Here is a 56,830-nt window from a genome sequence, read left to right on the forward strand (position 1 = left end):
CGGTCCCGCGCACTCTCCCGGAACGGGCGAGCAAGGCGCTCGGCGCCTACGTCAGTCCCGCCTGGGGGATGACCGAGTGCAGCATCGTCACCTCGTGCACCCCGGTGCAACCGGATGCGATCCAGCGCACCGATGGATCGGTGTTCGACGGCTCGGAAGTACGGATCATCGACGAAACGGGCGCCGACCTCCCGGCCGGGGCGGTCGGTGAGATGGTCATCCGCGGTCCGGGGTTCCTCTACGGGTACTACGACCGTCGCGATGCCACCGAGGACGCGTTCCTGCCCGGGCTGTGGTTCCGTACCGGGGACCAGGCCAGCGTCGACGAGGCCGGCTGGGTCTCGCTGAAGGGCCGCACCAAGGACATCATCATCCGCGGTGGTGAGAACATCCCGGTGACAGATGTCGAGTCGGTGATCTTCGAGCACCCCGACGTGGTCAACGTCGCGCTCGTCGGCATCCCCGACGAACGCCTCGGCGAACGGATCTGCGCCGCAGTGGTTGTCAAGGACGGCCGTCCTGAACTCGACGTCGCCGCCCTGTCCGAGTTCTTGCTGTCGGCAGGACTGTCGAAGCACTACCTGCCCGAACTCGTCGTGGTGGTCCCGGAACTGCCGACCACCCCGAGCGGCAAGATTCAGAAGTTCAAGATCAAGGACATGGTCGGCTGACGTCTCCGTAGACGATCGGAGGCGACCTCAGCGGGAGGAGAATCGATGCCGGAGTTCAACATTCGACAGAACGTCACATTTGCGAGCAATGGCAGAGAAGCGTTCGGTTATCTGCGGAAGCCAGCGGGGGATCTAGGGCCGGGTGTCATCGTGATCCAGGAGTGGTGGGGTCTCACCGACCACATCGCCGACATCACCGATCGGTTCGCCGCAGAGGGGTTCGTCGCGCTCGCGCCCGACCTGTACGGCGGGCGGGTGGCGCACGATGCCGAGGAGGCCGGCCGGTTGATGTCCGGGCTGCCGGTGGAGCAGGCGGCCGCCGACCTGCTCGGCAGCGTCGACGCGTTGCTCGCCGACCCCGATGTCACGTCGAGCACCGTAGGCGTCGTCGGCTTCTGCATGGGTGGGGGATTCGTCCTGCAGCTCGCCGCACTCGGCGGTGACAAGGTCGGTGCCGCCGTACCGTTCTACGGCGTCGGCCCGGCGGTCCCGGACAACTACCGCACGCTGTCCGCGGCGGTGCAGGGCCATTACGGCGAACTCGACACGAGCTATCCGGTGGAGCGCGCTCGCGAGCAGGAGCGGCAGATCCGCGACGAGGGGACCGGGCCGGTGGAGTTCTTCTACTACCCGGCCGGGCACGCTTTTCACAACGATCAGCGACCGACTGCCTATCACCGCGACTCGGCCGAAGCGGCCTGGTCACGGACTCTCGATCACCTCCGCAAGCACCTCGGCTGAGCGAATCAGTCGTAGTTCTGGCAGTCTTCTGTGCGCCGGTATTGTCGGACAGTTCACTTATCGAACTCAAGTAGACGAGGGGTTGCGATGTCTAGCATTTCCTGTGATAGTCATCACCAGGTATTCGAAAGTCGAACCCAGTCACAGCGGCATTGAGCCGAAGACGCAGCGACTGCTGCGCATACCGCAAGAGATCCGTAGGGCTCACGGATGCTTGCTCCCCCGATAGAGAGCCCCAGGAGACGAAATGCAAACTCGAGGAGCGATTCTCCGGAAGACGCCCGGCACATACGAGGTCGTCGATCTCGAGGTCGACGACCCTCGCAACGGCGAGGTCCAGATCCAGCTCGTCGCTTCGGGGCTGTGCCATTCGGATGATCACATCGCGACCGGCGACATTCCTTCCGACGTCCTCCCGTGGGCCGGTGGTCACGAAGGTGCCGGCGTGATCACCAAGGTCGGGCCGGGGACTCGCGGTTTCAAGGAAGGGGATCACGTCGTCCTCTCCTTCCTTCCCGGCTGTGGGCGCTGTCGCTGGTGTGCCACCGGACACCAGAATCTGTGCGATACGGGAGCCAGCCTGCTGACCGGGGCGCGATTCGACGACCCGGGGAGCTTCCGGCTCTCCCTGGACGGGCAGCCGGTCGGTCAGATGCTCGGCATCTCCACCTTCTGCGAGACGACGACGGTCGCGATCGAGTCGGTGGTCAAGATTCCGGATGACGTTCCACTCGACGTGGTCTGTCTGCTCGGCTGCGGAGTGGGCACCGGGTGGGGTTCGGCCGTCAACTCCGCGAAGGTGGCGCCCGGTGACACCGTCATCGTCATGGGTGTCGGGGGTGTCGGGATCAATGCAGTCCAGGGTGCGCGGCATGCGGGGGCGGCCAACATCATCGCTGTGGACCCGGTGGCCTTCAAGCGCGAAACCGCCTTGAAGCTCGGCGCGACCCACGCTTTCGATTCGATGGACGAGGCGACCGAGATCGGCCGGCAGCTGACCAACGGACAGGGGGCGGCAGCTGCCATCGTCACTGTCGGAGTCGTGTCGGGCGACATCGTCGCCCAGGCGTTCCGCGCCACCCGCAAGCTCGGAACCACCGTGGTGACGTCGATCGGGCCCGCCGACGCCGTCGGCGTTCCGATCTCGCTCACCGAACTGACCAACTACCAGAAGAAGTTGGTCGGGTCGTTGGCCGGGGAGATGGTCCCGAGTTGGAGCATCCTCGAGCAGTTGGAGATGTATCAGTCCGGAGCGCTCCGGCTGGATGAACTGATCACGACCCGCTACCGGCTCGATGACATCGCGCAGGGATACGAGGACATGCACGCGGGCAAGAACATTCGGGGTCTGATCGAGTTCTGAGACCCGAGAGGGAGTAAAGGAACTGGGCCCGGTCTGCGAAGACCGGGCCCAGTTCTCGTGTTGCGCCGGAGGCCGGACGCCAGGGTCCCATGTGCGGGCCTCACCGGCCGCCCGCCTATCGTTGCGTGGCGACCTTCATGTGCTCGCGTAGGTAGGTCAGGTGTTCGGTGATCGCTTCTTCGGCGGCCGCGCAGTCGCTTCCGGCGATGGCCTTCACGATTCGCTGGTGCTGGAGCACAGTCTCCCGACCCAGGTCGGGGGACATCTCGAGATAGCTTACGGGCTCGGATTCGCGATGCAGAGCGAAGATCAGTGACGCCAGAACACGATTACCGGACATCCGGGCGATTGCGGTGTGGAATCGCACGTCCAATTCGGGAACGCGGGGATCATCGACGGTGCACGCCTTCTGTGCGTCGATGATCGACCTCAGTTCGGCGACATCTGCTTCGGTACGGTTCGTTGCGGCGAGGGCGGCCGACGGGACTTCGAGATACTGACGGACCATCGCAACCTCGATCGCGCTGATACTGCCGAGCCGCACAAGTGTGTGCATCGAGTCCTGGATGACCTCGCCGAGCGCGTGGTGGTCGACCGTCTGGACGAAGCTTCCGCCGCCGGCTCCCGGAACCTTCCGGATGAGCCCCTGGGTCTCCAACGCGGACAAGGCTTCTCGCACGGTTGGTCGACTCACGCTGAACTGGCGAGCCAATTCGGTCTCCGCCGGTAGTCGTTCGCCGACGCGCAGTTGGCCGCTGAGGACAGCCTCCCGGAGTGCGTCCTCGACCTGCTGGCGTGGTCTCAGGACGGTCCGTCCGAGGAATGGAGCACTCCCGGGATCCTGTTCACCGATCTCGATACTCACAGCGCCTCCGACTAGATGATTACCTGGACAGCATCTTCTGGCCAGACTGCTAAATGTACGACGTTAGATCGTGAGTGTACCCGCTTGTCCACCGGTGCGCACCCGTTTTCCGCTCCGGTGCCCGGGTTCATGGCGTGATCGAGGCGGCGGCGGATTGACATTGCTGTGTGCCTCGGCTTCCATTGCACTATGTCAAATGTCAGTCTTTCGCGCGCCTGTTGTCACCCGCTGACGCGAGGCGCGGTCCGCCTGATCTGCACGGCAGGGAGGGGTTCGTCGTGACCACCGATCGTGTTCTGCCACGTCCGGACGCGGATTCGCGCCCGTACTGGGCGGCGGCCGCAGAGGGGCAACTGGTGCTCCAATTCTGCGTCGATTGTGATCGGCCGCGTTTCTACCCGCGCCATCTGTGCCCGCATTGTCACTCCGACGAACATCGGTGGGAGCAGGCGTCGGGACGTGGGACCGTCTACTCGTATTCGGTCGTCCACCGGGCGCCGAGCGCGGCGTTCGCGGGATCCGCCCCGTACATCGTCGCGCTGATCGACCTCGATGAGGGCGTGCGCATGATGTCGAACATCCTGGCGGACCCGTCAGGGGTCGCCATCGGGGCCCGGGTGGCCGTGTCCTTTCGGCACGAGTCGGCCGAGGTGGGGATTCCCGAGTTCGTTCTGGAAGAAGCGGGGAGCGGGCGATGAGCGTCAAGAACAAAGTGGCGATCGCCGGTGTCGGGTCGTCGCGAGTGGGCAAGGTTCCCGATCGCACCGGCCTGGGCCTGGCGGCAGAGGCGGCGAAGCGTGCGGTCGAGGACGCGGGTATCGGCTGGGACGAGATCGATGGTTTGCTGACCGCGTATTCGATGACCGAGAAGTACTTCATGCTCGGTTCGGTCATGTGCGAGTACTTGGGTGTCCGGCCGAAATACGCGGCGTCGATGGTGGTCGGGGGCGCGACGCCGGGAGTGATGCTCAACCATGCGGCGATGGCGATCGCCGCCGGCGAGTGTTCGACAGTGCTGATCGTCATCGGGGAGAACCGCAAAACCGGCCAGACGCGCGACGAGGCGGTTGCGGCTCTGACCACTGTTGGGCATCCGAACTTCGAGAACCCGTATGGGCCGCCGATGCCGGCGCTCTACGGGCTGGTCGCGCAGCGCCACATGTACGAATTCGGCACCACGTCAGAGCATCTCGCGTCGGTCGCGGTGACCGCTCGATACCATGCGAGCCTCAATCCGGAAGCGCAGATGCGCACTCCGATCACCGTGGACGACGTGCTCGACTCGAAGATGATCGCCGAGCCGCTCCATCTGCTCGACTGCTGTCTGATCTCCGACGCTGCGGGCGCGATCATCGTGACGTCGGCCGAGCGTGCCCGCCAACTGACGACATCGCCGGTGTATCTGCGCGGCATCAGCGAGTTCCATACGCACGAGCACGTCAGCATGGCCGGCGATCTGACACACACCGGTGCCGAGGTGTCGGGCCGGGCGGCCTACGAGATGGCGGGGGTGGTGCCCGGTGACTTCGACATGGCGATGCTGTACGACTGCTTCACCATCGTGCCGTTGATCGAACTGGAAGAGCTCGGGTTCGTGGCCCGGGGCGAGGCGGGCGAGTTCTTCGCGGAGGGGCGAGCGCGACTGGGCGGACAGTTGCCCGTCAACACGCACGGCGGCATGTTGTCGCACGCGCACGCGGGCGCGGCCGGCGGGCTGTTCGACATCATCGAGGCCTCGCGTCAGCTGCGGGGAGAATGCGGCGAACGTCAAGTGAACGGCGCCGAACTCGCCGTCGTCCACGTCGAGGGTGGCGTGTTGTCGTCGCATTGCACGCTGGTCCTCTCGAATTCACGGTAAGGAGCCGACACATGTCAAACGCAGTTCGCGGAAAGTACTTCGACGAGTTCGAGGTCGGCGATGTCTACGTCACCGGATCGCGCACGATCACCACCACCGACATCGTCAACTTCGCCTGTCTTTCAGGAGATTTCAACGAGGTGCACGCCAACTGGGAGTATGCGCGGACCACGCCGTTCGGTGAGCCCGTGGCGCACGGCCCGCTCGTGTACGCGATCGCCGCAGGACTCGGATACGCCTCGGGAATCAACGAAGGGACGCTGATCGCGTTGCTGGAGGTGTCCAAGTGGGTGATGACCGCGCCGGTGCGCAACGGCGACACCATTCGGCTCGAACAAGAGGTGATCGAGACCCGGCCGACGAGTGGTGGGGACAAGGGTGTCGTGACCTTCGAACGCCGGATCCTGAATCAGAACGACGAGGTCGTCCAGAAGATGACCAGTACATATCTGTACCGCCGTGCGCCTGTTGACCCAGGGTACGCGCAAGAGGTGTAATGTCAGACACAAGCTTAGATGTAAACTAGTGGCGGTCGCGTCGAGGAGGCACACGATGGAGGATTTCCGGGAGAACCTGGTCAACGGTGAATGGACGAAGGGTTCGGGCGCCGAGTTCGAGACCATCGATCCGTACCGCCAGGAGCCCTGGGCCGTGTTCACCGCGGCGTCGCCGGAGGACGTCGACGTCGCGATCGCCGCGGCCCGTGCTGCTTTCCCGGCCTGGCGACGCACGCCTGCCTACGACCGCGCGAAGCTGCTGTTCCGGCTCGCCGACCTCATCGAGCGGGACGCGGACACCCTGGCGGAGTACGACACCCGACACAACGGCAAGGCCATCCGGGAACATCGCAGTCAGGCCCGGTTCGCGGCGCGGCAGACGCGATTCATCGCCGGCGCGATCGACAAGGTCCTCGGCGAGACCAAACCGCAGGACAAGTACGACCTGATCGACTTCACGGTGCGGGAACCACTCGGCGTCGTCGCCGCGATCAGTGCGTGGAACTCGCCGCTCCAGAACGCCGCAAACAAGATCGCTCCGGCGGTCGCGGCCGGCAACACCATCGTGTTGAAACCCTCGGAGAGCGCTACGGGCAGTGCGTTGGCGCTGGGCCGACTGGTCGTCGAGGCCGGCTTCCCACCCGGTGTCGTCAACATCATCGCGGGCGCTGCCGAGACCGGCCAGGCGCTGACCGAACATTCCGGGATCGACATGGTGGCGTTCACCGGCGGCATCGACGCGGCGCGACGCATCGCGGCCAACGCGGCGGCGAACATGGTGCCCGGACTCTACGAACTGGGCGGCAAGTCGGCGAACATCATCTTCGAGGACGCCGATCTCGATCGGGCGATCCCGGGCGCGGTCTCGGGAATCTTCGCGGCATCGGGTCAGACCTGTGTCGCGGGCTCGCGGCTGCTGGTCCACGACAGCATCTACGACCAGGTCATCGACGGGATCGTCGAGCTCGCGGGCGCGATCACGTTCGGTGATCCGCTCGAGCCGGAGACCCAGGTCGGACCGGTTGCCCATGCCGCGCACTTCCGCCGCATCCAGGGCGAGATCCAAGCGGCCATCGAAGACGGCGCGCGTCTCGTGACCGGTGGCGGGTCCCCCGAAGGTCGCGACGGCACCCTGTTCGTGGCTCCGACGGTGTTCGCCGATGTCACGCCGGACATGCGGCTCGCCCGGCGTGAGGTCTTCGGCCCGGTGCTCGCGGTGATGCGGTTCTCGGACGAGGCCGAGGCCATCGAGATCGCGAACGGGACCGAGTTCGGTCTCGCCGCAGGCGTATGGACCACCAACTTTGCGCGAGCGCACCGAGTCGGCCAGGAACTCGTGGCGGGGACGGTGTGGGTCAACACCTACCGGACCATCAGCGCGACGGCGCCGTTCGGCGGGTTCAAGCGCAGCGGCTACGGCCGCGAACGCGGTACCGATGCGCTCCTCGAGTACACGGCGACAAAGAACTTGATGCTCGACATCTCGGACAGTGCACGCGATCCGTTCGTGATGGGCACCGGGAACTGACGCAACGTCTGACGTGCGGTTTCTTGGGGTCTCGGGAATGTCGACTCCGCCCTTGACAGGTGAACAATCAGGTAGTTCCATGACAAAAGAGCAAATGTCAGGCTATAGCTGGTGCTGCTCTCGGTCGCGTCGCGATCGGTCGCACCGCTACTCACGAGCAGGGAGCTCGAAGTGAACAACACAGCGCATGTGGGATCTGGCGTCCTCGCCGGGATCAAGGTCGTCGAACTGACCCACCTCATCGCGGGGCCGTACTGCGGGATGCTGCTTGCCGACGAAGGCGCCGAGGTCATCAAGGTCGAACCGCCCACCGGCGAACTCACCCGGGCCCGCGAACCGATCCGGCGCACCGACGAGGGCAGCGTGTCCGGCTACTACGGCGCGCTCAACCGGCGCAAGAGCAGCGTGGTGCTGGACCTCAAGAACGATGCCGGCGCCGAGCTGATGCGCGAACTGCTCAGCGATGCCGACGTCTTCATCACCAACATGCGCCCGCAGGCGCTGGGCCGTCTCGGGTTGCACCCGGAGACGCTGCGCGAGCAGTACCCGGCTCTGGTCGTCGCCGCGATCACCGGCTTCGGGCTCAAGAACGCCGGCCCGGACGCAGAGCGCGCGGCACTCGCCATGGTTGCCGAGGCCTTGTCGGGAACGACCGGACTCACGCGGGATCGTTCCGGGAGCCCCGTGTGGTGCGGTTTCGCTCTCGGCGACATCGCGGCCGGGATGACCGCGCATTCGAGCATTCTGCTCGCTCTGCTGCAGCGTGCGAAGACGGGGCAGGGTCACCTGATCGACCTGGCGCTGACCGAGTGCACCTTGCCGATGAACACCGTTGCGTTGGCACGTGTGCAGGCCGCCGATGCGGAGGCGACGAAGGCGGCCGGCGCCAACAACTTCCACGGCGTGCCATACGGAACCTTCGCGGCCGCCGACGGGTTCTTCAATCTCGGGGTGAACCGTGACGATTTCTGGGTGCGGCTCTGTGCGGCGATGGGCCGCCCCGAACTCGGCGCCGATCCGCGCTATGCGACCTATCTCGAGCGGGCCAAGCATCAATCGGACGTCGAAGAGATCGTTGAGGCGTGGAGTATGCAGTACAGCCGCGATGACGTCGTCGCGATCATCACCGACGCCGACCTCCCGGTGGCGCCCGTGCTGACCATGGACGAGGTGCTCGAGCTCGGGCACTTCGAGAGCCGCGGGATGTTTGTCGAGGTCGACGACGGTATCGGCGGGACGTTCCGGCAGCCGACTGATCCGACCGGCTTCGCGATCGATGACCGGGCCTCGGTTCCGAAGCTCGGCGAGCAGCGCGATGAGGTGCTCTCGACCCACCTCGGGCTGTCGGCCGACCGCATCGATGAACTCGCCGACGCGGGCGCCTTCGGCCGGGTCCTTCGTCCGGTCGTCGATCCCGTGGCGTCGGCAGCGTCCTGAGCGCAATGACCTCAGGCGGCTTGCCCTGCACCACATCCAGTCCGAGGACCGAACGAGAGAAGTGCGCCGGATGATCAACGTCAACGCCCGTTCCGTATCCGCGCAAGGCGAGGCGTTCAAGCCGGTGGTGATCGAACGGCGCGATCCCGGCCCACTGGATGTGCTGATCGACATCGACTTCTGCGGTGTGTGCCATTCGGACGTGAGCCACACACGGCACAGCAAGGGCACCACTCGGTATCCGATCGTGCCCGGCCACGAGATCGTCGGCAGGGTGACTGCCGTCGGCGCTCAGGTCAGCAGGTTCGCGGTGGGGGATCGGGCCGGTGTCGGGTGCATGGTCTATTCATGCCGGGAATGCGAGAGCTGCAAAGCCGGGATGGAGCAGTACTGCCGCCACGAACACATCCGTACCTACAACGGCATCCTCGACGGGGAGGTCACCCTGGGCGGGTACAGCGAACAGATCGTGGTAGACGAGAACTACGTGATCCCGATCCCGGATTCACTGACATCCGCGGTGGCTGCTCCGCTGCTGTGCGCGGGTATCACGATGTACTCGCCGCTGCGGCACTGGCAGGTGGGACCCGGCTCGCGCGTCGCGATCGTCGGTTTCGGTGGCCTCGGTCATGTGGGAGTGCAGATTTCGGCCGCGCTCGGTGCGCACACGACAGTGCTCGACATCGACGACGCGAAGCGGGCGGATGCCATGCGACTGGGCGCCGACGACTACCGGCTGACGACCGATCCCGAGGTATTCACCGAGTTGACCGAGTCGTTCGACCTGATCCTGTCGACAGTGCCGGCAGCACTCGACTACGACGGGCTACTCGGGTTGCTCGCCCGCGACGGCACGTTCGTGAACCTGGGTGTCCCGAAGCAACCGATCTCGATCGACGTCTATTCGCTGTTGCGCAAGCGCCGGTCGATGTCGGGCGCGCGAATCGGCAGCATTGCCGAGACCCGGGAGATGCTCGAGTTCTGTGGCGCGCACGGGATCGCTGCGGAGATCGAGATGATCGACGCGGACGGCCTCGACGAGGCCTTCGATCGCGTGGAGCGCGGCGACGTCCGGTACCGATTCGTCCTCGACGTGAAGACGATGTCGGCGATCTGAGGGTGGCATCCGTTCCCGGTTCCGATGCGAACGACGACCGGTGGCGCATTGCGCCCGAACTGGACAGATGAGAGAGAAGCAATGACGACGACGATTGACGGTGTGCGTACGTACCGCATCGCAAACCCTGCCACCGGCGAGCTGATCCGCGAGATTCCGGGGACGACCGAAGCCGAGGCGTTTGCGTTGCTCGAGCGCGCGCACGCGGCGTTCGCGGTGTGGCGGGACGTGCCGCTCGACGAGCGAATCGCGGTGTTGCACAGGATCGCCGACCTTCTCGACGCGGATGCGGAGTCGCTCGGTCGACAGGTCTCCACCGAAATGGGCAAGGTGTACGAGCAGTCGGTCACCGAAGCCCACACGTGTGCAGCCATCTTTCGGATGTATGCCGACAACGGTGAGCAGTGGCTGGGCGAGGAGGACGTCGACGCGGGGCGATTCACGCGGCTGTGGGTCCGGCGTGAAGCCGTCGGCGTGACCCTGGGCGTGGAGCCCTGGAATGTCCCGTTGTATCAGGCCGTACGTGTCGCGGCCCCGAATCTGTTGCTCGGCAACGCAGTGCTCCTGAAGCCCTCGAACATCACCGCGGGCTCGACGCTGATGCTCGACGATCTCTTCGCGCGCGCCGGGTTGCCCGAAGGGGTCTACGCGACGGCGTTGCTGTCGTCGTCTCAGGTGTCGAGCTTGATCGCTGACCCGCGTGTGCGGGCGGTCACGCTGACCGGGTCGGATCGCGTCGGTCAGCTGATCGGCGAGCAGGCCGGCCGCCGGGTCAAGCCGGTCGTTCTGGAACTCGGCGGATCAGATCCCTTTGTGGTTCTTGATGATGCCGATGTCGAACGGGCCGCGGAGACGCTCGTGGCGCGTCGCTTGCAGATCAGTGGTCAGGTGTGCGCCTCGCCCAAGCGCATCATCGTGACCGACAAGGTTGCCGACCGGCTGACAGACCTCGTCGCGGAGGGGTTCCGCCGCCAAGTTGTCGGTGATCCCTTCGATCCGTCGACGACGGTCGGACCGCTCTCGAGTGAGTCGGCGGCCGATGACCTGCAGGCGCTCTACGACGACGCCGTTTCCAAGGGCGCCGTGGTCGTCGTGCCCGGCGGCCGAGTCGCCGGCCCGGGTGCATTCTTCGCGCCGGCGGTGCTGACCGGGATCACCCGCGACATGCGGCTGTACTACGAGGAGGCGTTCGGGCCGATCGCGCTGATTCACCGCGTACCGGACGCGGACGCGGCCATCGAGATGGCCAACGACACTCCATACGGACTGAGCGGCACGGTCTTCAGCGAAGATCTCGACGAGGCGCATCGGGTGGCTCGTCACCTGGACTCGGGCGGCGTCGGCATCAACGACTGGATCGGTGGCCCGATTCAGGCGCCGTTCGGCGGGACGAAGGTCTCCGGTGTCGGACGTGAGCTGGGGCGTGCGGGAGTCGACTCCTTCGCCAACATCAAGACCTACGGCATCACCGAATAGGGACTCGCCACGCGCTACGCGATGCTGGGCCTCGGGTCGGCCGCGAACCGCTTGATACGCAACGCGAGTTGCATGCACAGGCGGTCCTCTTCCTCGCGCAGATCGATCTGCGCGATCTCCTCGATCCGCTTGATTCGATAACGCACGGTCGACAGGTGCAGGAAGAGCTTGTTCGCGGTCCGCTGCACGTTGCCGACATTCTCGAAGTAGGCGGCGAGTGTTTCGACCAGGCCGGCGCCGTGGATGCGGTCGTAGTCCAACAACGGTTGCAGGTAGCGACGGACGAACAGTTCCTGATCGGTGAGGGAGTCCATCGAGGAGGCGGCCAGCAGCCGGTAGCTTCCGGCATCGGCGATGTCGCGCTCGCCGTCATCGCCGTCGAGGAACCGCGCAACCTCCAGGGCGCGCTTGGCTTCCCGGTGCGAACGGTCGAGGCCGTCCACCCCTGTGCCGCTGTTGCCCGTCCCGATGGCGATACGCACTGTCGTTGCCGCCGATCCGCGCAGCAACGTCAACGCGTCCTTCAGGCCGCTCCGGACAGCGATCTCCGGCCGCGTGGCGGCGCGAACTCGTTGCTGATCTCGAATGGCCACGACGAAATCGACGCCGCCAACCGGCGACACGACCGCCGAGACGCCTATGTCGGCGAGTCGCCGGGTCAGTAGATTGCTCACCTCGTAGGCATCATGGGACGACAGCGGTCGGTCCATTCCCTCCGGATGCACACGCATGACCCGTTGTGGCACAGCCAGTTCGATACCCAGCATCGACGCGTACTGGGACAGCGCGAGCCCGCCACCGGCCATCGACCCCAGGGCCTCGCCGAAACCCTGCCTCATCCTGATCTCGGTTTCGAAACCCGCACGTCGTCTGATCACGGCCAGGGCCAGGTGCTCTCGGGCGACGTCGATCAGCCCTTCGAGGTCAGGGTCGGCCCGCTCTCCGATGGGCATCACCACGACGAGTGAGGCGATGTGCTCGCGGCGGTCATACGCGTCGGCTGTGACCACTGTGAAGCGTCCGCGACGCACTGTCGGTGGCGCGGGGTCGCCCTCGGGAACGGGCTTACACCGAGTGATGTCGTCCAGTAGATCGGCGGCGTCGCCCGTGCTCAGACCAGCGGTCGCAAGCGGCTGGCGAAAGCGGTCCAGGAACATCACCGGGAGATGCAGGACATCCGCAACGCCCCCGCACAGTTCGGTCATCGTCGCGTCTCTGGACTGTAAGCGCAGGAGCCGCTCGTGTGCGGTGGCCCGGTGTTGCGCAGTCCGTTCCCTCCCGTCGGCAGCGTCGCCACCCAATTCCCGCCGACTGGGTCGATTCATCGCACATTCCACGGCGATCGCCACGAACGACGTGAGACTCACCGCCAGGGCGAGCTCCGCGGTGGTGTAGTCGTGACGGTCTGGTCGGCAGAAGGACGCCACAGCCCAGCACCGGTCCAACCGAACCGGCACGTACACGGCCGACCGGAAACCCGACCGGACAGCCTCACTCCTCGTTTTGGGAAATGCGTCGGCCTCCAAGACGTCCGGGACGGTCAACACCTGGTTGCGTCGCGCGGCGGTGACTGATGGGTCACCTTCCCAGTGCCACTGCGTCAGCACCTCGACCGCTGCCGCGTCGAAACCGGCCGATGTCCACGCCAACAGCCGATTGTGGTCGACGTCGAACAACTCCACGCCACACATGGGCCACGGTGTCGTCTCCACCACGGCGCTGCCGAGCTCACGCAAGGTGGCTTCGAGGCTGTCGCCGTTGCGGACCTCCCGGGCTATCGCGCCGATCCGGTTCAGCAATGTCGCCTCGACCAGCCCGGGGTTTTCCCCTGCATCGGTCAGCGTCCCGAGTTCCGTCGTCATCCCAACTCCTGTCCGCCCCGACCCTTCTGGTCTCGAACCCTGGCGACGATAACAACGGCATCGGACGCGCCGGTTACACATCACACGCGCCGATTGACATTCGGGTTACCGATGTAAGGAACGGGTAAACCCGCTGTTCACAGCACTTTTGAGCGATGAGATTCCGAACACACCAACGCCGACGCCGGCAATCCCGCGGCCGCAGGGGCCGCGGGATCGCTGACCATCAGAACCGGACGTCGTCGGCTTCCAACTCGACAGCACGGGATGTCCGGGCGGATGGGTATGAACCCAGACCTCGCGGAATCACCACACAGACAGTCAGGAGCCAATACACCAGCCCGGCACTGACGAACGACGGCAGGGAAGCGGTGACGTACTGGAACACCGTTCCGTGCTCACCGCTCACGGGATCGTACAGAGCAAGGTAGACAACGATTCCCACCACGATGGCGATGAACGCCATGGGATTGACCCCACCCCAGAACCAGTACTTGCTGCCTGGTTTCGAGGTGAAGATGTGGCGAATGTCGAGCTCACCCCGGCGTAGGACGAAATAGTCCACGGTCAGCACGGCCACCACCGGTGCGGAGGCGAGCGCGATGTACGAGACGATACCGCTGTAGGAGTCCAGCACCTGGTGGGCGAAGAACGTCGCGAACGCCGCGGGCAGCGCCAACACGCACATCGTCAGCCATGACGGGATCCTCATCAACGACTTCGACTGCCGCACCGATACCGCTGCGACGTAAAGCATCACGACCAGCGCCGTGATGTTGGCGATGACGATGAAGATCATCGCCACGGCCCCACCGATCGGCCCCATCAGTTCGTACATCCAATGGGTCGGATCGGCCGAACCCACTGCCAGCGAGGCGAAGATGCCGACGCCGACGATCGGCAGGATCAGATACGACCAGGCGATGACGCTCCCGTGCATCGCCATCCTGGGGGTGCTCACCAGCCGATACATCGCCCCCGTGGTCACCCAGTAGCCGAAGCCCGTGGCCGCGCCGAACTCCACCGCCATGACGTAGGCCCCGGGGACCGTCGTCTCGGGGTCCGGACGCAGGTTCCACAGCTCGACGAAACCGTAACGGTTGATCAAGGTCGCGGCGAGCGCCACCAGCAGCACGACGAACAACGGGGCGATCACCCAGTTGGCCACGCGCTCCAGAATGGTGGGCCCGATCCCGGCGAGGACAACGCACAACACCAAGGCGGCTATGGCACACAGTGGCCCTACCACGTTGTTGTCGGACATCCCCAGCGTCACCGAGGCGAACTCGTCGAACGCGGCCGCCATCAGCGCCACGAGAATGACGGTGGTCGCCATCATGACGAAGAACACCAGCCATCTCACCGCCTGCGCTCCGCGCACGCCCAGTGCGGGCCGTGCGGCGTCCGCTGTGTCGATGCCGTAGCGGGCGCATACCACCCCGGTGAACAGCGAGCAGACCAGCAGAGCGATCGTCTGGCCGAGGATGAATGCCGCGAAACCCTCCAACGGCGGGAGCAGCGAACCCAGAAATCCACCCCCGAGCAGCGACCACGTGGCCGCGCCGTAAAGGAATGCCTGCAGGAGCCACGAGAACCACGTCGTGTACACCCGCTCCGAGGTCAGCACGGGCAGTCGGCCCATCAGTGCGTGCTCGTGGAAATCGGATGCGCCACCCGAAGTGGAGATGTCGCTGCTCATGCGATCCACACGGCAATCGCCAGGACCACCGGGAGCAGCACGTACAGAACGCCGAGAACAAGGGCGTCACGGCCGCTCAGCGATCCGAACGCCGGATTGTCGTGCCGGTAGTCGGTGCTGTCGATCGTATCGATTGCCTCACGGAGCGCGGCGTCGATACTGCCGCCGGCACTGTTCATCGGGCGGTCCCCAACACCCGCTGCGGCGGATTCGGTTGTGGTCATCGTTGCGACTTCCTTCTCATCAAGTGGCCTGTCACACCGGCCGGGCCACCTGGCGGTGCCAGGGCCGACCATCGCGGACGCGGTGAAACTGCGGCAGACGTGGGCATCGGCGACCAACCCGCAGCACAGATCATTCTGCGCAGTGACGGCCGGCCAATCATCCACCACGATGAGGAACAACGCGACGAAGGTCCACAGTTACGCGCAATCCGCGTAACAAGCCCGAAATGATCTGTCCCACAGTGCCGAAGGTTCATTCCGGCCGGCGATGATCAGGGCAGTTCGCGTCGGTCGCGGGCGGCGAGGCGTGTGTCCCGCGAAACGTCTTTGAGGTCAACACCGGAACGGCCGAGTCGCCTGGCACCGTCGATCAGCGCCGCGCACACGTCGGCGGCGTCGGTGTGACTCAGGCCGCCGGGCCGATGGATGTTGGAAACACAATTGCGTTCCGCGTCACGTCGCCCCGGATACGGGTGATGGGTGAGGTAGATCCCCATGCTTTCGGCCACCGTCAGGCCCGGGCGTTCGCCGATCAGGACCAGCACCGTCTCCACCCCGAGTGCCTGCCCCACATGATCGCCGAGCGCCACCCGAGCCTGCGTGGCCACCACCGGCGGAGCGAATCGGTATCGATCACCAAGCGTCGAGATCAACGCCCGCAGAAAGGGCACACTGTGCTGCTGCACGGCGCGCGCCGACAGACCGTCGGCGATCACGACACCGACGTCGGCTCCGCTGTGCGCGACCGCGGAGTCCACCGCAGGCACTCTGCCCAGATCTGGACGCCGCAGATACTCCGAACGTGTCGACGCGCGACTCCGAACGTGTGTGGCCGGACCGATGCCGATCTCACGCAACTGGGCTCCGAGCGAGTCCACATCGAGCGGTGAACGGACGGCGTCACGCGCGACGGCGTGATCGGCGGTGAATCGGAGTACTGTCCGTGTCGGCTGGGAGATGCCGGTGAATCCCAGCCCGATCCGCGCCGGCGTCACGGCACGCATCCGCGCCCAGGCGTCGTGGCGCGGATCGAGGTCGGTGCCCGACATCAGCCCGCGTCCAGCGCCCGCAACGGGGACTCGGTGACGGGTCTCGGCGTGATGCGACCGGAGTCGTCGGCGATGTTCATGCTCATCAGCCACTGCTCGAACTCGGGCGCGGCGCGCAGACCGAGCAGGTGCCGGGCGTAGAGGATGTCGTGGAAGGAAAGGCTCTGGTACCCGAGCATGACGTCATCGGCACCGGGTACAGCGATGACGAATGCGGTTCCGGCAGTGGCCAATAGTGTCAGCAACACGTCCATGTCGTTCTGATCGGCCTCGGCATGGTTGGTGTAACAGACGTCCACCCCCATCGGAAGGCCGAGCAGAGTGCCGCAGAAATGGTCTTCCAGGCCGGCACGCACGATCTGTTTGCCGTCGTACAGATACTCCGGACCGATGAAGCCCACCACGGTGTTCACCAGCAGCGGGTCCAGGTCGCGCGCGACGGCGTAGGCGCGCGCTTCGAGCGTCTGCTGGTCGACGGGTTTGCCGTCGACCCCCCAGTGCGCCGACGCCGACAGGGCCGACCCCTGGCCGGTCTCCAGGTACATGACATTGTTGCCGACGGTTCCACGCCCGAGAGCACGTGCGGCTTCGTTGGCCTCCCGAAGCATCGGGATGGTGACACCGAAACCCGTGTTGGCCGACTCGGTTCCGGCGATCGACTGAAAGACCAGGTCCACCGGAGCCCCGTGCTCGATCAGGTCGATGGTGGTCGTCACATGTGAGAGCACACAGGTCTGCGTGGGGATGTCGAAGCGTTGTCGGATCTCGTCGAGCAGGTGCAACAGTTCCGCGGTGGCGTGCGGAGAGTCGGTCGCCGGATTGATGCCGATCACGGCATCTCCACAGCCCATGAGCAGTCCGTCCAGCACGGCCGCGGCCACACCTCGTGGATCGTCGGTCGGATGATTCGGTTGCAGTCGCGTCGCCATCCGACCCGCAAGGCCGACGGTGGTGCGAAACGCCGAGGTCGGCGAGACCGCCGACGATGCGAGCACCAGATCCTGATTCCGCATGATCTTCGACGTGGCCGCCACCATCTCGGGTGTCAGTCCGTCGGACACGGCCGTGATCCGCTCTCCTCCGACATCGGTGACGGCGGTGCTCAACAGCCAGTCGCGGAAGTCGCCGACCGTCATGTGCGCCAACGAAGACGCGAAGACACCGCGGTCATGGTTGTCGAGGATCAGCTGTGTGACCGCGTCGGACTCATACGGAACGACCTGCTCCTCCAGAAAGGTGGACAAGTCGATGTCGGCGAGAACCCAGGTGGCCGCTGCACGTTCGGCATCCGATTCCGCGGCGCACCCGGCGAGTTGATCACCGGAGCGTCGCGGACTGGCCTTGGCCATCACGTCCACCAGGCCATCGAACTGGTAGGTCCGGCCGGCGATCGACTGGCGGAACCTCACGTGATCGCCGTCAAGGCCGGCCGCAGGACGATGGGGCGAAACGGCCATAGCCGCCATGGGCAAAGATCAACGGCGATCCGTCGTGCACGACGTCGAGCCCGAGTACCCGGGCGAACACCGCGTAGTGGTCACCCGCCTCATGGACGTGGCTCAGTTCGCAATCGATCCACGCCGTGGCGCCGTCGATGATCGGCGAGCCCGAAGCGCTTTCCCGCCAGCCTATCCCGGCAAACTTGTCGCCTCCCTTCGCGGCGAACTGGCGACAGACGAACTCCTGATCGGCGCCGAGCACGTTGACGCAGAATCTGCCCACTCTCTCGATGCGGGGCCAGCTCGACGACGACTTGTCCGGAAAGAACGCGATCAGAGGCGGGTCCAGCGAAACCGAGGTGAACGAGCCGACCACGAAGCCGGCCCGTTCTCCGTCGGCCTCGGTCGCAGTGACCGCGCATACTCCGGTGGGATAGTGGGCCAGCACCTTTCGGTACCAACCGGGATCGGTGGCCAGTGTCATACGGATGCCCCTTCCTCGATCCGCATGCCGCGCTCACGCAGCGACGGGATGGTGTGACGTGCGATCAGATCCGACGAACCAGGAGCGTCCAGCGGCACCAGAATCACGCCGTCGGCGACTTCGGCGGCGCCGATGTCGGCGATCAGACCGGCCAGGCCGGCCGGGGTTCCGACATAGCGGACCGTCGACTCGTCGGCACCGCGTCGGCCGCGGTACTCGGTGAGGTGTGTGCGAGCCTCCGTGAAGGTGTCGGCCAACAGTCCCTCGAGCCGCAGCATCACCAACGGTGCGACACCGTTGCACCCGTCCATGATTCGCCGTCGCTCGCGCTGCGCTGCGCCGAGGTCTGAGGCGTTCAGGACGATCTCGGGCCGATGCTCCGTCCCGTCGGCCCCGCGGCCGGAGAAGTACAGTTTGCGTTCTGCCGGGGTATCGAGCGCGCGGCAGGCAACTCCCGCAATGGTTGTCATGTCAGTCCTCGTGTTGATCGAGACGAAGTGCTAGTCGTTGTCGAACGCCGGAATGACCTCGCGGCCGATCAGCTCGATCGACTCCATGATGTCGCCGTGCGGCAGTCCGTCGATGCGGAGGATGATCTCCTCCACGCCCATCGCCTCCAGCTTCTTGCCGCGCCGGATGAAATCGTCGGGGGTGCCCACCATGACCACGGAGGTCTCTTCGCACAGCCAGTCCAGATCGTCCTGCTTGTCGATGAGCGTGTTGATGCGATCCATATAGGTGTACCCGGGCTGGTTGGCCATCGGCTTGTAGACCTCGAGGGTGGTCTTGAGGTACTTGATCGCCTCGGCGCCTGAGAGTTCCCGCGCTCGCTCTGTGGTGGAGGCGCAGAATGCCGTTCCCACACACAGTCCGACATAGTCGTTCACCTTGTGCGGTGCCGCCGCGGTCTGGGTGATCGTCTTGCGATAGGTGTCGATGCATTCCTGCAGGAAGTCGAATCCGAAGTAGTTCTCGAACGAGATCACGCCGTAGCCGCGGTCGGCTGCCACGCCGTGCGACTCCACACTCGACGCCGCCATCGACAGATTCGGGAAGCGCTGACCCATCATCTGTGGCACCACAGTGGTCTTCTGGAAATCCCAGTACTTGCCGTGATGCTCGACCTCGTCCGGATTGTCGAGGATGGCCTCCACCGCATCCATCGCCTCGGCGTAGATTTCCCGGGTCTCGGACGGGTCGATGCCGAAGACCTTCATGGTGTTGAGGTTGTTGCCGCGGCCGGTCGCGAGCTCGACCCGACCTCGGGAGACGATGTCGAGCGAAGCCAGACGCTCGGCGATCAGAATCGGGTGATGCCACGTCATCGGCACCACGATCATCGGTCGAAGCTTGATGTTCTCGGTCCGCATGGCGATCGCCGCGTAGAGCACCTCGGGCGCGGAGACGGTGAACCTCGGCGGAAAGAAGTGCTGCTCGGACGTGCCGTATGCGTGGAAGCCCAGTCGGTCAGCAAGCGCGACCTCTTCGATGACCTCGTGATAACGCTCCTCGTTGGTGCTCGAGGACTGATCGGCTTCTTGGATGATGCTCCATCGCATGGCTCTAGCTCCTGTCGGTGTGGGGCCTTGATTGCCCTGTGAAGCAATGTCATTGACCGGCCACGCTGCCGTTGACGATCGCTGTTCTGACCAAACTAGCGAGCGCAACCGCTCCGCGACCTCCGTGGGAAAGAGGAAACCGAGCCCCCGATTCTGCCGAATCGGTGCAGACGGGACCGGATGGCTCGATTGCCCAGAAGTGCGAAAGAGGCCGTCGTGATTTCCGAAATTCGAACGGAGCCAGACATTGTGGCTCCCGATACCGTAGGCCGCGTCCGACCTTCGACAGTGTCACGAGAGGAACCACCGTGCCGTTCTATTCAGCCGTCTACGACTACTACGACAATGAGGAGACCCGACGCAAACGGGCCGACCTGTCCGACGAACACGTCGCGTTCATCGAGGACCTGTTGGCGAGAGAGATCATCCTCGTGGCGACCACGTGGGGCGCCGAGGACCCCCCGGGCGGGCAGATCGTGATCGAGGCGGACTCCACATCGGAAGCGCGAGAGATCATCATGGCCGATCCGAACGCCCGCTCCGGCTGCGGGGTGGTCACCATCAACGAATGGCGCCCGGTGGCGGGACCGCTGGTGGAGACGTTGGCAGCGCAGAAGTAAACAGCGACACCGCGACAACGAAAGGACACCGCGACAACGAAAGCCCCGCTCGTGTAAGGCATACGAGCGGGGCTTTCGTTCGGTCACTCGGGCGGCGTCTGCCCGACACCGGCCGCGGCAAGCTGCGATGCCGCGTGGCCGACCACACGATGCCGTGTCGGCCCGATCAGCGGCAGTGCCAGGATGTCGTCCACGGTGATCTCGGTGAACACGTCGGCAGCATCGGCCAATTCAGACGGCGAGGGCTCGAACCGGTTCACAAAGTAGGCCACGCGCACCGTCTTTCCTGCTGCTTGCGCGGCCTCGACCGCCGGCAGCAGCTCCGGCCGTTGACTCACCAGCACGATCGTGTCGACGTCAGTGGTGGTGGCGGTCCGTACGATGTCGGTGGACATCAGCGCCTCCACCCCTCGTTCGATGAATGCCGAGTAGACCACCTCGGTCCGGCCGGTGCGCACCTCGAAGCCTTGCGATCGCACCATGTCAAGGACGGCGCGGTGGTGGCGCGTTCGAGCCGGATACGGCTCCGCCGGTATCAGCGACATGTAGTAGGACATGGCGGTCGTCTCGGCCGGTGCTGCCAGGGTGTTGGCCAGGGCAGCATAGTCGATGTCGACCGAACACGCCCGTGCATGGAGTGCATCGTAGAAGGGGCCGCCGTCGACGAAAACTGAAGCGCTGTTCATGATTTCCTTCGGTAGATCAGCTGGTCAGCAGTTGCGGTAGAACTCATCCATCATCACGACGAGTTCGGAATCGGGGTCCAGGAGCATCTGCATGTTGGTCTGGTGGTCGCCATACGGTGCGTCGAAGTACTGCGCCTCCATGCCTGCGTCACGCCAGGCCCGGACGAAGTTCTCCGACTGGGTGTGGAACTCGACCGACTCCTCCTCTCCGAGGATCACCAACTGCGGTGGTCCGTGCGCCGGGATGTGGAACAGGGGGCTCTCCTGCAGTGCGATCGCCGAGGTCAATTGGAGTTTCGGTTGAATCCACGAGTACTGGAATGGGCGGATGTCGAACACGCCGCTGATCGGGGCCGCGCCCTTGACGACGTCGGCGGGCAGTCCGTACTGGTGCCAGTCGGTGATCGATACCATCGCGGTCTGATGGCCACCGGCCGAATGCCCGGTCACGAAGATGCGTTCCCGGTCACCGTTGATGCTCTCGGCGTTCTCGTACGCCCACGCCACTGCTGCTCTGGACGCGTTTGTGATGTCAGGGATGCCGACCTTGGGGCACAGGGCGTAGTCGCTGATCACCACCGTGTAGCCGCGCTCGACGAAACCCTGTGCAACACAGGAGAAGAACTTCCGAGTGCACATCATCCACCAGCCGCCGTGGATGAAGACCACGATGGGCGAGTTCGGCTTGGCGGACTTGAAGACGTCGACGCGTTCCTCGTCGCGCGCGCCGATCCTGATGTCCTCGATCGGTTGGTGGCGCTCGAGGGCCTTCGCACTCTCGGTCTGCCAGAAGTCGTTGTACTGAGGGAGATCCCACATGTGGTAGATCAGGTCGAGCTGTACGTCGATCTCGGACTGGTCCTGGTACTGGGTGCCGGGGAGATTGTTCACGATGGTGTCGTCCCTACGTGTCTCGGTCGTGGGTGATGGTGAAGTGACGCGGTCACGGGTGGACGTAGACCTTGCGGACCGTCTCGGTGACATCCCACCGGACTCGCTGGCCGACAATCAGTCGCACGACGTCGCCGGGGCCGACACCAAGCGGTTCGGGGTCGCCGTCGGACACGATGGTGGCGGCGCCGGACAACACGACGAACACCTCGGCGGCTTCCACGACGCCGTCGAGGACGCCCGGCTCCACCTCCCACACACCGAAGTCGACGTCACCGACGGAACCCATGTGGTGAAGCCCGGTCCTGATCGTCGAGTTCCCGTCTCCAGCCGGTGTGTCGACCTTGTCGAGCTCTACGATGTTCGCGCTGGCGAAGTGTTTGGTCATATCGCGATGCTATGAAGGCGATGGGCTGATCGATATCTCCAAACCGAGGAAAGCCACGCCCTACAACTGCACGATGTGTGGACCCACGACACAGCGGCCAATCCGGGAGATGTTCGGCTCGTCCACCGAGAAAGGTGCGCGCAGCCGATGCCTGCGTCTTCCCGGTGAACGGGTGCGCGTGGTCTGGATACCCGGTTTCGATCACGCGGGATCGACAGGGAAGAGACGAATCCGGGGTTGCCGGCTCGTGGCCGACAACCCCGGATTCGTGTGGGACGAGGTGAGCGCTATGTCACGCGAGTCTCGACGGAACTCGATCTGCAGCGTCGACGTCGCGGTCCTGCGTCTCGTGAACGGGCTGCCCGGCGCTGGGCTGCCCGTCGCCGCCGAAGGTCTCGTCGTCGTCGACCTCGGTCAGAGACCGCTTCGAGCGGTCGGCCAGGGCGTACGTCGAGGCGAGGCTCAGCAGGCAGACGACGCCGAGGATGATGCCGACCTGTCCGATGGCCGCCGAGTCGGTGATCAGCCAGGCAGCGATGACCGGGGGCAGCGCTCCGCCGACGATACCTGCGAGGTTGTAGGACAGTGCGGTTGCCGTGAAGCGATACCGCGTGCGGAACAGCTCGGGCAGGTACGCGCCGACCGGGCCGAAGAACAGACCGGCCAGGAACGTCGATCCGAGCACGCCGATGATGAATGTCGGCTCGGAGTCGACCGACACGAATGAGGCGAGCGCGATCGACCAGACGAGACCCAGGACGCTGGTCCAGAGGATGATCCGTCGCCGCCCGACCCGGTCCGAGAGCCAACCGGTGATGGCCACGCCGACGATCTCGACCGCGGAGCCGATGGTGGCGACCACCAGGACGTAATCGCGACTCAACCCGATCTCGCTGGTGCCGTAGCCGATGAGGTAGGTCAGTCCGATGTACAGCAGGGCGAAGGCGCCGCTGACCGACAGTGCCGCCAACAGGATGTGGTGCCATTGGTACTTGAAGGCCTCGACGACGGGAACCTGGGCAACCGTGCTCTCCTTCTTGACCTCCTTGAACGCCGCAGGCTCTTCGAGCCGCAGACGAATCCAGAGGCCGATCGCGATGAGCACGGCGCTCGCCAGGAACGGGATCCGCCAGCCCCACTCGAGGAACTGCTCTTCGGTCGTGAAGGTGTTGACCAGCAGGAATGCGCCCGGGGCGATGATCAGGCCGACGCCGCCGCCGAAGGACGGGAACATCGAGAAGAAGCCGCGTCGCTTGGTCGGTGATTCCTCGGCCGAGAAGAGCGCGGCACCTGCCCACTCGCCGCCGGCCGAGATCCCCTGCGCGATGCGGAGCACCACCAGCAGGATCGGCGCCGCGATCCCGATCTGCGCCGGCGTCGGCATGAGGCCGACCAGGATGGTCGCCGAGCCCATGAGCAGCAACGTCGCGACCAGCGATCGCTTGCGGCCGAGTCGGTCACCGAGGTGTCCGAACACGATGCTGCCGATCGGACGTGCCATGAATGCCACGCCGATCGTCAGGAGTGATGCGACGGTCGCTTCCGCAGTGCCCAGCGCAGGGAAGAACACCTCGCCGAAGACCAGCGTGGCCGCCGTCGCGAAGATCATGAAGTCGTAGTACTCGATGACGCTGCCGACAAAGGCGGCCGAGGCGACTCGGGCCATGCTCTGTCGAGGCGGCTGAGCCGCTTGATCGTCGTGTGTCAGGTCGGTCATGCCTATTTCCTGTTCCTCGGTGTCGATTCCGAGCGCCGAACCGCGTCTCGCGCGTGGCCCGGGCCGTGAGGTCCGGTGGACGATGGCGGAGCATCGATGGTGACAGAACCTCCGTGAGTCCAGTTCTGTGTCGGACGCCACTAGTCTCCGCTGTAGGATCATTAGCTGTCAAGCTAAAAATCTGACTTTTGAGCCTTAGGAAACTATTTCCCTGGGCGCATCGGGAAAAACAGCTGGTGAGCTGCGCCTGGCGGGTCGGGTCATCCGGTCTCGACCCGGGCAGGGTCTGGACTCCGGCTTCTCGACGGCCTTATGATCGGCTGGCAAATGTAAGACATAAGCCTCACTGTGCGAGGTAGAGCAGCGCTTTCCGGAGCGAGTGGAGAAGGTGAAACCGAAATGGCTGACCGAGAAGAATTCGACCCCCCGGCGGGGCGCAACGCCGAGACCGTGTCGTTCATCGGGCTCGGTGTGATGGGGTCCGGTATCGCCCGGAACCTCATGAAGGGTGGGGTCGACCTCACCGTCTACGACGTGCGTCGCGACGTGGTCGAGAGTTTTGCGGCCGAGGGTGCGCGCGCGGCGTCGAGTCCGGCGGATCTCGCCCACAGCAGCTTGGTGTTCGTGAGCGTTCCCGGCCCACCGCAGTTCGAGGAGGTCCTGTTCGGCGAGAACGGCCTCGCGGACCTGCTCGATTCCGGCACGCTGATCGTCGACCTCACCACCAATCGGCCCAGCACTGTCCAGGCTGCCGCGGCCAAACTGGCCGACCGTGGGATCGCGCTGGTCGACGCGCCGGTCAGTGGCGGTCGCGCGGGTGCGGAACAGGGAACGCTGTCGATCCCCGTGGGTGGATCCGCCGACGACTTCCACCGAGCCCAGCCCTACCTCGCGCTGTTCAGTTCGAAGCTGCTGCATGCGGGAGACCTGGGTGCCGGCGACGCGTGCAAGCTCATCCACAACCTGGGCCTCAACATTCAGCGGCAGGCGCTCGCGGAGATGTTCACCCTCGCGGTGAAGTCCGGGATCGAACCGCAACTCATGCACGACTTCGTCTCTGCGGGCTCGTTCGGCCGCAACGACTTTCTGCAGTGGTTGCCGCCCCGGGTGTTCACCCGTGAGTTCGAGAAGGCGGATCCCCCGTGGTACCGCCACGAACTCAGCAACAAGGACACCCGTCTTGCCATGGACATCGCGCGCGATCTCGACGTTCCCGCGCCGCTCGGTTCGGTGTGCCTCGACCTGTCCGAGCAGGTCTTGGAACGTGGATGGGGCGATCGTGATTCGTGGGTCGTCTTCACTCTGCAAGAGGAGGCGGCCGGTGTCGTCATCACGAGCCGGCCGGACGGTGAGGCGGCGCGCGAAACCGCCCCGTGAGCGTCGGCCCCGGTATGTGACGGTGGCCAACAGGTCCCGTTGACAGCGATCTACAACACATCTAATGTCAGTCTTTAAAGCGGATGAGAGTTTGGTGTTCGTCGCGAGCGCCGGATTCGTGGTCTGGCGAACACGGGCCGCAGGCCACGGGAATCAATCGAAGGAGTTGCGTGATGGAGGACTACCGCCAGCAGTTGGTCGACGGCGAGTGGGTGACAGGGAGCGGCGATGAGTACCAGTCGATCAACCCGTACACCGGCGAAGCGTGGGCCGTGTTCAGTGAGGCCAGCGAGGGGGACGTCGACCGCGCCGTGCGTTCCGCGACCGATGCGTTCGAGGTATGGCGGCGCACCCCGGGCCGTGTGCGGGGTGAACTGCTGACGAAGCTTGCCGACCTGATCATCCGCGATCTCGACCGCCTCGCCGAGATCGAGACACGCGACAACGGGAAACTGTTGCGGGAAAACAAGAATCAGATCACATTCGTGGCTCGCAACCTGCGGTTCATGGCTGGTCTGGCCGACAAGATCACCGGTGAGTCGAAGCCGCTGGACACCCTCGACATCATCGATTACACCGAACGTGAGCCGCTCGGTGTCTGCGCCGGGATCTGCGCGTGGAACTCTCCTCTGTCGAACGTCTCCAACAAACTGGGGCCGGCTCTGGCTGCGGGAAACACGATGGTACTCAAGCCTTCCGAGTACACCAGCGCATCCGCGTTGGAGCTCGGCAGACTCGTGTGCGAGGCGGGGTTCCCGCCGGGTGTGGTCAATGTCGTCACCGGCGCCGGAGCCACGGGCCAGGCTTTGACCAGCCATCCCGGGGTCGCCAAGATCAGCTTCACCGGTGGGGTCGAGACCGCGCGGCGAATCGCGGAGAACGGAGCGCAGAACATCGTGCCCGCTCTCTTCGAGCTGGGCGGCAAGTCGGCGAATATCATCTTCTCCGATGCTGACATGGATCTCGCCATTCCTGGCGCGGTCTCGGGAATCTTCGCAGCAGCGGGACAGACGTGCGTCGCAGGATCCCGCCTGCTCGTTCAGGATGAGGTCTATGACGACGTGGTCAACGCCGTCGTCGAACGGACCAAGGCGATCAAACTGGGCGACCCCATGGATCCCGCCACTCATGTCGGCCCGCTGGCCTTCGCGGCGCACAACACTCGCGTGAAGGCCGCGATCGCGAGCGCGCACGAAGACGGTGCACGTCTGGTCGCCGGCGGCGGGGCGCCCGAGGGCATGGAGGACACATTGTTCGTCCAGCCGACCATCTTCGCCGACGTCACACCGAAGATGCGACTGGCTCAGCAGGAGGTCTTCGGGCCGGTACTGGCGATCATGAGGTTCACCTCGGAGGAGGAGGCGATCACGATCGCGAACGGCACCAACTTCGGTCTGGTGGCGGGTCTGTGGACTACGAATCTGACACGTGCACACAGGGTCTCGCGCGAACTGCGAGCAGGCACGATCTACATCAACATGTATCGGGCGATCTCTGCGCAAGCCCCGGCCGGTGGTATCAAGCACAGCGGGTACGGGCGTGAGCGCGGCACCGAGGTGCTGCACGAGTACACGACGACCAAGAACACGATGATCAACCTCTCCGAGGTTCCCCGGGACCCGTTCCTGTTGGGGACCTGAGGCGGGATCCCGCACTTTCACGGCAAGCTCGGCCAACGGCGACGAAGAGGTGTGTCAATGAGCATCGACGACCGGCTCACACGGGGTATGGCAAACCGGCGTGAGGTTCTCGGCGACGAGTACGTCGACGCCGCGCGGCGTCGTACCGGCGGATTCGACAAGGAGTTCCAGGACTTCGTGACGGAGTATGCCTGGGGAACCGTGTGGGACCGGCCGGGACTTCCGCGATCGGTTCGGAGCCTGCTCAACATCGCGATGCTGTCGGCGCTGAATCGTCCCGCAGAGCTCGAGCTGCACATGCGCTCGGCCTTCCGCAACGGCGCCGAGCGGGCGGAGATCGAAGAGGTGATCCTGCAGGTCGGTGTGTACTGCGGGTTGCCGGCGGCGGTGGAGGCGCTGAAGACACTGCACTTGGTGTCTGAAGACGAAACAGCCACGGCCGCGGCGGAATAGCAAGGAGGAGGCCATGCGACAGGCACGCCGGAATGCGCGTTGTTACCGATCGATGCTCTTCGTGCCCGGCCACCGCCAGGACTGGGTGGAGAAGGCGCCGCGTTTCGGCGCGGATGCGCTGATCCTCGATCTCGAGGATGCGGTGCCGCTGGCGCTCAAGTCGGTCGGCCGTGACACCACTGCGCAAGCCTTGGACGGCTTCGCAACGACATCGTTCGGCACATTCGTGCGGATCAACCCGTGGGGGTCCGGTCAGACGCTGGCCGACCTCTCGGCCATCGTCGGGCCGGGACTCGACGGCGTCATGTTGCCGAAGACCGAGGACGCAGAGGACATCGTGTCACTCGACCGCGTCCTCACCGAGTTGGAACTCGAGCGCGGTCTGGAGGTCGGTCGCATCGAGATCTTCCCCTTGTGCGAAACGGCGCTGGGCAAGTATCGGACCTTCGAGATCTGCCTCGCCTCGGAACGTGTCAAGCGGTCTCAGGGTGCAGGCGGCTACGTGCCGAATGCCGACTCCAACAGGGCCATCAACGTGCGCAGCCTCACCGACGAGGGCACCGAGGAGTATCTGACGAACCTTCGGACCGGGCTGGACGCCCGCGCCGCCGGGGTCACCGAGATCATCGGCGGAATGACCACCAAGATCCACGATCTCGATCTGGTCCGGCACTTCGCCCTGCGCGCGAAGGCGGTCGGCGCCACCGGCTCCATGGCCATCCATCCCTCACACGTGGCCATACACAACGAGGTGTTCTCGCCCTCACCCGACGACATCAGTGACGCCAAGGCGGTCATCGCCGCGATGGCCGACGGGATCGCGGTGGGTAAGGCGGCGGTGGAACACAACGGCCGGATGATCGACTACGCGCACGTCCGGACGAGTCTCGACCTCCTCGACCACGCGACCTCACTCGGCATCGATGTCGGGACCATCCCGCACATCGAGCTCGAAGCAGACGACCACACGCAGAAAGAAGGTAACGCAGGATGACTGCGTCACAGGTTGGCAGAACCGAACTCTCCGTACGGAATCCCGACAGCATCTTCGTCAATGGCGCGTGGGTGACCGCTTCGTCGACGACCGTCGCCGATGTGATCGACTCGAACGACGAATCGGTGTACTACCAGGTGGCCAGTGCCGGGTTCGCCGATATGGACCAGGCTGTCGGCGCGGCCCGTACGGCATTCGACGACGGACCCTGGCCGCGGATGACGCACGCGCAGCGTGCGGAGTTCATGCGGGCGATGGCCACCGAGATGGAGAAGCGGTCGGCAGCCTTGGCCGATATCTGGCCGCGCGAATCGGGTGCCCTCTACGTGGAGGCGACTCAACAGGGTGCGACCGCCGCGAACATTCTTCGGTACTACGCCGATCAGGCGGCCACGTACCAGTGGGAGGAGGTCATCCCACCGACGCGAGGCGGCAATTTCGGCCTGCTGGTTCGCGAACCGGTAGGTGTCGTCGGTGCGATCATCCCGTGGAATGGTCCGCTGATGCTCGCCATGTACAAGGTTGCGCCGGCGCTCATCTCGGGCTGCACATTGGTGCTCAAGGCGTCTTTGGAAGCACCCGGCGCGGCGTACGTGATCGCGGAGGCGGCCGAGGCGGCGGGGCTGCCGCCCGGCGTGCTGAACGTGCTGGCGGCCGACCGCGACGTGTCGGAAGCACTCGTCCGCGATCCCCGCACCGACAAGATCGCGTTCACCGGCTCGACGGCGGCCGGGCGACGCATCGCGGCCCTCATGGGCGAGAAGATCGGGCGGGTGACCCTCGAACTGGGCGGCAAATCGGCGGCGATCATCCTCGACGACGCCGACCTCGAATCGGCCGCGCGGTCGTTGGCCGCATCGGAGTGTCATCTCGCCGGGCAGGTCTGCGCGTCGCTGACCCGGCTGATCGTGACCCGCAGCCGCCACGACGAGTTCGTCGACGCGGTGACCGCCGCGTTCGGTGCGAAGCGGGTAGGCAACGCCTTCGCGGAGACCAGTGACATCGGGCCGCTCGCGACGCGAGCGCAGCTCGACCGGGTACAGGGCTACGTCGACCAGGGTCTCGACCGGGGAGCGGTGCTCGCCACCGGTGGGCGCCGCCCGAAAGAGCTGGACAAGGGCTACTTCTTCGAACCGACGGTGTTCGGGAACGTCGACAATCAGAGTGTCATCGCCCAGGAAGAGATCTTCGGCCCCGTCCTCACTGTCATCCCGGCCAAGGACGAAGACGAAGCGATCCGGTTCGCGAACGACACGATCTACGGCCTGAACTCGGCTGTCTTCACCGCCGACGTCGATCGGGCACGGCACGTGGCCGGCCAGATCCGCGCCGGGACGGTCGGCCACAACAGCTACCGTGCCGACTTCGGCATCGCCTTCGGCGGCTTCAAGCAGTCCGGCGTCGGCCGCGAAGGCGGCGTGGAAGGTCTGCACGCGTACCTGGAGGCGAAGACCGTCGTGCTCGACGACATCCCGGAGCGATACCGGTGACCGCCGACCGTGACCACTCCGCACCAGTCCTGAGGAGGACATCGAAATGACCACCACACCAAATGATTCCAGCTCGACCGAGGTCAAGATGGGCGTTCTGCTGTCCGGTTGGCTGGATCCGGCGGCCGGTCGGCCCAGCGAACACATCGCGCGCATGGTGTCGCGCGCCCAGGAGGCCGAGGCCAACCACTTCTCGTCGGTCTGGGTGGGACAGCACATCCTCGCCGAACCATGGCCGACCATCGACACGTCCGTCTATCTGAGCCATCTGGCAGCCGGCACGTCGCTCGACCTGGGCGGGGTGTACCTGCTGCCGCTGGCCCATCCGGTTCGGCTCGCGGAGTCACTGGTCAGTCTCGACCATGTGTCCGGAGGGAGACTGATCTTCGGCGCGGCACTCGGTTGGGCACCAAGGGAGTTCGCGGCGATGAACGTTCCGATGAAACAGCGGGTCGGGCGCTTCGAAGAGACCCTGGACGTCGTCAGGCAACTGTTCACCTCGGATGAGCCGTTCGACTACCACGGAAAGTACCTGGATTTCGAGGGTCTGAAGATGACTGCGCGGCCGGAGCGCCCCGGCGGCATCCCCGTCTGGGTCGGCGGGAGCACTCCGCCCGGCGTGCGCCGGGCGGCCCGGTTGGGTGACACGTGGATCGGCAGTAGTCACAGTGCCTTCCCGGCGCTGCGTGAGCTGTCGGCCGAGTTCGAGTCCGCGCGTGCGGAGCTGGGCCGGCCGGCCACCCGCCGGCCGCTGCTGCGGCATTGTCTCGTGGCCGAGACCGACGAACTGGCGCGCAAGCGCTTCGCCGATTCACACGAGGCGTACTACAAGGCCCTCGGTAGCTGGGGCATGAACAACCGGACGATCGGGTCGAGCGCGAACGAAGCGACCGAACAGCGAGAGATCGTGGGGAGCCCGGACACGGTGATCGAACAGATCTCGCAGTACATCGAGGCCGGGTTCAACGACTTCATCTTCCAGGTCGGTGCTCCGGGCACACCCGACGATGCGGTCAGTGAGTCGATGAAGCTTCTGGGCGACGTGGTGCTGCCGAAGCTGCAACCGTCGCTGACCTGAAGCGTTTGATCCACCCCGAAACAACGTCGACTTACGTTCGACGACAGAAGAATTGAGCCAAGGAGGCCGCCGTGCAAGGGATTGTGTTCACTGGAGATCGCAAGCTCGAGCTCCGCGAGTTCGCCGAGCCCGAGCCAGGGGTCGGCGAGATCGTGGTCAAGGTCGCCGCATCGGGTATGTGCGGCACCGACCTTCATCACTACCGCAAATCGGTCGCGGAGGCGCCGGCTGCCTACATCGCCGGACATGAACCAGCCGGCGTGGTGCACTCGGTGGGACCGGGAGTATTGCCCGCGGTCGCGCACGTCGGTCAGCGTGTCATCGTCAATCACGCCGCCGGTTGTACCGCCTGCGTGCAGTGCCGATCCGGCTGGCCTCAGATGTGCACCGAAGCGCCTCTTCGGATGTTCGGCATCAATGATCATGGCGGCCACGCACCCTTCCTCCGCGTGCCGGCGGAAACGGTCACCCCGCTCGATCCGGGTTTGAGCTTCGAGGCGGGCGCCGCCATCAGCTGCGGGACCGGAACGGCCTGGGGTGCGTTGCGTCGGCTCGGTGACATCGGCGGGTCGCCGTTGGTCGTGTTCGGACAGGGTCCGGTCGGACTGTCCGCGACCATGCTCGCGGCAGCGCGCGGAGCGAGTGTCATCGCCGTCGACATCGAGCCTGCGCGCTTGGAGCGGGCCCGCAAGTTCGGCGCGACCGCCACGGTCAATTCCGCTGTCGACGAACCGGTCTCGGCTATCCGGGATCTCACCGGCGGTGCGGGTTCACCGCTGGCGCTGGAGACATCCGGTAACAGCGCAGCGGCACGGGCCGCGCTCGAATCGCTCGCGCTGTGGGGCACGGGTTGCTTCATCGGCGTCGGCGCCAAGGTCGAGCTCGACGTCTACGGCGAACTCCGCCGCCAGCTCACCCTGATGACGTCCTGGACGCTGTCGAACTTCGAGCAGAAGAAGTGCGCGGATTTCATCCTGCAGAACAACCTGCCGGTCGACGATCTGTTCACCCACCGATGGAAGCTCGACCAGGCCGAGGAGGCCTATCAGGAGTTCGACCGCCAGGTGTCGGGCAAGGGCGCCTTCATCTTCGACTGACGCAGCCCGGCCGGCCTGCGCGACCACGACCTCAACCGCACGAAGGAGCCCCCAGATGGAGCGTCATATCCTCATCGTCCAAGGCAACCCGAACGAAGGCCAGGAAGACGAGTTCAACGACTGGTACTCGAACACCCATCTCGATGAAGTCCTCGACATCCCCGGTTTCGTGAGCGCGCAGCGCTACGTCCACGTGCCGGTGAGCCTGCATCACGGCAAGGCCGCACCGGAGGCGAAGCACCGCTACATCGCCGTCTACGAGATCGAGGGCGACCTCGATGCCGCGGTGAAGGCGTTCGCCGATACCCAGCCGCAGCTGACGCCCACGGCCGCGTTCGACCCGGACAAGGTGAGTCTGGTGTACGAGCCGGTCACCGAGAAGGTGGTGGAGAAGCCGCGGACCCCGAGCGGGTCCGGGCAATCCGCCGACTGACAGCGCTGTTTCGCGTCGCCCAGCGAGTGATGGCACTCAGCGTGATCGGCGCTGAGTGTGGATTGCGCTGAGCCGGATCAGACCTGTTCCTGGTGGCAAGGGTATTGACTCGAAGTTAAATGTACGACAATATGCAATATGAGAAACGGCAACTAAACCGCCGGCGTCGACAGCTCTGTCACATGGGCGATCGAGCCGAGAAACACGATCTCTGAGGTCTGCACATGACACCGAACACCCCGACCAAGCCGCCACTGGACGGCGTGCGCGTGGTCGACATGACGACGTCGTACGCCGGTCCGACCGCCGCGATGTACCTGGCAGATCTCGGAGCCACGGTCATCAAGGTCGAGCGCACGGGCGCCGGTGACGACGCGCGCAGCTGGGGTCCGCCCTTCGCGGACGGGGCGTCGGCCTGGTTCGCCTCGGCGAACCGCAACAAACAGTCGCTCGCGCTCAACCTCCGCCACCCTCGGGGTCGCGAGGTGCTGCTGCGTCTTCTCGATACCGCCGACGTCTTCCTTCAGAACATGAACCCGGCCAAGCTGGAACGTATGGGAATCGACGCCGCCTCGGTCCGGGCTCGCAATCCGCGCCTGGTCTACTGCGCGATGTCCGGGTTCGGCCTCACCGGCCCCGACAGCGAACTGCCCGGCTACGATCTCGTCGCCCAAGCGCGGTCAGGCCTCATGTCGGTCACCGGGGAGAAGGGCCGCAGCCCGCAGCGGGTGTCGACCGCCCTCTCCGACGTCGTCACCGGCATGTGCGCCGCGATCGCGGTCAACGCGGCACTGGTGCGGCAGACCCAGACGGGTCAGGGGGAGACCGTGGATGTGTCGCTGCTCGACACCGACCTGGCACTGATGGCGCCCCGGATTGCGGCGTTCCACGCCGGCGAGCCCGAACCCGCGCCCAGTGGTGGCACCGACTCCGTCCTCGCCGTCTATCAACCGTTCCAGACCGCGGACCGCAGTATCGTCGTCGCGATCGGCAACGACGCCATGTGGCAGCGGTTCTGCGGCGTCGTCGGATTGCCGGAACTGGCCGCCGATCCGGCACTCGCCGACAACGCCGGACGGCGCGCCCACCGGTCTCGGATCACCGAGTGCGTCGCCCGCAGCCTGGCCACCAGGTCGGCGGCCGCTTGGCTGACCGCGTTCGCGGAGGTCGACGTTCCTTCGGCCCCCGTGCAGACGCTGTCCGAGGTCGTCGGCGATCCGCAGGTCATCGCTCGTCGCGCCCTCATGCCGGTGCCCGGATCGGATGGCGACTTGGCCAGTGTGCACAGCCCGTTCCGGCTGGCCTCGCTGCCGGAACCACGCAACGAGCGATTTCCCGATCTCGGAGAGCACTCCGGCTCGGTTCTGGCCGAGATCGGATTCGAAGAGTCCGAGATCGCCACGCTGTTCGCGGAGGGTGCGATCGAAGAGCCCGAACCGGTGGAGACCGAACGTGCGGAGGCGGTCTCGTGAGTGTCGTGCGCACAGAGCGGACGGGTGCGGTGACAACCGTGACCATCGACCGTCCCGACGCCTTCAACGCGCTGAACGCAGAGGTGATCGAGGCGATCGCGACCGCGGTGCGCGACGCCGCCGCTCAGCCGTCGGTGCGCGCAGTCGTGATCACCGGCAGTGGGCAGAAGGCATTCAGTGCCGGCGCCGACCTGAAGGAGCTCGACGGGCTCGGACCTGACGACGCCCATGCCGTGCTCGATCGTGGGCAGCGGGTGTTCCGGGCCATCGAACAAGCGCCCGTGCCAGTCATCGCGGCCGTCAACGGCCTGGCCCTGGGCGGCGGATTCGAGCTCATCCTGGCCACGACGTTTCCGGTTCTGTCCACCAAAGCCGCTCTCGGGCTGCCCGAGTCAGGTCTGGGATTGATACCGGGTTACGGTGGCACACAGCGCCTTCCGCGTGCGGTCGGCGACCGGGTGGCCGCCCATCTGATGCTCACGGGTGCCCGGCTCGATGCCCCTCGCGCCTACGAACTCGGCCTCACCCCGGTGCCGCCGGTCGAGCCGGACGAACTGCTCCCCACCGCGGTCGCAATCGCCGAGAAGATCGCCGCCCAGGGGCCGATGGCAGTCCGAGCCATCCTCGGTGCAGTGGAGTCGGGCCGCGACGCGACGCTCGATGCCGGCCTCGGGATCGAGACCGGACTGGCGGCCCTCGCCGTCGCGGGAGAGGAATCGACGGAAGGTGTCGCCGCCTTCCTCGAACGCAGACCGGCCAAGTTCGCCGATCCGGAGGCAGGTCGATGACGACGCCACTGGACCTCGACTCGGATGCCAAGGCATATCTCGCACTGCACGAGCTTCTCGACGAACCGGCCGCGGACGCCGGGCTGAGCGAACGAGAACTCCAGATCAGGTCGGTGACAAGGGATGTCGTCGCGCGGGAGGTGGCGCCCCGGGCGGCGCACATCGACGCGACCCACGAGTTCGCGCACGACAGTGTGCAGGCATTGGCCGCCGAGGGCCTCTGCGGCCTCGTGTTCCCTCGTGAACTCGGCGGCAGTGCCGACACCAACGTGGCCTACGCGGTTGCGATGGAGGAGATCACCGCCGGATGCGCCGCGACCAGCCTGGTCTTCATGACCCAGATGCACGCCGCATACCCGATTCTGTTGGCCGGTGGCGACGAACTGCGGCAGCGGTATATTCCGCCTCTGCTCGATGGCACCGCCTACGGTTCGCTGGGAATCACCGAGCCCGACGCGGGGTCGGACGTCTCCAGCCTCACCACGACCGCCACCCCTGCATCGGAGGGTTGGATTCTCAACGGGCAGAAGACGTTCATCACCACCGGTGACCGGGCGGACGTGATCGTCTGCTTCGCCACCGTGGACAGGTCCAAGAAGCGTGACGGCATCACCGCCTTCGTCGTCGAGGGTGGCTGGGACGGTGTGGGGCACGGCCAGCCGTTCGACAAGATGGGCATGCACGGGTCGAGCACCGCAGAACTGTTCTTCGACGGTGTCCGCATCCCGAAGGGAAACCTGCTCGGTGAGGTCGGCGGCGGCTGGTCGGTGGTGATGAGTTCGGTCGTCAAATCCCGGATCAGCGCCGCGGCCCAGGGAATCGGCCTGGCCCGTGGCGCATACGCGCGAACCCTCAGTGCGCTCCGCGGGATCTACGGACATCGGCTACCAGACGAGCACACCTTCGCGCTCGCCGACCTGCGGGGACGAATCCTACAGGGCCGGTTGCTGTTACACGCCGTCGCTCGGCAGGTCGATCAGAATCCACACGTGACGCCTGGGCAGATCGGCATCATGAAGCAGTCATGCACCGACCTGGGCTTCAATGCCTCCGTCGAGGCGATCCGGATACTCGGTCCGCTCGGAGACCTCACCGACCTCGGTGTCGAACGATGTCTGCGTGACGCGAAGGTCACCCAGATCTATGACGGAACCAACGAGATCCAGCGGCTGCTCATCGGCCGCGAGACGAACCGCGCGATGAAGGACGGGGTATGACAACACTCGAGGGCAAGGTCGCGATCGTCACCGGCGCCGGCCGCGGTCTGGGGCGGGCGATGGCTCAGGCGCTGGTGGGTGAAGGTGCGGCGGTGACGGTTGCATCCAGGACCGGATCCGAGTTGGATTCCTTTGTTGCGGAGGTGAAATCGGGGGGTGGTCAGGCTCTCGCGTGTCCAACCGATATCACCGACGAGGCGTCTGTGGTGCGTATGGTCGAAGCCACCGTGGAGACCTTCGGACGCGTCGACATCCTCGTGAACAATTCGGGGATCGTGTCGACCACGCCCCTCGTCGATCAGACCGCCGAGGACTGGGATCGGGTGATCGCGACGAACCTCCGCGGCACGTTCCTGGCCACCCGCGCCGTTGGTCCGCGTCTGCTCGCGCAGGGTTCGGGCAAGGTGGTCAACATCGCATCGAACTTCGCCCTGCAAGGTGTCGCCAACCATGCCGCATATTCCGCCTCGAAAGCCGCCGTCATCGCATTCACCCGCTCGATGGCGATCGAATGGGCGCGGCACAACGTCCAGGTGAACGCGATCGCACCCGGGTACTTCGCGACGGACCTGAACGCCGACGTCCGCGAGGACAGTGACACCTACTCGCGCGTGGTCCGCGCCATCCCGGCGCGACGGATGGGAGAGGCAGCCGAGCTGAAGCCCTGGCTGCTGAATCTTGCGGGGCCCGCGTCCGACTTCATGACCGGCGAGATCATCGTCATCGACGGCGGCCAGAGCGTCCGCTGAATCACGAGGAGTAGCAGTGAGTAACGAAACCAAGACCGTCGCCGTTCTCGGTGCCGGCACGATGGGCTCGGGTATCGCCACCGTGATGGCTCGGGCCGGGCACCGCACCATCCTCTTCGACATCAACGAGAAGAACCTGGGCCGCGGCATCGACACCGTGCACGGATTCTTCGACAAGAGTGTCAAACTCGGAAAGCTTGACGCTACGGCAGGACAGGCGGCGAAGGACTCCTTGTCGGGCGCGACCGATCTGACCGACCTCGCGTCCTGCGATGTCATCGTGGAAGCGGTGTTCGAGGACCTCGCGCTCAAGAAGGACACCTTTTCTCGTCTCGATGAGATCGTTTCCGAGACAACTCTTTTCCATACGAATACCTCGACCTTGTCGGTGACCGGCATCGCTTCCGGGTCGCGACTGCCCGAACGTGTCGTCGGGACCCACTACTGCAACCCGGCACCCCTGATGAAGCTGGTCGAGGTGGCCGACGGTCGACACACCGCCGACTGGGCCCACAAGGCGACAGTCGAGTTCCTCGCCTCCCTCGGCAAGACCAGTGTGGTCACCAGGGACCGGCCGGGATTCATCGTGAACCGCTTCCTGATCCCCTGGGAGAACTCGTGCATTCGCGCGCTCGAGTCCGGGCTCGGCACGAAGGAATCCATCGATGCGGCAGTGCTCGGGTCGCTCGGGCATCCGATGGGTCCGTTCCGGTTGCTCGACATCGTCGGGATGGACATTCACCAGCAGGTGGCGACGCGACTGTACGAGCAGCTTCGCGACCCACGTTTCTACCCGCCGCCGATGGTCGAGCGAATGGTCGCAGCGGGCGATCTGGGCCGCAAGACCGGCCGGGGCTTCTACGAGTACGACGACACCCGCCTGTTCGGGTCGTGAGGAGAGACGCGATGAACGAGAAGATGGATCTCCCTGTTGTAGGTGTTCTCGGATTCGGCACGATGGGCGCCGGGATCGCACAGGTCTTCGCGGCATCCGGGCGAGACGTCGTGGTCCTGGACACCTCCGCGGCGCGACTCGAAGCGGGGCGGGCCTCGGTGGCCGCGTTCCTCGATGGCGGAGTGTCGCGGGGCAAGATCACCGACGACGACAAAGCTGCGATCCTGGCGCGCATCACGGTCACCACGGCCGCGGCCGAACTCGCCGGCGTCGACGCCGTCGTCGAGGCGATCAGTGAGAACGCCGACGCCAAGACGGCGCTCTTGACCGAGGTCGCGAGCGTCGTCGGCGCCTCGGTTCCATTGCTGACCAACACGTCGGCTCTCTCCGTCACGGATCTCGCTGCGGCGCTGCCGAATCCCGCTCGCGTCGCCGGCCTGCACTTCTTCAACCCCGCGCCGGTCCAGTCGACCGTCGAGGTGGTGCGGGCGCTACAGACCGACGAAGCAGTCGTCGATCGCCTCGTCGCGGTCGTCGACTCACTGGACGGAAAGACACCGATCGTGGTCAAGGATCGCCCCGGATTCCTCGTCAACTCGCTGCTGTTGCCCTACCTGAACGACGTCGTCGCCGAGTACGACGACGGTCTGGCCACGGCAGAGGACATCGACGTCGCGCTCGAACTGGGTCTCGGCTACAAGACCGGGCCGTTGAAACTCCTAGACATGATCGGTCTCGACGTCCATCTGCACGCGACCACAGCTGTTTTCGACTCGACCGGTGACCCGCGTTACGCCCCTCCGCCATTGCTCCGGCAGATGGTTGCCGCCGGGATGCTGGGCGATAAGAACGGCCGCGGATTCCGAACCACTCAGTCTTTCGAGGAGAACAACTGACATGAGCTACAACGACATTCTCACCACTGTCGACGGCCCGGTGCTGACGATCACGATCAATCGGCAGGAAGCGGGCAACAAGTTCCGTCATCAGACCTGCCTCGAACTCTTCGATGCACTCCAGAAGTTCCGCATCGATCCGTCACTGCGGGCGGCGATACTCACCGGAGCCGGTACCAAGTTCTTCTGCATCGGCGGCGAACACGACGAACTCACCTCGCTCGACCAATCGCAGGTGTTGCCGATCATCGACGTCTACCAGGCGATCGACACGATCGCGAAGCCGATCATCGCCGCGGTCAACGGCTTCGCGGTCGGCGGCGGCAACGTGTTGCACACCGTCTGCGATCTGTCCGTGGCCGCGGACAACGCGGTGTTCCGTCAGGTCGGACCGATGGTCGGTAGCTTCGACGCCGGCTACGGCAGTTGGTATCTCGAGGACACCATCGGTCGTAAGCGGGCCAAGGAGATGTGGTACCTCAACAAGAAGTACTCTGCGGAGCAGGCCCGTGAGATGGGCCTTGTCAACGAGGTGGTACCAGGGGATCAGCTGCTCGATCGTGCCGGCGAGATCGCGCGCACGATCACCGAGCGCAGCCCGCTGGCGATCGGCGGAATGAAAGCCGCGTTCTCTGCGCGCCACAACGGAGTCTCCGGCCAGGCGCGGATGGCACACGACCAGCAACTCACCCTGTACCTGCAGACGCAGGAAGCCCACGAGGTCTCCGCCGCATTCGGCGAGCGACGTACCCCCAAGACCGAGAGCTTTTGGTCGTGAGCGCTGCGACGCGCTGGTGGGGGCCCGATCTCGACGACGAGCAGGGCGCCGTCCGGGACATGCTCGACGACTTCACCGCCGGACACTCACTCACTCTGGACGATGACCGCCATCTCGTCGGCGAACTCGTCACAGAACTCGCCGAACTCGGTGTATGGACGGTGGGAACGGCGGAGGCCGCCGGTGGAGGTGGCGCCGAGCGAGTGACCACAGCGCTGGTCTTCGAGCGGCTCGGCCGAGCATGGCCCGCGCTCGGTTGGGCGTCCGTCCAAGCCCATGCCGCCGTGGACGTCCTGTCCGGTGATGAGCGCTTCGAGACGCTCGTGGGTGCGCTGCACACCGGGGAGTCGTCCGTCGCCGTGCTCGACACGTCATCGTCACACGTGCGGGTCGCGATCGATGGCGGCCGGGTGACCGGCACGATCGATCGGTTGGATGCTGCAGGCGAGTCGCCGTACCTCGTCATCCTGGACGGCGACAACCGTGCGGTCGTGATCGAGCAGGCCGCTGCGTCCTTTACCCCGTTGCGGCGCACCGGACTCGGCGGCGCATTCACCCGTTCCGCCGACATCGATGCCGACGGCGCTCGTGTGCTCCACGTCACCGACGTCGATGTCGACGCCGCGCGGACTCGACTCCTGCTGGGTGCGGCATGTGTGGCGGCCGGGCTTGCCGCGTCGGCTGCAGCTGCGGCTCTGCAGTACGCAGCCGGCCGCGACCAGTTCGGAGGCGCGCTGACCGACATCCCGATCGTGCGGCTCGGTCTCTTCGAGCAAGCCGCCCACTCCGCAGTGGGTCTGTCCGCAGCCCTGTCGGCTGCCGCACATCCCCTGACCGCCCTCGCGGTCGCCCGATCGTGTTGCGACAGTGCGGTGACGGTGGCCGCGGCGTCCCTCCAATCACATGGAGGCTATGGGTACCTCACCGAGTACGGGGCGGAACGCCGCTTGCGCGACGCCATCTCGCTGCGGGCGGCAGTCGACCCGCACGGCGCGACCGCAGCCGCCGGCCGTGTCTACGCAGGCGTGCCGCCGGTGACCGAGATACCTGCGTGACCGACCGAGCACAATCCGAGAAGGAGAATCGCCCATGCGTGCTGCGCTCGTGAGGGAGTTCGGGTCCCCTGCCGAACTCGTCATCGAAGAGGTTCCCGATCCGGTCACCGGCCCGGGCGAGGTCCTGATCCAAATCTGTTCGGCCAGTGTCAATTTTCCCGATCTCTTGGTCGTCGACGGCACGTATCAACACCTGCCGACCCGACCATTCAGCCCCGGCAAGGATGCTGCCGGGCGCGTGATCGCGATCGGCGAGGGCGTCACCCGCCTCGGTGTCGGTGATCGCGTACTGGCGTTGGTGGAGTATGGCGGCTATGCCGAGAAGATAGCGGTACGTGAGGAGTTCGTCGTCGGACTACCTGACGCGGTCGACTACGCGAGCGCAGCGGCCAGTGGCCTGGTGTACTCGACTGCTCACTTCGGGCTGCGCCGACGGGGTGGTGTGAAGGCCGGTGAGACCGTGCTGGTCACCGGCGCGGGGGGTGGCGTCGGATCCGCGGCGGTGCAGCTGGCGAAGGCTTGGGGGGCTCGGGTGATCGCACTGGCACACGACGATGACCGGGCCGAACTGGCTCGCCATCAGGGGGCCGACGTGGTCCTCACATCCCCGCCCGAGACGTTGCGTGACGACATCCTCGCCGCCACCGACGGCCGCGGAGCCGACCTCGTGATCGAAGTGCTCGGCGGTGACTACCTGACGCAGATCATCCGCGCCACCGCATGGGAGGGACGGATCGTGATCGTCGGGTTCGCCTCCGGCGGACAGAATCCGATCAAACCAGGCCATGTACTCGTCAAGTCGATCAGCCTCGTGGGTCTCCAGAGCAGTGACTACCGAGACCGCGACCCAGCCGCCATGCGTGACGCCGCGGCCGAGGTGCTCGACCTGCTCGCACAAGGCCGACTCGATGCGTCGGTGGACACGGTCTACCCGCTGGAGAAGGCCGGTGACGCGCTGCAGCACGTGCTGGACGGAAAGGTCCGGGGCAAGGTCGTGTTGACCACCGGCCTCGACTGAATCGATCCGCACGCGTCGACCACCTCGACGACCACAACAGAGAAAGGGAGAACGATGACTCTGCCGAAGGAAGTCGGCGTGTACGGCGGCGGCCGAATGGGTGCCGGAATCGCGCACGCGATGCTTCTCGCCGGTACCTCCGTCGTCGTGATCGAAACCGACGACGACACGGCGCGCGCTGCGGGAGAACGAGTGTCGGCGAGCCTCGCCAAGGCGGATGAGCGTGGGTTGCTCACCGAGCCGGTCGACGCCGTCCGGACGCGACTCACCACGACCGCCGACACCGATGCGCTGGCCACGTGTGGGCTGGTCATCGAAGCAGTTCCCGAGATCAGCGAACTGAAGTCGAAGGTGCTGTCGCGTATCGAATCCGTGGCACCGCAGGCCGTGCTGGCGACCAATACCAGCTCCCTGTCCGTCGACGGGCTCGCCTCCGGATTGGCACGGCCGGAGAACTTTCTCGGTCTGCACTTCTTCAACCCGGTCCCGGCCAGTGAACTCGTCGAGATCGTCGTCGGTGCCAAGACCACCCAGGAGGTCGTCCGCGACGCGCAGCGCTGGGTCGCCGACCTCGGCAAGACCGCGATCACCGTCACCGACTCGCCCGGATTCGCCTCCTCTCGGCTGGGCGTGGCGATCGCACTCGAGGCGATGCGCATGCTCGAGGATGGCGTGGCGACCGCGGCCGACATCGACACCGCGATGACCCTCGGCTACAAGCACCCGATGGGACCGTTGCGTACCACCGACATCGTCGGTCTCGACGTGCGGCTCGCGATCGCAGAACACCTCGCGCGCGAGGTCGGCCCCCGTTTCGAACCACCAGCGATCCTGCGTGAACTGGTCGACGCAGGACACCTCGGCCGCAAGACCGGCCGGGGCTTCTACTCCTGGTGAGGTCCCGCATCCGCCCTCTGTGATACTGGTGACCCACCACTTCGGCACGCGGGAAGCGAGTTTCACTTGGGTGTTCTGTACCTGGTGCGCCATGCCCAGGCCAACGTCGAGGCCTACGGGCCGGGAAGCCGCACATCCGGTGTCGGCGGATTGACCGAGCTGGGCCGCGAACAGGCGAGGCTGGCCGGAAGAGCTCTGGGCGAACGCGGAGGAACCATCCGGCACGCGATCGCGGGAGACCTTGCGCGTCAGCAGGAGACACTGGACATCGTGCTGTCCGCCGCCGGCGCCGCACCGCAGATGACCGAAGACGCACGGTGGAACGAGTACGACATGCGCGGCCTGGTCGGCGACGATGCGGTCACCCGCAGCGGCGCGGATCTACAGCGGGTGGTCGATTCCGCTCTCGACCAATGGGTGACCGGTGGCGCGGTCGGTGTTGCCGAACCCTACAGTGCTTACACGCGCAGATGCGCTGATGCTCTTGACGCGGCGCAGAGTCTGGCCGGGTCGGGATCGTCGGTCGTCGTGGTCTCCTCGTCCGGAACGATCTCCCAGGTCCTCGCACAGGTCCTGGGCATCGCGGCAGGTGGCTGGATTCGGCTGTCGCGCACCATGGTCAATGCGTCGACGTCAAAGCTCATCGTCGGGCGGTCGGGTGTCTCGGCAGTCTCGATGAACGAGCACTCGTATCTCGAGTCCGGCGGCGTGGGCTTCGCGACATACCGGTGACGACTTGATCCGGTCGGGCATGGTGGAACCCCAGAAGGTTTGCATCACCGCAACTCGTCGGCCCCGGTGTCGGAGTACCGTGATCTCGTGTCCCCCAGCGTGCGTGAATACACCACCATCAGCCATCCCGAACCGAACACCCGGATCTGGCATGAGATCGACGGCGATGGCCGACCCGTCGTGCTGTTACACGGCGCGTTCTCCGGTGCGTCGTCGTGGGGTGGTCAGGTGCCGGCACTCGTAGAGGCGGGGTGGCGGGTGTTCTGTCCGGAACGTCATGGCCACGGGCACAGCCCGGACGTGACCGCCGAGTTCCACTACGCAGACATGGCCGACGAGACCATCACCTACCTCGACGAGGTCGTGGGTGGTCCGGCGGAACTGATCGGCTGGAGTGATGGGGCGGTGGTCGCCGTCCTGGTCGCGCTTCGTCGGCCCGACCTCGTCGGTCACCTGGTCCTCATCGGCCAGTACTTCAACAGTTATGGTCGTGCCACCGGCGGCATGCTCGACGCTCTCGAGACCGCGGACCAGGACACGGTGGATTTCTTTGCAGCAGAATATGCCTCGGAGTCACCCGACGGGGCAGACCACTTTCCGATCGTCTGGGACAAGACCATGGCGATGATCAGGTCGGAGCCCGAGATCGATCTGGCCGACCTGTCGGCGATCTCCGCGCCGACCTTGGTCATGCAGGGCGATCGCGACGAGGTGACCCTCGATCACAGTGTCAACGTGGCCGCCGCGATCACCGGTGCCCGGTTGTGTGTCATCCCCGGGTCGCACCTCATTCCGATCGAGGTGCCGCAGACCGTCAACAGTGTGCTGGTGCAGTTCCTGCAGGACTGAGGTGCAGTGTGACCCGATCTCGGTCACGCCGCGGCGGCGAGATGGACTGCAGGTAGCCAGTCCAGGCGCGGCGAATCGTCGGCGAGCAGTACCTGCCCTGCGGCAGAGGCGATATGGCTCACCTGATTGCGCGCGGGCTCCCAGTCGGCGGTCGGGTCGAGCCGACCCAGAACCACGACGACGAACCGGCCGTGCGGGCCGATGACGCCGGCGCTGTGCAGTTGAGCGCTGTCATCGACGCAGCACATCCAACCCTGCTTGGCGGCAACGGCATCGGTGAGTCCGGGAGCGAGTAGTCCGAAGTCCTGCGCGAAGCCGTCCGCGGCCACGGGTGGTGCGCTCGCGAGTGCGGCGATTACGAGGTCGCGGTCCGGCGGGGGCATCTCGAGAACGTAGTCGAGGAGAGTCGCGGTGGACGACGCCGTGATGGTCGCCTGCCCCCAGTAGTCGACGTCGGGTGGCGGTGCGATGCCCTCGAGGCCGAGGCGCCCTGCGACGCGTCCGATGGCGCCCATGCCGTCGAACCGCGTCCACAGTTCGTTCATCGCCTGATCGTCGCTGACACTCAGCGCTCGAGTGATCAGCTGTACGTCGCGGGCGCCGATCGCAAGGCCTTCCTCGCGCCGGCGATCCAGGATGTCCACCACGACGACGAGCTTGACCAGTGATGCGGACAGTGTCGGTGTGGTGGCGGAGTCGGTGGTCGCGAGATGGTCGTTGCGGCGGTCGAGGATCGCGATGCGGGCGTCGACGCCGCCGGTCGCTGCCGCGGACTCCGCCGCCGTGAGCGCGGACTGCGCGAGTGTGGCGGGCGGTGCCTCCGGGAATGATCTGGTTGCCGTGGACTCGGGGTCGGTGGTCGGCAGTGCGACGAGAACAGCCGCCAGGACACTGACCGTCAACGTGGTGCCGAGTGAGTACAGCAGCCGTAGTCGCGTGACGCGTCGCGCGCTTCGCTGTGCCATCTTCTCGCCGCCTCTGTTCACCACTCGCGTCGACTGCCGGGACCTCGCAGTGGGGCGGCGGTCCGATCCGGCGCAGCGGTCAGAGCGTGCAACCCACTCATATCGGTCAACACCGCAAAGCGGTCCAGAGTTCCAGTTTTCCGGTGTGGAGTGGGTATCGATCATGTTTCGGGCAGGTGGCGCGGGTTCCTCCCGTTCCCTGCCCTTCGTGGCTCGTCGCTAGCGCTCCTCGCACCTCAGGGATCGGGGGTGGCGTCGGGACCAAATCGCGCACCGTCGTTGTTGTGCATGGTGACGCCGCAGCCAGCGGCGCCGAAGGAGGATTTGTGAGCACCGAATACCGCAAGACCGACGAGGCCGTCCGCGCCCTGTCCGACGCCCAGTACCGCGTCACGCAGCAGGATGACACCGAACCGGCCTTCCGCAACGAATACTGGGACAACCACGAGCCGGGCATCTACGTCGACGTCGTCTCTGGTCAGCCGCTGTTCTCGTCGACCGACAAGTACGACAGCGGGACCGGGTGGCCCAGTTTCACCCAACCCATCGACCCCGAGGCGGTCACCACGAAGACCGACCGGACCCTGTGGATGCGCCGCACCGAGGTGCGCTCGGCCGGCGCGGACAGCCATCTGGGCCACGTCTTCGGCGACGGGCCGCGTGATGCCGGCGGCCAGCGGTACTGCATGAACTCCGCGGCACTGCGGTTCATCCCGGTCACCGAACTCGAGTCGCAGGGCTACGGCGATTACCGCAGCCTCTTCGAGGGAACCCCTGACGACACCGACACCCCCGACAACAGTGAGGAGAACGCATCGTGACCACCGACACCGGACAGATCACCCGCCGACCCGGAACCGAGACGGCCGTCCTGGCGGGCGGCTGCTTCTGGGGTGTGGAAGACCTCATCCGCCGCCAGCCGGGAGTGCTCGACACCCGCGTCGGCTACACCGGCGGCAGCAACGAGCACGCCACCTACCGCAACCATCCCGGGCACGCCGAAGCCGTCGAGATCGTCTTCGACCCGACGCAGACCTCGTATCGGGACATCCTGGCGTTCTTCTTCCAGATCCACGACCCGACCACCCGGGATCGCCAGGGCAACGATGTCGGCTCGAGCTACCGATCGGCGATATTCCCGCTGACCCCCGAGCAGGAGCAGGTCGCACGGGACACGATCGCCGACGTCGACGCCTCCGGGCTCTGGCCCGGTAAGGCCGTCACGACGATCGAGCCGAGTGCCCCGTTCTGGCAGGCCGAACCGGAGCACCAGGACTACCTGCTGCGGTATCCGAACGGCTACACCTGCCACTTCCCGCGTGCGGGTTGGGTGCTGCCGAAGCGGCAGGACGCCGAGGCCTGACATCGTGGCGGTGCCCCATCGAGCCTCACCGGGTGCGATGGGCACCGTCGCCTCACGGCGTCGAGCGTCGCGCACGAAACAGGTACTGCCGGTACCTGGCACGACGAACCCTCCCGCACCGGCCGGGACACTCATAGCGTGGGAGCCATGAGTGTTCCCACATTGACCTTGAACAACGGCGTCGAGATCCCCGCACTCGGGTTCGGGGTGTATCAGACGCCGCCCGACGAGACAGCAACCGCTGTTCGGACCGCACTCGATGTCGGGTACCGCCACATCGACACGGCCGCCGCCTACCTGAACGAGCGAGGCGTCGGCGACGCGATCGCGCAGTCGGGAATCGACCGGTCCGAGGTGTTCCTCGAAACCAAGATCTGGATCACCGACTACGGCTATGACCAGACGCTGCACGCATTCGACAAGAGCGCAGGCAAACTGGGTGTGGAGCAGATCGACCTGCTGATCCTCCATCAGGCGCTGCCCGGTGAGTTCGAGCTGACCATCGACGCATACCGCGCGCTCGAGAAGCTCTACTCCGACGGCCGCGTCCGGGCGATCGGCGTCAGCAACTTCATGCCCGATCACCTGTCGCGGCTGCTGGAAGCGACCTCAATCGTGCCGGCGATCAACCAGGTCGAGGTGCACCCGTACTTCCAGCAGCGTGACGTTCTCGCCACCGACACTGAGCACGGTGTGCTGTCCCAGGCGTGGTCGCCGATCGGTGGGATCACCTTCTATCGCGACGGGTCGGCCGGTTCCACTCTCGACGATCAGGTCATCGGCACCATCGCCGCTGCCCACGGGAAGACCGCAGCACAGGTCATGCTGCGGTGGCACCTGCAGCAGGGGCGCCAGGCGATCCCGAAGTCGGTGACGCCGGCCAGGATCGCGGAGAACTTCGACATCTTCGACTTCGAGCTGACCGATGCCGAAATCGCCGAGATCGATGCACTCGACACCGGCGTGCGCGGTGGCCCCGAGCCGGAGCAGATCACCCGCGAGAACTTCGGCCTGGACATCCCGGAAGCATGACGGCCATTCCTGTTGGCCCCCTTGTTGAATCGATAGACCTGGAAGAGACGCGATGAAAGCAACCCTGATGTACGGCCCCGGAGACGTTCGAGTCGAGAACGTCGCCGATCCCAAACTCCACCAGCCCACCGACGCCATCGTGCGGGTGGTCCAGACCTGCGTGTGCGGGTCGGACCTGCACCCCTATCACTCGATGGATGGCACCGCGGACGGCGTGCCGATGGGGCATGAGTTCATCGGCGTCATCGAGGAGACCGGGACAGAGGTCTCGTCACTGGCCAACGGAACGCTGGTCATCGGTACCTTCTCCTTCCAGGACAACACCTGTGTGTTCTGCCGGGATGGGTTCCAAACCGCCTGCGTCAACGGCGGGTTCTACGGAACGTCGGACGTTCCCGGCGCGCAAGCGGAGTATGTCCGGGTGCCGTTCGCCGAGGGCAGCCTGGTGCCGGTGCCCGACGTCAACGAACACAGTGACCTCATCCCGAGCCTGCTCACGCTGTCCGACGTCTATCTCACCGGCTATCACGGCGCCCACATGGGTCGTGTCGAGAAGGGCACGACCGTCACCGTCATCGGTGATGGCGCGGTGGGACTTTCGGCCGTGCTGGCCTCCCGCGAACTCGGCGCCGAGCAGATCATCCTGATGGGGCGACACACCGATCGCACCGATCTCGGAAAAGAGTTCGGTGCCACCGACGTCGTCGCCGAGCGCGGCGATGAGGGCGTGGCCAAGGTGATGGATCTGACCAACGGTGAGGGCAGCCACGTCGTCATCGAAGCAGTCGGTCACATGCCGGCCTACGAGCAGGCGTACGGCGTCATCCGTCCGGGCGGCATCATCTCCCGGGTGGGCGTGCCCCAATACGAGAAGGCGCCAGTCGGTTTCGGTTCCATCTTCGGAAAGAACGCCGCGGTCACCGGCGGTCCGGCGCCGGTGCGCGCGTACATCGACGACGCCATCCCGCTGGTGCTGGAGGGAAAGATCAAACCGGGCAAGGTGTTCGACCAGAGCGTCGCGCTCGACCAGGTCGCCGACGCCTACGCGAAGATGGATTCGCGGGAGGCGCTGAAGGTTCTGCTGAAGCCGTAACGCCACATCGCTGTCAACGACGAAGTCCGGCGCGGGTCGCTCCGGGAACGCGGGTCGTCCTGGGAGCCGCGGGTGGGTTCGGGTCCCGCGGTTCGTCGGCGGCCCGCGTGACCCGAGTGGGCTCGCGTGACCGGCGACAGCCCGCGTACAGCTCAGTCGAGTCGGGGCATCGCAGCGGCGAACAGCTCGATGATCTTCTCGGGTTCCGTGATGCCGGTGGCGAAGACGTAGGCGGCGGTGAAGCCCAGGCCGGCCATCTCGTTGGCCTTCGCGACGACATCGTCGACGGTGGTGCTCGGGTCGATGGGGAAGATGGTGGTCTTGTCGATCTCGGCGTAGTCGCGGCCGACATCGTCGCAGTGGCCGCGCAGCACCTCGAGCTTGTGGGCGGCGTCCGGCCCGGCGAAGATGTTGCACGCATCGGCGTACTGCGCCACGAGGCGCAGCGTCTTCTTCTCGCCGGAACCGCCGATCATCAGATACGGGCTCGGAGTGCTCAGCGCCTGAGGCGAATTGAGTGTGCGGGTCAGGTGATAGTGCTTGCCGTCGAACGGTTCCTCCGAACCCGACCACATCTGCCGGCAGATCTGCACCGTCTCCTCGAGGCGTTCGAAGCGCTCGGCGGTCGGCGGGAAGTCGAAACCGAGACCCTCGGATTCCTCGTCGTTCCACGCAGCCCCGATACCGAGGCCGGCCCTGCCGCCGGACAACACGTTCAGCGTCGTCACCGCCTTGGCCAGGAGCGCGGGTTCGCGGTACGTGACACCCGTGACGAGGGTGTGCAGCAAGGAGTGTTCGGTGTGGGCGGCGATGAAACCGAGGGCCGAGTAGGCCTCGAGCATGTCGTTCTCGACGGGACCAACGGGTCGGATCTGCCAGAAATGGTCCATCACGCTGATCCGGCGCACCCCGATCGCCTCCGCGTCGCGAACGTGCTTGCGCAGAGCGGACCCGAGTTCGGGGGCGCCGCCGGTCCAGGTGAAATCAGCGATGTGCAAAGCGAGTTCCATGTTTCCCACGCTACGGCGCTGATTCCGCGCGAGGGAGGTTCTGTCAGTACCGGAACTGGCTTCAGGTCCGTCGTCGAGCGCCGGGCGTCAGCGCGTGCGCGCCGTAGCTGTTGTCCTCGGGGTTGACCGTTACCCCGGGCGCGACGAGCCCGTCGATGCGATCGAGGACCTCCGCCGAGAGTGTGATCTCGGTGGCCGGCAGATACGACTCGAGCTGTTCCATGGTGCGCGGCCCCACGATTGCCGAAGTGACACCGGGATGATTGATCACGAAGGCGATCGCCAGGTCGATCAGCGCCATGTCGTTCTTCTCCGCCAGCAGCGCCAGCTCCTCGACGATGTCGAGTTTGCGCTGGTTGGCCGGAGTGGACATGTCGAACCGGGCACTCGGACGAGCGCTCGAGGCCGGGGTGGATGCCGCATCCTTACGCCACCGCCCCGACAACCAGCCGCCGGTGAGCGGGCTGTAGGTGAGGGTGCCCATGCCGTGGCGCCGAACAGCGGGGAGGACGTCCTCCTCGATTCCGCGGACGAGAATCGAATAGGGGGGCTGCTCGGTGACGAACCGCGCGAAGTGATTCTCCTTGGCCGCCCACTGGGCCTCGACGATCTGCGAGCCGGAGAACGACGACGACCCGATGTAGCGGACCTTGCCCTGCGTGACCAGGTCGGTCAGGGCGCCGAGGGTCTCCTCGATGTCGGTGTCCGGACTCGGCCGGTGGACCTGGTACAGGTCGATGTGATCGGTGTTCAGCCGACGCAGTGAATCCTCCACCGCTCGCATGATCCAGCGGCGTGAACTGCCGCCCTGATTGGGATCGTCACCCATCGGCATGAAGAACTTCGACGCCAGGAACACGTCGTCGCGCCGGCCTCGGAGCGCCTCGCCGACGATCTCCTCAGAGCCTCCCGCGGAGTAGAAGTCCGCGGTGTCGACGAAGTTGATGCCGGCGTCCAGCGCCGCGTGGATGATCCGGATCGAGTCCTGCTTGTCGTCGTTGCCCCAGGGCCCGAACATCATCGCTCCCAGGCACAGTGGGCTGACCTTGACACCGGTACGGCCGAGCGGACGGTACTGCATGTGTGACCTTCTCTCGTCGAATGGCTACCTCTCCGACGCTAGGCTCGGCGGGACCTCTCAGGGAGGGGCTGTCATTACCGGGATGAGAATGCCTGGCGCTTCCCTCGTCGGCTGTCGGCGTTTACCCTGGTCAGTGACGTGACCGGTCGCCGGTGACCGGTCCTGATCGGATCGAGGTACCGATGAGAATCTCGGACATTCTGCGACACAAGGGTTCCGATGTCGCATCAGTCGGCCCCGATACGTCGATGCCCGACCTGATCGCATTGATGCACGACCGGAACATCGGCGCCGTCGTGGTGACCGACGCGGACCGCGCCGTCGGCATCGTCTCCGAGCGCGACGTGATGCGCGGTCTGCGCAGCCGCGGTGCCGCGCTACTCGATGCGTCGGCGGGTGACATCATGACCACAACCGTGCAATTCTGCGACCCCCAGGACACGGTCGACTCACTGGCCGAGACGATGACCGAACGGCGGATCCGCCACATCCCGGTCCTCGATGACGGGCGACTCGCAGGCATCGTCAGTATCGGTGACGTGGTGAAGAGCCGTATCACCCAGCTCGAAGAGGACCGCCAACAACTCGAGTCATACATCGTTCAAGGCTGAGCCTCGCGGGTGTGACAGCGCCTTCGGCCGGCAGACGAACGCGGTGACCACCACGACGCCGGCGCCGAGCGCAAAGGCGAAGTGCGCGGAGAAGAGGTCGGCGCTGCCGCCGAGCAGTGCGGCCGCGAGCGGTCGGGATCCGACGAAACCGACCATCCACAACGCCATGATGCGGCCACGCAGCGCCTCCGGTGCGCGTTGCTGAACCACTGTGCTGAGCCCGGTCATCGCGACACCGAAACCGCATCCGGCGATGGCGAATCCGATCATGGCCAGTCCGACATTCGTACTCACCGCGAGCAGTCCGTTGCCGAGGGCGAGCGCGCACAGACCGATCGAGGCAGTCGTCGGTGCACTCGGTCGACCCCGCAGCGCGGCGAGGAGTGCGAGGGAGATCGCCGCCCCGACGCCGAACGCCGCGGACAGTTGCCCGACGAGTTGGGCCCCACCACCGACCTCCTCGGCCATCGACGGCGCGAGCGTGATCGCCGGATCGGACGCGAAGCCGACCGTCGCGACCGCGATGAGGGCGAACAACAGCGGACGGTCCTGCCACACGTGGCGAAGCGCCACTCGCACGCGGAAGTCCTGGCCGGCCTTCCGCGGTGCCGGGCGCGGAAACCGCACCACTGCCAGCATCACGGCGAAAGCGAGGCTCAGTGCCGCACTCACGCCGAAGGCCCACGCGGGTCCGACGTGCGCCGCGATGAACGCACCGGTGATCGGACCGACGATGCGGCCGATGGTCATCGGCACGGAGTTCAGCGCCATCGCGGTGGGCAGTTCGCCGGTTCGGATCAGGCTCGGAACAATTGACTGCATGGCCGGACCGCCGACGACGAATCCGATCCCCACGACGAACGAACCGATGAGAACGACGGCGGTCACCGTACTCGGTCCGGCATCGTGCAGGACTGCCAGCAGCACCGCGATCGTTCCGGAACCGATGGCGCACAACACTCTTCCGATGATCACCTGACGTGCCGGGTTGCCGCGGTCGGCCCACTTGCCGCTTGTCGGGCTCAGGATCAGCTGCGGCCCGAACTGAACGACACCGACCAACCCGACCATGAGAGCGGATCCGGTGGCATCGAAGATCACCAGCGCGGCGACAAGACTGTGTGTCCAGACGCCGATGACCGACAACATCTTTCCCCAGAACAGGGTGCCGAACAGGCGATCCACCAGCAGCGGAAGGGGGCCGCGTGGTGAGATTCCCGGACGAGTTCGCGTCGCAGCGGTCATATGGAAGCGGCCCGCTCGAGATCGTCGCCGAGTCGCTCGAGCAGCGAGATCAGCGTTCCCAGATCGTCATCCGACCAATGCGCGACGGTGTCGGCGATCATCTGATGCCGTCGCTCGGTGATCCGTGCCAACTCATCGCGGCCGGCATCCGTCAGGGTCAGATCGCAGCGCCGTTGATCGGATACCGACGGAGACTTGGCCATGAGGCCGGCGGACACCAGAGCAGCGACGGTACGACTGGCCGTCGAATGCTCGACCGCCATGTGGTCGGCGACGTCGCTGACCGACGCGCCCGCGCCGGCGCCCTGGCGCTGCTCTACGGCCCGCAGCGCACGCACCGTGGAGATCGAGGTGGTGCCGTCGCCCCCGGCGAGAACGCGGCGACGCCAGCTGGGGCGTTGCCGTACTTGCTGGATGCGTGTGAGCACATCGTCGAGCGTGTCGGGGAGTGAAGGGGCGTCAGGCACAGATATATGTGTAGCACATGCATATAAGAAGTTCGAACTGCTAACGGTCGACGGCGGGCATCGTTGCAGGCCACGCACAATGACTGCCGGAGGGAACCCTGTGGGCCCCTCCGACAGTCGGCGACATCTCTGAGCTACTGGTGCGCCAACTCCTTGAGCTCCGGCGCGACCCGACCACCGAGCTCGGCCGTCGGCACGTCCTTGGTCTCGCGGGCGGTCAGTGCGGCGCCGGCCGAGATGAGGCAGACGACCGCGGTGAACAGGCTGATGACCACCCAGCCGCCTTCACGGACACCGCCGAGGGCGGTCACGATCGACGGGGCGAAACCAGCCATCAGGAAGCCCAGCTGCGTGCCGATCGCCATGCCGGAGAAGCGGACCTCGGTGGAGAACATCTCACCGTAGAACGACGGCCACACGGCGTTCGCGGCGCCATAGCCACAGGAGAAGGTGGCCACTGCGAGGACGAAGGTCAGCAGATGATTACCGTCCGACATCGACAGCATGTAGAAGGGCATCAGGACCGCCGACGACAGTGCGCCGTAGATGAACACGGGCTTGCGTCCGATCCGGTCGGCGAGCTTGCCGAAGAACGGCTGGGTGAGGAGCGCGAACACGTTGGCGACGACGACCAGCCACAGGGTGATGTCGGTGTCGAGGCCGACCTCTTCGCCGTAAGCAAGGGCGAGATTGGCGAAAACCGTTGAGACCGCTGCGATGAACGCACACAGGATCACCCGCAGCACGGCGCGCCACTCGTAGCGGATCAGCGGGACCAGCGGCATCTTCGCGATGGTTCCGGCCTCTTTGGCCTCGGTGAACTGCGGTGTCTCGTGCAGCTGACGGCGGATGAAGTAGGCGACCACCACGACGACGGCCGACAGCCAGAACGGGACGCGCCAGCCCCAGGTGTACTTCGCCTCGTCGGGCAGCGCCATAAACGGAATCATGATGAGCGAGGCGAGGATCAGTCCGCCCTGCGTGCCGGTCAGCGTCCATGACGTGTAGAAGGCGCGTTGGTGATCGGGAGAGTGCTCCAGGGTCAGCGAACTGGCGCCGGCCTGCTCACCGGCGGCCGAGAGACCCTGCATCAGGCGGCACAGCACGAGTAGTACGGGTGCCAGCCAGCCGATGGTGTCGAAGCTGGGCAGGCAGCCGATGATGAAGGTGGACAGGCCCATCAGCACGAGGGTGAACATCAGCACCCGTTGCCGGCCGATGCGGTCGCCGAAGTGTCCGAGGATGACCGCGCCGACCGGGCGGGCGATGTAGGCGAAACCGAATGTCGCAAACGACATCACCAACGATGCCTCGTTGTCCGAGGGGAAGAACACGTGCGGGAAGATCAGCGCGGCCGCGGTACCGAAGAGGAAGAAGTCGTAGTACTCGACGGCGCTGCCCATGAAGCTGGCCAGGGCTGCGCGTTTCGGCGTTCGTTCCGGAGCGGACTCCGGTTGGGGTACGGCGGTTGAGGTCATTGGGGGGACTCCTTTGTCTGATTCTGCTCGGCAGTCGAGGTCAGTGGGCGCGGTTTTCGACCAACTGGCGGAAATGGCGGGACATGCGATCGGCATCGGGGGTGATCCCGGTGATCAGGGCGAAGGCGTCGACGGCCTGATGGACGGCCATGTGCCCACCGTCGAGGGTGCGGCAGCCGGCCGCACGCGCGGCCTGCAGCAGCTCGGTGTCCAGGGGGCGGTACACGATGTCCGCCACCCAGAGGTCGGTGTGCAGCAGCGCCGGGTCGAACGCGACACCGGGATGCTCGGCCATGCCGGTCGGGGTGGCGTGGACGACACCGTCGCTGTCGGGCAGGAGGACCGAGAGCTTGTCGAACGACGACGCGTCCACCTGGGCCGCGGGGTGGCGCTGTGCCAGTTCCCGTGCGAGTGACGATGCGCGATCGACGTCGAGGTCGACGACCGTCAGGTGTCGGCAGCCGAGTCGCAGCAGCGCATCGGCGACCGCGGTGCCCGCCCCGCCGGCCCCGATGAGCACGACGGTGTCCAGATCGGCGTCCGGCAGCCCCTCGGTGAATCCGTGGGCGAATCCGGTGGTGTCGGTGTTGTGTCCGACGGTGCCGTCATCGGTGAACAGCACGGTGTTCACGGCGCCCAGCTGCTGCGCGACGGGGTCGACCCGGTCGAGGTGGCGCAGCACGATCTGCTTGCACGGGTGGGTGACGTTGACCGCGTCGAACCCGAGTGCCCGCGCCCAGCCCAGAACCTCACCGATGCGATCGGGTGCGATGTCGAGTGCGGCGAGGTCGATGGGCCGGTAGACGTAGTCGAGCCCCTGGGCGCGACCCTCGGCCATGTGCATCGCCGGGGTCAGGGAAGGCCCGACGCCGGTGCCGATGAGGCCGACGAGGTGGCTGGTCGTGCGGTGGGTCATACTCGATCTCCGTAATGTACGAACTAGTACGTTCGTAAAAGTAGAGCACTGTGGTCCGCATCGCGTCAAGGGGAAATGTGTGATCGGGCTCTCCGCGGTCGAGTGCACGGAGCGTGCGTGCCCGCGGAGGGAGGCCGAGCTGCGGTGCCGCGACCTGGCGCTGATGCCTGGCGGCTATCTGGCTCTACTGTCGGTTGGTGAGCCAGCCGACGACGACGTCGCCGATCATGTGCCGAAGATGGGCACGCTGCGACGTGTCGGCCAGGTCGACGTCGAAGAGGTAGCCGAACGTGTACTTGTTGGCGACCTGGAACACGCAGTACGAACTGATCACCAGGTGGACGTCGAGCGCGCTGACGTCATCGCGGAACACGCCGGTCACGCGCCCGTCGCGCAAGATCTCGTCGAGCAGCGACGTCGCGGGTGCGGACAGCTGCGGGAGGTCGGCGAGTCGCCGGATGAACTCGCCACGGTGGATGTTCTCGATCGACACGAGCCGGATGAACTCGTCGTGCGCGATGTGGTGATCGAAGGTCACCTCGGCCAGCCGCCGAACGGCCTCGACCGGATTCTTGTGATTGACCTGCAGTTTTTGCTCGGCGTCGCGGATGCCCCGATAGGCCTTCTCCAGGACGGCGAGGTAGAGCTGCTCCTTGCCGCCGAAGTAGTAATAGATCATCCGCTTCGTCGTCCGGGTGCGTTCGGCGATCACATCGACACGAGCGCCCGAGTAGCCCGACTCGGCGAACACCTCGGTCGCCACGGCCAGCAACTCACTGCGCGTGCGCTCGGCATCGCGCTGGAGTTCGGATTTCGGCTTGGCGGCCACGTCGGCTGACTCTACTGGCAAATCCGACATCGGTTCACGCGGATACCGGGTCCGACTCACGAATCGGTACATTGCGGGCCGGTCATTCCGGGTAGGGGATGCCGTCTCGACCGGCACAATGGCCACATGATCCGGATGGCCACGATCGGCACGAGTTCCATCACCCGCACCTTCCTGGACGCCGCATCCGCAGTGGACGACGTCGACGTCACCACCGTCTATTCGCGCGATGCGGACCGCGCCGCCACGTTCGCGGCCGAGACGTCGATCGCCGGATCGACCGACGATCTCGACGGCCTGCTCTCCTCGTCGACGATCGACGCGGTCTACATCGCCTCGCCCAACGGCATCCACGCCGAGCAGGCGATGCGGGCGGTGCGCGCGGGCAAGCATGTCCTGCTGGAGAAACCGGCGGTGCCGACCACAGCGGAGTTCACCGCGCTTGTCGATCAGGCGCGCGACCACGGCGTCGTCGTGCTCGAGGGCATGCGCAATGTCCACGACCCGGCACTGCGCGCGATCAAGGATCTGATCGGGTCGCTCGGACCGGTGCGACGTGCTTCCTTCTCGTACTGTCAGCGGTCCGCGCGCTACGACAAGGTGCTCGCCGGCGAACGGGTCAACATCTTCGATCCGGCGCTCGCCGGCGGTGCGTTGATGG

The 56,830-nt window shown here is 65.6% G+C and carries 58 protein-coding genes (2 of these 58 running past the window's edge); 37 read left to right on the forward strand and 21 right to left on the reverse strand.

Going from position 1 to position 56,830, the window contains the following annotated elements; all coding sequences use genetic code 11:
- From VZC37_RS21925 to VZC37_RS21935, 3 genes are all read left to right on the forward strand, one after another.
- Nucleotides 1-671, forward strand: partial view of an AMP-binding protein gene (locus VZC37_RS21925; protein WP_330435755.1) — the 3' end only. The gene continues 1,015 nt to the left of window position 1, outside the view; 671 of the gene's 1,686 nt are visible here — the last part of the coding sequence; its start codon lies off the left edge, out of view; its stop codon occupies nucleotides 669-671.
- A gap of 45 nt (nucleotides 672-716) precedes the next feature.
- On the forward strand, nucleotides 717-1,412 hold the full coding sequence (locus VZC37_RS21930) for a dienelactone hydrolase family protein (RefSeq protein WP_330435757.1): 696 nt from the start codon (nucleotides 717-719) through the stop codon (nucleotides 1,410-1,412).
- 247 nt (nucleotides 1,413-1,659) lie between these two features.
- Nucleotides 1,660-2,775, forward strand: coding sequence for an NDMA-dependent alcohol dehydrogenase (locus VZC37_RS21935; protein ID WP_330435758.1), 1,116 nt, complete (start codon nucleotides 1,660-1,662; stop codon nucleotides 2,773-2,775).
- A 115-nt stretch (nucleotides 2,776-2,890) separates the two neighbouring features.
- Here the strand turns inward: VZC37_RS21935 and VZC37_RS21940 are convergent, their stop codons facing one another.
- Nucleotides 2,891-3,640: a FadR/GntR family transcriptional regulator gene (locus VZC37_RS21940; protein WP_330435760.1), complete on the reverse strand. Its 750-nt coding sequence runs from the start codon at nucleotides 3,638-3,640 to the stop codon at nucleotides 2,891-2,893.
- Nucleotides 3,641-3,918: 278 nt separating this feature from the next.
- On the opposite strand from VZC37_RS21940, the gene VZC37_RS21945 reads away from it, so the two are divergent.
- From VZC37_RS21945 to VZC37_RS21975, 7 genes are all read left to right on the forward strand, one after another.
- A complete protein-coding gene (locus VZC37_RS21945) occupies nucleotides 3,919-4,338 on the forward strand; it encodes a Zn-ribbon domain-containing OB-fold protein (RefSeq protein ID WP_330435763.1) in 420 nt (139 codons plus the stop codon).
- Entirely contained in the window at nucleotides 4,335-5,498 is a 1,164-nt protein-coding gene (locus VZC37_RS21950; RefSeq protein WP_330435765.1) for a thiolase C-terminal domain-containing protein, read from the forward strand. The genes VZC37_RS21945 and VZC37_RS21950 overlap by 4 nt, the downstream gene beginning before the upstream one ends.
- Before the next feature lie 11 nt (nucleotides 5,499-5,509).
- A complete protein-coding gene (locus VZC37_RS21955) occupies nucleotides 5,510-5,995 on the forward strand; it encodes a MaoC/PaaZ C-terminal domain-containing protein (protein WP_330435766.1) in 486 nt (161 codons plus the stop codon).
- Between the two features lie 55 nt (nucleotides 5,996-6,050).
- Nucleotides 6,051-7,523 carry an aldehyde dehydrogenase family protein gene (locus tag VZC37_RS21960; protein ID WP_330435769.1) on the forward strand — a complete coding sequence of 491 codons (1,473 nt, stop codon included), beginning with the start codon at nucleotides 6,051-6,053 and terminating at the stop codon, nucleotides 7,521-7,523.
- Between the two features lie 171 nt (nucleotides 7,524-7,694).
- Complete coding sequence (locus tag VZC37_RS21965; protein WP_330435771.1) at nucleotides 7,695-8,960, forward strand: CaiB/BaiF CoA transferase family protein; 1,266 nt, start codon at nucleotides 7,695-7,697, stop codon at nucleotides 8,958-8,960.
- 70 nt (nucleotides 8,961-9,030) lie between these two features.
- Complete coding sequence (locus VZC37_RS21970) at nucleotides 9,031-10,077, forward strand: NAD(P)-dependent alcohol dehydrogenase (protein WP_330435773.1); 1,047 nt, start codon at nucleotides 9,031-9,033, stop codon at nucleotides 10,075-10,077.
- Between the two features lie 81 nt (nucleotides 10,078-10,158).
- Nucleotides 10,159-11,553, forward strand: a complete 1,395-nt coding sequence (locus VZC37_RS21975; RefSeq protein WP_330435775.1) for an aldehyde dehydrogenase family protein — start codon at nucleotides 10,159-10,161, stop codon at nucleotides 11,551-11,553.
- A gap of 14 nt (nucleotides 11,554-11,567) precedes the next feature.
- On the opposite strand, the gene VZC37_RS21980 is transcribed toward VZC37_RS21975, so the two are convergent.
- The 8 genes from VZC37_RS21980 to VZC37_RS22015 all read right to left on the reverse strand — a co-directional run bounded on the left by VZC37_RS21980 (nucleotide 11,568) and on the right by VZC37_RS22015 (nucleotide 19,869).
- Nucleotides 11,568-13,415 carry a helix-turn-helix domain-containing protein gene (locus VZC37_RS21980; protein WP_330435777.1) on the reverse strand — a complete coding sequence of 616 codons (1,848 nt, stop codon included), beginning with the start codon at nucleotides 13,413-13,415 and terminating at the stop codon, nucleotides 11,568-11,570.
- 226 nt (nucleotides 13,416-13,641) lie between these two features.
- A complete protein-coding gene (locus VZC37_RS21985) occupies nucleotides 13,642-15,114 on the reverse strand; it encodes a cytosine permease (protein ID WP_330435778.1) in 1,473 nt (490 codons plus the stop codon).
- Nucleotides 15,111-15,338 (reverse strand): hypothetical protein, encoded by a 228-nt coding sequence (locus VZC37_RS21990; protein WP_330435780.1) that lies wholly within the window; start codon nucleotides 15,336-15,338, stop codon nucleotides 15,111-15,113. The genes VZC37_RS21985 and VZC37_RS21990 overlap by 4 nt, the downstream gene beginning before the upstream one ends.
- Before the next feature lie 272 nt (nucleotides 15,339-15,610).
- Entirely contained in the window at nucleotides 15,611-16,387 is a 777-nt protein-coding gene (eutC, locus tag VZC37_RS21995; RefSeq protein ID WP_330435782.1) for an ethanolamine ammonia-lyase subunit EutC, read from the reverse strand.
- Nucleotides 16,387-17,796 carry an ethanolamine ammonia-lyase subunit EutB gene (locus VZC37_RS22000; RefSeq protein WP_330435784.1) on the reverse strand — a complete coding sequence of 470 codons (1,410 nt, stop codon included), beginning with the start codon at nucleotides 17,794-17,796 and terminating at the stop codon, nucleotides 16,387-16,389. Before VZC37_RS22000 ends, eutC begins: the two co-directional genes overlap by 1 nt.
- Nucleotides 17,797-17,806: 10 nt before the next feature.
- A complete protein-coding gene (locus VZC37_RS22005; RefSeq protein ID WP_330435786.1) occupies nucleotides 17,807-18,310 on the reverse strand; it encodes a flavin reductase family protein in 504 nt (167 codons plus the stop codon).
- Complete coding sequence (locus tag VZC37_RS22010; protein ID WP_330435788.1) at nucleotides 18,307-18,780, reverse strand: hypothetical protein; 474 nt, start codon at nucleotides 18,778-18,780, stop codon at nucleotides 18,307-18,309. The genes VZC37_RS22005 and VZC37_RS22010 overlap by 4 nt, the downstream gene beginning before the upstream one ends.
- Nucleotides 18,781-18,810: 30 nt before the next feature.
- Nucleotides 18,811-19,869 carry an LLM class flavin-dependent oxidoreductase gene (locus VZC37_RS22015; RefSeq protein ID WP_330435790.1) on the reverse strand — a complete coding sequence of 353 codons (1,059 nt, stop codon included), beginning with the start codon at nucleotides 19,867-19,869 and terminating at the stop codon, nucleotides 18,811-18,813.
- A 308-nt stretch (nucleotides 19,870-20,177) separates the two neighbouring features.
- Between VZC37_RS22015 and VZC37_RS22020 the strand changes: the two genes are divergently transcribed.
- The gene (locus VZC37_RS22020) at nucleotides 20,178-20,489 is read left to right on the forward strand and encodes a YciI family protein (RefSeq protein ID WP_330435793.1); all 312 of its coding nucleotides are present in this window, start codon (nucleotides 20,178-20,180) and stop codon (nucleotides 20,487-20,489) included.
- An 83-nt stretch (nucleotides 20,490-20,572) separates the two neighbouring features.
- Here the strand turns inward: VZC37_RS22020 and VZC37_RS22025 are convergent, their stop codons facing one another.
- The 4 genes from VZC37_RS22025 to VZC37_RS22040 form a co-directional block, all read right to left on the reverse strand.
- Nucleotides 20,573-21,175, reverse strand: a complete 603-nt coding sequence (locus VZC37_RS22025; protein WP_330435794.1) for an NYN domain-containing protein — start codon at nucleotides 21,173-21,175, stop codon at nucleotides 20,573-20,575.
- Between the two features lie 24 nt (nucleotides 21,176-21,199).
- Nucleotides 21,200-22,066 (reverse strand): alpha/beta hydrolase, encoded by an 867-nt coding sequence (locus VZC37_RS22030; protein WP_330435796.1) that lies wholly within the window; start codon nucleotides 22,064-22,066, stop codon nucleotides 21,200-21,202.
- 52 nt (nucleotides 22,067-22,118) lie between these two features.
- Entirely contained in the window at nucleotides 22,119-22,454 is a 336-nt protein-coding gene (locus VZC37_RS22035) for a cupin domain-containing protein (protein ID WP_330435798.1), read from the reverse strand.
- 292 nt (nucleotides 22,455-22,746) lie between these two features.
- Entirely contained in the window at nucleotides 22,747-24,171 is a 1,425-nt protein-coding gene (locus VZC37_RS22040) for an MFS transporter (RefSeq protein ID WP_330435800.1), read from the reverse strand.
- 399 nt (nucleotides 24,172-24,570) lie between these two features.
- Between VZC37_RS22040 and VZC37_RS22045 the strand changes: the two genes are divergently transcribed.
- The 20 genes from VZC37_RS22045 to VZC37_RS22140 all read left to right on the forward strand — a co-directional run bounded on the left by VZC37_RS22045 (nucleotide 24,571) and on the right by VZC37_RS22140 (nucleotide 44,079).
- Nucleotides 24,571-25,548: an NAD(P)-dependent oxidoreductase gene (locus VZC37_RS22045; protein WP_330435802.1), complete on the forward strand. Its 978-nt coding sequence runs from the start codon at nucleotides 24,571-24,573 to the stop codon at nucleotides 25,546-25,548.
- Nucleotides 25,549-25,721: 173 nt separating this feature from the next.
- Nucleotides 25,722-27,188, forward strand: a complete 1,467-nt coding sequence (locus tag VZC37_RS22050) for an aldehyde dehydrogenase (RefSeq protein WP_330435804.1) — start codon at nucleotides 25,722-25,724, stop codon at nucleotides 27,186-27,188.
- Nucleotides 27,189-27,245: 57 nt separating this feature from the next.
- A complete protein-coding gene (locus VZC37_RS22055; RefSeq protein WP_330435806.1) occupies nucleotides 27,246-27,641 on the forward strand; it encodes a carboxymuconolactone decarboxylase family protein in 396 nt (131 codons plus the stop codon).
- A 13-nt stretch (nucleotides 27,642-27,654) separates the two neighbouring features.
- Complete coding sequence (locus VZC37_RS22060) at nucleotides 27,655-28,635, forward strand: HpcH/HpaI aldolase/citrate lyase family protein (protein WP_330435808.1); 981 nt, start codon at nucleotides 27,655-27,657, stop codon at nucleotides 28,633-28,635.
- The gene (locus VZC37_RS22065; RefSeq protein ID WP_330435811.1) at nucleotides 28,632-30,125 is read left to right on the forward strand and encodes an aldehyde dehydrogenase; all 1,494 of its coding nucleotides are present in this window, start codon (nucleotides 28,632-28,634) and stop codon (nucleotides 30,123-30,125) included. The genes VZC37_RS22060 and VZC37_RS22065 overlap by 4 nt, the downstream gene beginning before the upstream one ends.
- A 46-nt stretch (nucleotides 30,126-30,171) precedes the next feature.
- Nucleotides 30,172-31,203 carry an LLM class flavin-dependent oxidoreductase gene (locus tag VZC37_RS22070; RefSeq protein WP_330435813.1) on the forward strand — a complete coding sequence of 344 codons (1,032 nt, stop codon included), beginning with the start codon at nucleotides 30,172-30,174 and terminating at the stop codon, nucleotides 31,201-31,203.
- 71 nt (nucleotides 31,204-31,274) lie between these two features.
- Nucleotides 31,275-32,300, forward strand: coding sequence for a zinc-dependent alcohol dehydrogenase family protein (locus VZC37_RS22075; protein ID WP_330435815.1), 1,026 nt, complete (start codon nucleotides 31,275-31,277; stop codon nucleotides 32,298-32,300).
- 55 nt (nucleotides 32,301-32,355) lie between these two features.
- Nucleotides 32,356-32,733 (forward strand): hypothetical protein, encoded by a 378-nt coding sequence (locus VZC37_RS22080; RefSeq protein WP_330435817.1) that lies wholly within the window; start codon nucleotides 32,356-32,358, stop codon nucleotides 32,731-32,733.
- Between the two features lie 224 nt (nucleotides 32,734-32,957).
- On the forward strand, nucleotides 32,958-34,205 hold the full coding sequence (locus VZC37_RS22085; RefSeq protein WP_330435818.1) for a CaiB/BaiF CoA transferase family protein: 1,248 nt from the start codon (nucleotides 32,958-32,960) through the stop codon (nucleotides 34,203-34,205).
- 5 nt (nucleotides 34,206-34,210) lie between these two features.
- Nucleotides 34,211-34,993 (forward strand): enoyl-CoA hydratase/isomerase family protein, encoded by a 783-nt coding sequence (locus VZC37_RS22090; protein ID WP_330436010.1) that lies wholly within the window; start codon nucleotides 34,211-34,213, stop codon nucleotides 34,991-34,993.
- Entirely contained in the window at nucleotides 34,990-36,210 is a 1,221-nt protein-coding gene (locus VZC37_RS22095) for an acyl-CoA dehydrogenase family protein (protein WP_330435820.1), read from the forward strand. The genes VZC37_RS22090 and VZC37_RS22095 overlap by 4 nt, the downstream gene beginning before the upstream one ends.
- Nucleotides 36,207-36,959 (forward strand): SDR family NAD(P)-dependent oxidoreductase, encoded by a 753-nt coding sequence (locus VZC37_RS22100; protein WP_330435822.1) that lies wholly within the window; start codon nucleotides 36,207-36,209, stop codon nucleotides 36,957-36,959. Before VZC37_RS22095 ends, VZC37_RS22100 begins: the two co-directional genes overlap by 4 nt.
- A gap of 16 nt (nucleotides 36,960-36,975) precedes the next feature.
- Complete coding sequence (locus VZC37_RS22105) at nucleotides 36,976-37,854, forward strand: 3-hydroxyacyl-CoA dehydrogenase family protein (RefSeq protein WP_330435825.1); 879 nt, start codon at nucleotides 36,976-36,978, stop codon at nucleotides 37,852-37,854.
- A gap of 11 nt (nucleotides 37,855-37,865) precedes the next feature.
- Complete coding sequence (locus VZC37_RS22110; RefSeq protein WP_330435827.1) at nucleotides 37,866-38,750, forward strand: 3-hydroxyacyl-CoA dehydrogenase family protein; 885 nt, start codon at nucleotides 37,866-37,868, stop codon at nucleotides 38,748-38,750.
- 1 nt (nucleotide 38,751) lies between these two features.
- Nucleotides 38,752-39,528: an enoyl-CoA hydratase-related protein gene (locus VZC37_RS22115; protein ID WP_330435830.1), complete on the forward strand. Its 777-nt coding sequence runs from the start codon at nucleotides 38,752-38,754 to the stop codon at nucleotides 39,526-39,528.
- Nucleotides 39,525-40,583: an acyl-CoA dehydrogenase family protein gene (locus VZC37_RS22120; protein WP_330435832.1), complete on the forward strand. Its 1,059-nt coding sequence runs from the start codon at nucleotides 39,525-39,527 to the stop codon at nucleotides 40,581-40,583. The genes VZC37_RS22115 and VZC37_RS22120 overlap by 4 nt, the downstream gene beginning before the upstream one ends.
- A gap of 34 nt (nucleotides 40,584-40,617) precedes the next feature.
- Nucleotides 40,618-41,601, forward strand: a complete 984-nt coding sequence (locus VZC37_RS22125; RefSeq protein ID WP_330435834.1) for an NADPH:quinone oxidoreductase family protein — start codon at nucleotides 40,618-40,620, stop codon at nucleotides 41,599-41,601.
- Nucleotides 41,602-41,655: 54 nt separating this feature from the next.
- Complete coding sequence (locus VZC37_RS22130; protein ID WP_330435835.1) at nucleotides 41,656-42,498, forward strand: 3-hydroxyacyl-CoA dehydrogenase family protein; 843 nt, start codon at nucleotides 41,656-41,658, stop codon at nucleotides 42,496-42,498.
- Nucleotides 42,499-42,564: 66 nt separating this feature from the next.
- The gene (locus VZC37_RS22135) at nucleotides 42,565-43,230 is read left to right on the forward strand and encodes a histidine phosphatase family protein (RefSeq protein ID WP_330435837.1); all 666 of its coding nucleotides are present in this window, start codon (nucleotides 42,565-42,567) and stop codon (nucleotides 43,228-43,230) included.
- 87 nt (nucleotides 43,231-43,317) lie between these two features.
- A complete protein-coding gene (locus VZC37_RS22140) occupies nucleotides 43,318-44,079 on the forward strand; it encodes an alpha/beta fold hydrolase (RefSeq protein WP_330435839.1) in 762 nt (253 codons plus the stop codon).
- A gap of 23 nt (nucleotides 44,080-44,102) precedes the next feature.
- On the opposite strand, the gene VZC37_RS22145 is transcribed toward VZC37_RS22140, so the two are convergent.
- The gene (locus VZC37_RS22145; protein WP_330435841.1) at nucleotides 44,103-45,044 is read right to left on the reverse strand and encodes a serine hydrolase; all 942 of its coding nucleotides are present in this window, start codon (nucleotides 45,042-45,044) and stop codon (nucleotides 44,103-44,105) included.
- Between the two features lie 326 nt (nucleotides 45,045-45,370).
- Here VZC37_RS22145 and msrB point away from each other — a divergent pair, with 326 nt between their 5' ends.
- From msrB to VZC37_RS22165, 4 genes are all read left to right on the forward strand, one after another.
- Nucleotides 45,371-45,865 carry a peptide-methionine (R)-S-oxide reductase MsrB gene (msrB, locus tag VZC37_RS22150; RefSeq protein WP_330435843.1) on the forward strand — a complete coding sequence of 165 codons (495 nt, stop codon included), beginning with the start codon at nucleotides 45,371-45,373 and terminating at the stop codon, nucleotides 45,863-45,865.
- Complete coding sequence (msrA, locus tag VZC37_RS22155) at nucleotides 45,862-46,407, forward strand: peptide-methionine (S)-S-oxide reductase MsrA (RefSeq protein ID WP_330435845.1); 546 nt, start codon at nucleotides 45,862-45,864, stop codon at nucleotides 46,405-46,407. Before msrB ends, msrA begins: the two co-directional genes overlap by 4 nt.
- Before the next feature lie 147 nt (nucleotides 46,408-46,554).
- Nucleotides 46,555-47,439 (forward strand): aldo/keto reductase, encoded by an 885-nt coding sequence (locus VZC37_RS22160; RefSeq protein WP_330435848.1) that lies wholly within the window; start codon nucleotides 46,555-46,557, stop codon nucleotides 47,437-47,439.
- Nucleotides 47,440-47,491: 52 nt separating this feature from the next.
- Nucleotides 47,492-48,532, forward strand: coding sequence for an alcohol dehydrogenase catalytic domain-containing protein (locus tag VZC37_RS22165; RefSeq protein WP_330435850.1), 1,041 nt, complete (start codon nucleotides 47,492-47,494; stop codon nucleotides 48,530-48,532).
- A gap of 152 nt (nucleotides 48,533-48,684) precedes the next feature.
- On the opposite strand, the gene VZC37_RS22170 is transcribed toward VZC37_RS22165, so the two are convergent.
- Both VZC37_RS22170 and VZC37_RS22175 read right to left on the reverse strand, forming a co-directional pair.
- A complete protein-coding gene (locus VZC37_RS22170; RefSeq protein ID WP_330435852.1) occupies nucleotides 48,685-49,542 on the reverse strand; it encodes an LLM class F420-dependent oxidoreductase in 858 nt (285 codons plus the stop codon).
- A gap of 61 nt (nucleotides 49,543-49,603) precedes the next feature.
- Nucleotides 49,604-50,623: an aldo/keto reductase gene (locus VZC37_RS22175; RefSeq protein ID WP_330435855.1), complete on the reverse strand. Its 1,020-nt coding sequence runs from the start codon at nucleotides 50,621-50,623 to the stop codon at nucleotides 49,604-49,606.
- Between the two features lie 182 nt (nucleotides 50,624-50,805).
- Here VZC37_RS22175 and VZC37_RS22180 point away from each other — a divergent pair, with 182 nt between their 5' ends.
- Nucleotides 50,806-51,234 (forward strand): CBS domain-containing protein, encoded by a 429-nt coding sequence (locus VZC37_RS22180; protein WP_330435857.1) that lies wholly within the window; start codon nucleotides 50,806-50,808, stop codon nucleotides 51,232-51,234.
- Here the strand turns inward: VZC37_RS22180 and VZC37_RS22185 are convergent.
- The 5 genes from VZC37_RS22185 to VZC37_RS22205 all read right to left on the reverse strand — a co-directional run bounded on the left by VZC37_RS22185 (nucleotide 51,214) and on the right by VZC37_RS22205 (nucleotide 56,169).
- Entirely contained in the window at nucleotides 51,214-52,479 is a 1,266-nt protein-coding gene (locus VZC37_RS22185) for an MFS transporter (protein WP_330435860.1), read from the reverse strand. The genes VZC37_RS22180 and VZC37_RS22185 overlap by 21 nt on opposite strands.
- On the reverse strand, nucleotides 52,476-52,946 hold the full coding sequence (locus VZC37_RS22190) for a MarR family winged helix-turn-helix transcriptional regulator (protein WP_330435862.1): 471 nt from the start codon (nucleotides 52,944-52,946) through the stop codon (nucleotides 52,476-52,478). The genes VZC37_RS22185 and VZC37_RS22190 overlap by 4 nt, the downstream gene beginning before the upstream one ends.
- 134 nt (nucleotides 52,947-53,080) lie before the next feature.
- Nucleotides 53,081-54,424, reverse strand: a complete 1,344-nt coding sequence (locus tag VZC37_RS22195) for an MFS transporter (RefSeq protein WP_330435864.1) — start codon at nucleotides 54,422-54,424, stop codon at nucleotides 53,081-53,083.
- Between the two features lie 40 nt (nucleotides 54,425-54,464).
- The gene (locus VZC37_RS22200; protein WP_330435866.1) at nucleotides 54,465-55,340 is read right to left on the reverse strand and encodes a shikimate dehydrogenase; all 876 of its coding nucleotides are present in this window, start codon (nucleotides 55,338-55,340) and stop codon (nucleotides 54,465-54,467) included.
- 184 nt (nucleotides 55,341-55,524) lie between these two features.
- Nucleotides 55,525-56,169 carry a TetR/AcrR family transcriptional regulator gene (locus VZC37_RS22205; RefSeq protein WP_330435867.1) on the reverse strand — a complete coding sequence of 215 codons (645 nt, stop codon included), beginning with the start codon at nucleotides 56,167-56,169 and terminating at the stop codon, nucleotides 55,525-55,527.
- Between the two features lie 126 nt (nucleotides 56,170-56,295).
- Between VZC37_RS22205 and VZC37_RS22210 the strand changes: the two genes are divergently transcribed.
- Nucleotides 56,296-56,830: the 5' portion of a Gfo/Idh/MocA family protein gene (locus VZC37_RS22210; RefSeq protein ID WP_330435869.1), read on the forward strand. It continues 425 nt past the right edge of the window; only the first 535 of its 960 coding nucleotides appear in the window; its start codon is at nucleotides 56,296-56,298; its stop codon lies off the right edge, out of view.

Origin of the sequence: Gordonia sesuvii, assembly GCF_036350415.1 — a bacterium.
Taxonomy (GTDB): Bacteria; Actinomycetota; Actinomycetes; order Mycobacteriales; family Mycobacteriaceae; genus Gordonia; species Gordonia sesuvii.

Coding starts and splice junctions, on each gene's coding strand:
- VZC37_RS22035 (WP_330435798.1), bottom strand. CDS start 22,454: ATGACCAAACACTTCGCCAGCGCGAACATCGTAGAGCTCGACAAGGTC.
- VZC37_RS22070 (WP_330435813.1), top strand. CDS start 30,172: ATGACCACCACACCAAATGATTCCAGCTCGACCGAGGTCAAGATGGGC.
- VZC37_RS22055 (WP_330435806.1), top strand. CDS start 27,246: ATGAGCATCGACGACCGGCTCACACGGGGTATGGCAAACCGGCGTGAG.
- VZC37_RS22080 (WP_330435817.1), top strand. CDS start 32,356: ATGGAGCGTCATATCCTCATCGTCCAAGGCAACCCGAACGAAGGCCAG.
- VZC37_RS21980 (WP_330435777.1), bottom strand. CDS start 13,415: ATGACGACGGAACTCGGGACGCTGACCGATGCAGGGGAAAACCCCGGG.
- VZC37_RS22170 (WP_330435852.1), bottom strand. CDS start 49,542: ATGGAACTCGCTTTGCACATCGCTGATTTCACCTGGACCGGCGGCGCC.
- VZC37_RS21975 (WP_330435775.1), top strand. CDS start 10,159: ATGACGACGACGATTGACGGTGTGCGTACGTACCGCATCGCAAACCCT.
- VZC37_RS21930 (WP_330435757.1), top strand. CDS start 717: ATGCCGGAGTTCAACATTCGACAGAACGTCACATTTGCGAGCAATGGC.
- VZC37_RS21950 (WP_330435765.1), top strand. CDS start 4,335: ATGAGCGTCAAGAACAAAGTGGCGATCGCCGGTGTCGGGTCGTCGCGA.
- VZC37_RS22160 (WP_330435848.1), top strand. CDS start 46,555: ATGAGTGTTCCCACATTGACCTTGAACAACGGCGTCGAGATCCCCGCA.
- VZC37_RS21990 (WP_330435780.1), bottom strand. CDS start 15,338: ATGACCACAACCGAATCCGCCGCAGCGGGTGTTGGGGACCGCCCGATG.
- VZC37_RS22025 (WP_330435794.1), bottom strand. CDS start 21,175: ATGAACAGCGCTTCAGTTTTCGTCGACGGCGGCCCCTTCTACGATGCA.
- VZC37_RS21970 (WP_330435773.1), top strand. CDS start 9,031: ATGATCAACGTCAACGCCCGTTCCGTATCCGCGCAAGGCGAGGCGTTC.
- VZC37_RS22115 (WP_330435830.1), top strand. CDS start 38,752: ATGAGCTACAACGACATTCTCACCACTGTCGACGGCCCGGTGCTGACG.
- VZC37_RS22165 (WP_330435850.1), top strand. CDS start 47,492: ATGAAAGCAACCCTGATGTACGGCCCCGGAGACGTTCGAGTCGAGAAC.
- VZC37_RS22095 (WP_330435820.1), top strand. CDS start 34,990: ATGACGACGCCACTGGACCTCGACTCGGATGCCAAGGCATATCTCGCA.
- VZC37_RS21955 (WP_330435766.1), top strand. CDS start 5,510: ATGTCAAACGCAGTTCGCGGAAAGTACTTCGACGAGTTCGAGGTCGGC.
- VZC37_RS22195 (WP_330435864.1), bottom strand. CDS start 54,424: ATGACCTCAACCGCCGTACCCCAACCGGAGTCCGCTCCGGAACGAACG.
- VZC37_RS22110 (WP_330435827.1), top strand. CDS start 37,866: ATGAACGAGAAGATGGATCTCCCTGTTGTAGGTGTTCTCGGATTCGGC.
- VZC37_RS21935 (WP_330435758.1), top strand. CDS start 1,660: ATGCAAACTCGAGGAGCGATTCTCCGGAAGACGCCCGGCACATACGAG.
- VZC37_RS22180 (WP_330435857.1), top strand. CDS start 50,806: ATGAGAATCTCGGACATTCTGCGACACAAGGGTTCCGATGTCGCATCA.
- VZC37_RS22040 (WP_330435800.1), bottom strand. CDS start 24,171: ATGACCGACCTGACACACGACGATCAAGCGGCTCAGCCGCCTCGACAG.
- VZC37_RS21960 (WP_330435769.1), top strand. CDS start 6,051: ATGGAGGATTTCCGGGAGAACCTGGTCAACGGTGAATGGACGAAGGGT.
- VZC37_RS22175 (WP_330435855.1), bottom strand. CDS start 50,623: ATGCAGTACCGTCCGCTCGGCCGTACCGGTGTCAAGGTCAGCCCACTG.
- VZC37_RS22065 (WP_330435811.1), top strand. CDS start 28,632: ATGACTGCGTCACAGGTTGGCAGAACCGAACTCTCCGTACGGAATCCC.
- VZC37_RS22060 (WP_330435808.1), top strand. CDS start 27,655: ATGCGACAGGCACGCCGGAATGCGCGTTGTTACCGATCGATGCTCTTC.
- VZC37_RS22125 (WP_330435834.1), top strand. CDS start 40,618: ATGCGTGCTGCGCTCGTGAGGGAGTTCGGGTCCCCTGCCGAACTCGTC.
- VZC37_RS22185 (WP_330435860.1), bottom strand. CDS start 52,479: ATGACCGCTGCGACGCGAACTCGTCCGGGAATCTCACCACGCGGCCCC.
- VZC37_RS22100 (WP_330435822.1), top strand. CDS start 36,207: ATGACAACACTCGAGGGCAAGGTCGCGATCGTCACCGGCGCCGGCCGC.
- VZC37_RS22010 (WP_330435788.1), bottom strand. CDS start 18,780: ATGACAACCATTGCGGGAGTTGCCTGCCGCGCGCTCGATACCCCGGCA.
- VZC37_RS21985 (WP_330435778.1), bottom strand. CDS start 15,114: ATGAGCAGCGACATCTCCACTTCGGGTGGCGCATCCGATTTCCACGAG.
- VZC37_RS22005 (WP_330435786.1), bottom strand. CDS start 18,310: ATGACACTGGCCACCGATCCCGGTTGGTACCGAAAGGTGCTGGCCCAC.
- VZC37_RS22130 (WP_330435835.1), top strand. CDS start 41,656: ATGACTCTGCCGAAGGAAGTCGGCGTGTACGGCGGCGGCCGAATGGGT.
- VZC37_RS22015 (WP_330435790.1), bottom strand. CDS start 19,869: ATGCGATGGAGCATCATCCAAGAAGCCGATCAGTCCTCGAGCACCAAC.
- VZC37_RS22045 (WP_330435802.1), top strand. CDS start 24,571: ATGGCTGACCGAGAAGAATTCGACCCCCCGGCGGGGCGCAACGCCGAG.
- VZC37_RS22050 (WP_330435804.1), top strand. CDS start 25,722: ATGGAGGACTACCGCCAGCAGTTGGTCGACGGCGAGTGGGTGACAGGG.
- VZC37_RS22200 (WP_330435866.1), bottom strand. CDS start 55,340: ATGACCCACCGCACGACCAGCCACCTCGTCGGCCTCATCGGCACCGGC.
- VZC37_RS22085 (WP_330435818.1), top strand. CDS start 32,958: ATGACACCGAACACCCCGACCAAGCCGCCACTGGACGGCGTGCGCGTG.
- VZC37_RS22145 (WP_330435841.1), bottom strand. CDS start 45,044: ATGGCACAGCGAAGCGCGCGACGCGTCACGCGACTACGGCTGCTGTAC.
- eutC (WP_330435782.1), bottom strand. CDS start 16,387: ATGTCGGGCACCGACCTCGATCCGCGCCACGACGCCTGGGCGCGGATG.